Raw genomic sequence first — 57,671 nt, forward strand, 5'->3', positions numbered from 1 at the left:
AACCCTCTTTTATAGATTTTTTAACGGTTGCAGTTCTTGGTATAGCATTCATTGGGCAATGTATTGCGCATTTTTCACAGAGGATACATTTTTCAAGATCCACATCTATTGAACCTCGTCTAAGTGTTATTGCACCTTTCGGGCAAATTTCTGAACATATACCACAAGATACACAGTCTTCTGTAACACTTCCATCCCATTCAACTGTTTTCAAAATCCTTGCTTTATTAACATCACAAGATTGAACACATTTACCGCATGAAACACAGAAACCTTGTATACGACGATCTGGATCATCAGACAGTCTAAGAGTACCTACTGGACAGACATCCAGACATTCCATTGTATTGCACTCTTCACATAATGTTGGATCATATCGCAGTTTGCCTTCTATTACACGAAGTGCTCCGTGTGTACAAGCCTCGGCACAGAGTCCACAGTTGAGACATGATACAATTGACCCTGTTGTTTCTTCCCCTTCTTCAAAATTCCTTATTTTAATCTTAAAATCTTCAATGTATATTGCTTTGTTTGGACATTCCGTTACACATTTAAGGCAAAGGGTGCATTTTTTTTCATCTATAATCCCATCTTTTATTGCACCTACAGGACATACATCTTCACAAATTCTACAGTCTGTACATTTGCCTTCAGAATCTATGTCAACCATTAAAGCACCAGTTGGACAGTAATATTCACATCTTCCACAAAGGGTGCAGTTGTCAGGATCTGTACAAATATTTATCCTTTTAACATTTTCTTCCTCTTTCTCTACTCTTGAACCAGGTTGAATTGTCAAATTAAGAGATTCAAGGAATTTGAGTTGTCTTTCCTCAATAACATCCTGGGCATCGGCCCTTGCATTTATTGGACATGCATCCACACATATGCCACATCTTGCACATATGCCCTTTACAACGCCATCTTCAATTTTTATGTTGTTAACTGGGCATGTCATCTCACAAACACCACATGCATTACATTTGGCCCTGTCGACAACAAAACCTCCATATTTATTCTTGAATATGGCACTGTTTGGACAAGCCTCTGCACATGCCCCGCAAGTTATGCAGCTGAATGCTTTACCATCTATAATTCTTATTGCTTGTGTTGGGCATTCTTCAACGCACTTTCCAATGCCTTCACATTTCTTAGTTGATAGGAACATGACCATTACCTTCTAAAATTTTAATGATTTTTTTGATTATTCTTATTTTTTTATCCATTTATTTCTATTATCCTCTTCCAAATGTTATTTTACCGATAATTATCCCTGCCAAGGCTGCTATCAGACCATTAGCAAGGATAGAATCCGTGTACCATGGGAAAGGACCCAATTGGTATGCCATAAGTAATACCACTATTGCTAGCACAACGAATACTGAAGCAGGAAATTTTAAGTTGCTGCCTATGCTGGGCTTAATTCTGGTTCCAATTATGAATCCTATTATAAATCCTAAGATTAATGGGCCACTGTAAACCATTTTATTTACTCTCCATATTCTTCAGTAGCTTTTCGCTTTCGAGGAATGTTATTACAACGGCACTCAATCCAACAAGCACTTTCAGACCTACAACAAAGTTAAGGTATGGTATTATACCTGCGTGTATTGGGTCAGGGTAGTCAAATATATTCACAATATTAGGTGGAACTATATGATAAAGGTCAACTCCCAAATTGTAAAGGAAAAATCCTGTTGTAAATAATCCGGCTAATCCCAAAAATACGTATCCAAGAGCACCTATACTTTCAATAGATGCCATAAAATTGTGTGAAAATTTTATTGGACTTTCTTTTAATCCATATACTATGAGACAGAATATTATTCCCGAAGCTATGATTGCTCCTCCCTGAAATCCTCCTCCAGGTGTAATGTGACCTCCAAGTATGGTAAGTGCACCGTAACAGATTAATATCAATGCAGCAGGGAATACGAATATTTTGAGTATTGTACTCATTAATCTTCACCTCCAAGATCAACTTGACCCCTTCCAAAGACTAGAAGAGTTATAATAACTGCCGAAACAAGTATTAATGCTTCACCAAGGGTATCGTATCCTCTCCAATCAAACACAACATTAGTAACCATGTTAGGAGCTATGTGTGGACCTACCCAATTGTAGATATAACTTATTCCAGGATAGATCATTGGTTTGAAATCAACTATCGATTGAAAGAGAGTTATTGTGAATATAACTAGTGCAAATCCAGCTATTAGATTTCTTAATCCATCAGACATTCAAATTCCCCCAATAGAATAGTGTTACTATAATTCCAAGTGCTAGTATAACATAAAAGCTCATGCTTGCAAGTGAATCATTCTGTTCCCTTTTAAGTCTGGGCATGATTGGCATTGCCAGAAATACAAGTACGAACACTAATACTACCAATGCTATCATTAGAGTTTTGTTCAAAAGTCTTAGCATTACTACTGCAATTAAAATGGAAGATATGAGTGTTATCTCTGCCGTTAACATGGACGATGCTGCTATATTTGTAACAGGTTTATCATCTCCTGTTTCCATTCTAACGTCCTTTATTTTTTTCAGTATAATATCGTAGATGTTCATATAATCCCCCTTTCTCTAAGCAATACTGATCGCCAGCCCTTGCAAGAAATTTGTTGCAAGTTGTGGATAAAGACCTAACACCAAACATATAACAAGGAATGCAACCATTGCAACCAATGTAATCTTTGGTATTTTTTCATTTTTAATTTCTAGATCAGCGGGCTTCGGTCTTAGGTAAATGGTATGGAAAGCCCTCATAAATGTCATAAATGTTACTATACTCATTAATACCATAATTATTGCAATTTCTGGCAGACCCGAATTTAATGAAGCCTGAACAAGCATCAATTTACTTTGGAAAGCATTGAATGGAGGCACACCTGCTAATGCTATACCTGCAAGGAGTACAAGAAGTGCAGATTTAGGTGTTGCAACCAGCATTCCTCCCAACTTTCGCATATCCGTTTCTTTGGTTTTGTACATTATTGTTCCAAATCCAATGAATAGAAATGCGGTTATAATTGATTCGTTAACAGCTTGGAAAAGTCCTGCTGTAATACCAAACACAGTTCCAAGACCAAGACCAACTCCTATGTACCCTAGTTCACCTACAGCAAGGAATGCTATCAATCGTTTGAAATCTGTTTGAGTTATGGCCATTGTTATGCCCAATACCATTGCAACCAATGATATTCCCAGGATGAAAACATGTGTAAATGGAATGTATGAAAATATTCTTATGATAATTACTCCAAGTGCAACTAAACTAAAGACAGAAAATGCCTGGAGCAATGCTGCTCCGGTTGGAAGTGCTTTGCTGTACATTGCAGATTTAATTGTATGGAATGGCGGGAGACCAGTTCCATAAAGCCACCCAAATATGATTAAACTGCAAGCCATAAGCAGGACAGGACTTTGTGGATTTACTAAACCATTTTTAATTGAATATACTATGTCTGTAATGTTTACGTTACCTGTAACTCCCAGAAGGAGAGCAATTCCCAATAAAAGAATTGGTGAAGCTATGCCTCCCAGTATCATGTATTTGAGTGCTGTTTCATAGTTATTATTAATCTTGGAAACCAGTACAATACCAACTTGCGCAAGGGCTGCAATTTCAAAGAATACATAAAGGTTGAATATATCATCTGACAAAAGCATTGCTATTATTGATGCTGTTCCCATTAGCATGAGGTATATGTAAACACCCGATGGTTTTTTTACCTCATAAAGAGATATGAATATGGCAAATAAACCAACAATACCAAGTATAAATATCATGAGTTTTTGGGCACTTCCATAGACATATGTAATTGCAGGGTGGAAGATGTTCAGTGCTGTTCCTGTTATTAATGCAGGAAGACCTGCTGATATTGTTGGATTTTGTGCTAAGGGAGGATATCCTCCAAAGTATTGTATACCATAATTCGCAAGAAGTGGTATTATTGGAAGTGCCAGTGCAACCACTATTGAAATTGCCTTTACAGTCCTAGTCCTTTCATGAAGAAGGTTTAGGAACAAAGCACAAGTAATTGGGATTATTACCATCAATGGGATCAATAGGTTAGGAAGGTTCATTTTGATACCTCCATCAATCCATAATAGTTATGAACAATATAAACATAATTTAACTCTGTTTTTGTTCCTTTGTTGTTTGTTGAGAAGTTTGAAAGCATTTCAATTACTCTCCAAGAATCTTTGATGCACTTATAGATCCATATTTTTTATTAAGTACTATTATAATTCCAAGCATCACAGCCATGGTACTAGCCCCAATAACAATGCTCGTGAGCACAAGAGCGTATGGAAGCGGGTAAGATGCATTCTGTGAAAAGTTGCTCATTGACATTCCAGGTAAAAATATATAGACTATTCCTCCTGCTTTGTACCCGAGCGATACAAGAAACAGGTTAGCACCATCACCTATAAATGCTAGCGCTATAACTTTTTTTATTAGGTTATCGAGGAATAATGCACCAAAAATACCTATTACTATCAATGCTCCTGATGTGAGAAGTGATGCTAGTTGTGTGTCCATTATCATTTTATTCCTCCACCCTGCGAGTTCTTAAAACTGCCAGTGCAAAAAACACGGGTACTATTGCCGAACCAACAATTGCTTGGGTCAGTGCAACATCCGGGGCTTGAAGATATTGGTAAAGGAATGCAAGTGAAGCTCCAGGAATACCTGTTAGAATGGCTGCTTTTAGAAGATCCCTTTGCATTAAAGATATTACTGCACCTAAAATCGCTGTTATCATGAAAATGTATTCAATCATTGTTCTTCCTCCCCATAGAAGTAACCATTGGCTATTGCATGTGCTGCAAAGGGTGCTAAAATGAAGTAGGCCACTGCCAAAAGGGGTTCATTGAGTGCTAACAGTGCTATTATAAGAGCTGTGTCTGCAACTCCCAGTATATGTATTCTGGCATAGATTATATTTTCAATATTGTCCCCATACCTCAAAATCCCGTAAGCTGCTAAAAGCACCAAAAAGGCGGCTATTATGAGTATTGCTGACTGTATCAATGTTATTACATCTGTCACGTGATCATCCTCTTAAAACTCTTGCAAATGCTATAGTTCCTACTGGCCCTAGAAATATCAGTGCAGTTGCGATGTCCTTACAAAAACCAAGGTTGTACACGTGCTGCACTAATATAAGCATCGTTGCGATTGCAATACTTAATCCTGATAAACCTACCAGGGCCATTGCAATTTTCTTCCTTGTTGTGATCCTTATTGTGGCAATTGCAAAAATTGCAAGTGCCCCCATTAGAATATATTCTGATATAAGCAGTATGTTCATTCTAACATCCCTTTTATATATGATTCAAACGGAATTATCTCTTCAACTGAACGTGGAGATATTGTTGCTACTTTTAATATGCAATTTTCAGAGTCAAGATCAATTGAAAGAGTTCCGGGAGTTAATGTTATGCTATTTGCAAGAATTGTCTGTGATATCGGCCTTTTAAGTTCGGTTTTTATTTCAACTACTACAGGTTCAACTTTTCCGTTTAAAACCCTTTTGGCAACGTCCAATTCTGCTTTGAGTATTTCAAAGATAAGAACGATGAAATAAGCTATTCCATAGAATATTCTGGTTATAAACATTGTGAATTAACTCCCTTTTTATTACCTAGACTGATTAATCATGAATAATTAACATGGAAAACAATTTAAAACTTTATAATCAGTTCAACAATATAATCAGATCATTGTAAACCATGATAATTAATTTATCATTATAAAACATGATATATATAAAATTAACTAAATTGATTTTTCATTCAATACAAAAGATTCTAAAAATATAATTTTAATACTTTTTCATTTTGAATATGTTGGAAGTTAAATGGGAATTGCAATTATCTAATGATAAAAAAGTTGTTACCATATAAAACAACAGAAGCGATTACACAACCCCCCCAAATACCTAGTAAAGTTAATCCAGCTAGTTTTTTAAATTTTTCTGATGAAATGGGATTTAACAACTGTACCCCTGAAGGCGTAAAGAGATCCAGTATTATATGACTTAAACACCCCAAAAACAGAGATAAAACTACGTAATAAGTATTGAAACCAATACGTGTTGAAAAAATAAGTCCAATAATAATAAGAAACCCAAACACAGGCACTAGTTTTTTATTTAAAATTACAATCCCTAAGATAAGTAAAATGATAATTAAAGATATCTTTAAGCTTATGTTATAATCAGAGAGTAATATGTAAGCCCCCAACACAAAAAAGGATATACAACCGGTAATAAAAATAATTCCTAATATTGAATGCATAAATCCTCTGTGATCTGAAATATAAAATAATAATGCCATCAAAGCAATTAAAACTCCTACTAGATAGGGAAGTTTGAATATGTAAAGTAATAATGCCAGTATAACCCCCAGCAATCCCATAATTATAATATTTTTCTGATTAACCTTATGATCCATATCTATTATGGATGCACCAACAACTGCAAGTGCAACGTAGAAAACTTCTGGAAAGAATGGAAACACCATTATTATTGAGGCTAAGACATGTTCTTTGTAAGACGGCATTGTATCGAATTAACTTTGTATTTTCCCATTAAATAAATAATTCCTTATGAGATTCTATAATTATTTTTAAAATATAGATGAAATAATAATATCAAATCAATCCAAAGTACTTTAGATAATATATCATTTGAAGATATGATCGTTCTGGACTTCCATGAGTTACTTCACAGTTTTCAGATACTACCTCACAAGTAACTGCAGCAATTCCCCTAATGTTGCATTCATCTTCAATAGCACCGCTGTATAACGATCCCGCAGTTGAATGACAGATAATCTTTGATGACATAGACTTGGTTATATATTTGGCAATAATGTAACTCTCTGGACAGGGATTCTTTGAACAGAACACACTTTCAATTCCAGGATTACTCCTTGGTTTTGTAGAATGAAAATCAGAAATTGATACAATATTTAGGTCATCAATGGCATTTAGTATTTTATTTGAAATAGAACCTTCCTTAGAAGCACTTCTATTCATATCAAATCCTTTAAATCGTCTCGAATTTTTCATTGTGGCATCAGGTATGGCAAATGGAATAATATAGACCGTACCATTTATATTTTTATCTTTCAACTCTTCTGCGAGCCATAATGCAGCAATTTGTGCTGGAAGTTCATTTCCATGTACACCTGCAGTTATCATGATTTTAGGGGAAGAAAATCCAATTTTAAGCATGGGAGTGCCATGTTTGGCTGCATTGATCAATTGAGTGCATGTATAACCCTCAGGAACATATGCCATGAGATTTTCATTTTTATTTACAATTCCTCCAGTTTTATTAGAGATAATTGTAATATCATCTTTAAGAACCATTAACATCACTTAATCATTATTATATGTGATTTAATTTTCAATACATTATTAGGTTACAGAATACCTAATATTTAAACAATATTTCTTTAATTTTATTAAGATATAACCTATTTTATCTACTTTTTTATTCTTAGATCATATTATTCCTATTTAAAATCTGATTTTAATGAAATTAAAATGATACAAAATTATATGTTTTGTTTGATCCAAAGTTGCTAAGTCATGAATTTAATAAATTAAGATAATGTCTGATTTTCATTTTACATAGATAATTTACATAACTCCTACCTAATTTTAATTAATATCCTCTTAAGATGTTGAATAAAAACATAAACAATATATGTTAAAATGTATGAAACTTTCATATTTGTTATGAATATAGTAAGGCCTTAACAATAAATAATAATTATAAAATATTCAAGGTGATTAAATGAAAAAAGTTGTTCTTGCATTCAGTGGTGGATTGGACACAACTGTATGTGTAAAATTACTTCAGGAAAAATATAATATGGAAGTTATAACTGCATGTGTTGATGTAGGACAGCCTGAAGATGAAATTAGAAGGCCTGCAGAAGTTGCAAATAAAATTGGTGTAAAAAAACACTACACAATTGATGCAAAGCATGAATTTGCTGAAGAATTTATATTCAGAGGTATTAAAGCCAATGCCGAATATGAAGGATATCCTTTAAGTACTTCACTTGCAAGGCCATTAATAGCGATGAAGATAGTACAATTAGCTGAAAAAGAAAATGCATATGCAATAGCACATGGTTGTACAGGAAAAGGAAATGACCAATTTAGGTTTGAAACCACAATAAGATCTTCATCCCTTTGTGAAATAATAGCCCCTGTTAGAGATTTAAGTTTAACCAGAACAGAAGAACTAGACTATGCCAAAACACATGACATCCCACTTTACTCTGACAAGCTTTATAGTATAGATGAAAACCTCTGGGGAAGATCCATTGAGGGAGATGTATTAGAAGATCCTATGGTTGAAACTCCAGAAGAAGCCTTTGAATGGACAGTTTCAACCGATGAAGCTCCTGACGAAGCACAAATAATAAAGATTTCCTTTGAAAAAGGTGTTCCTGTGGCCCTTGATGATGTTGAAATGGGCGCATATAAAATTATCAGCGAAAGTAACCGCATTGCCGGACTACATGGAATTGGTAGAATTGACATCATCGAAGACAGAATAATTGGTCTCAAATCAAGGGAAAATTATGAAACACCTGGTGCAGTTCTAATTCTAACTGCCCATAAGGCCCTTGAACAATTAACTCTAACACGCGAAGAACTAAAATTTGCAAATACTATTACTCAAACCTATTCAGAAATAGTATACAATGGATTATGGCATGAACCTTTACGTGAGGATCTTGACTGTATAATCGACAACATGCAGAAACGTGTAACTGGAAATGTGAAGTTGAGACTTCATAAGGGCAGTATTAAAACACTTAGCCGTGAATCTCCTTACAGTCTTTACAGTGAGGAAGCAGTTACTTTTGAAGATAAAGAAACAGATCAGAGAGAAATTGCAGGAATGGTTAAAAACTACGGACTACAAGCAGCATGTTATCAAAAAGTCTGCAAAAAAGATTAAAAATTGAGGATATATTTATCCTCAATATACATCTTAACAAATGTATTGTCTTAATTAATAGGAAATAGATTCGGGTTAAAATAATGGTCCTTAACACAATTTTAATTGGAATAATTCTTGCTGTAATAATAGCTATAGGTTTGATAATTCTTTTTAAAGCTGCAGGAATAATAGTTAAAATATTACTTCATATGGGCTTTGGCCTTATTCTCCTTTTTATAGTAGATTTAATTCCATTTGTACATGTTCCAATTAACGTGCTAACAGTTCTTGTTGCAGGGTTTGGTGGGTTCATAGGGGTTGTACTCCTTGTAATTTTAGGTGTTCTAGGGTTCTATTGATTAAATTCTTCTTTTAAATACTTGAGGGATGTATTTCCAGATATCGCTTGCAATTAAATTGTATCCATACTCTTCTGCTGCAAGGTCACCTGCATTTCCATTAATAAAAGATCCTAAGTATGCAGCTTCAAAGGCTTCATGTCCCTGTGCAACTAAAGCACCTACAATGCCTGCCAATACATCTCCTGTTCCACCAACAGTCATACCAGGGTTTCCTGTAGAGTTAAGTTTTATTTTATCCCCATTTGAAATAATATCTGTAGATCCTTTAAGCAGTACAGTACATTTACATTTTTTAGAACATTCTAAAATGGTATCAATTTGATTGTCCAATTTTTTAGGTACATCAACTCCAAAAAATGCCTTAAATTCTGCTTTATGAGGTGTTAATATCACTTCATTTCTATAATGCTTAATTAAATCTAAATTTAACAATTTAAGTGCATCTGCATCAATAACAATTGGCATGTTGATTTTTTCGATCATCTCTGTTAAAGCCAAACCAGTTTCTTCTTCTCTTCCAATACCACAACCAATTACCATTGAATTTGCATTCTTTGATAATTCAAGTATTTTAGCAGTATCATCAAATGTTACATAGTTGTTTGAAAGGCTTTTAACAATTAAATCAGGAGAATAGGATCTAATAGTAGATGTAACACATTTTGGACACGCAATTACCGATATATCAACTCCTGATCTTAATGCAGATATTGCTGCCAATGCCGGAGCGCCAGAATAATCTTTGCTTCCCCCCAAAACCAATAAATTACCATTTTGTCCCTTATGAGAATTAATATTTCTTTGGGTGAGCCTCAATAAATCCCCGGGACCGGTGTATAACTCAGCTTCTTCAGGTATTCCAATGTCACAGACTTTTAAATCTCCCAAATATTCCTCATCTGCATTTTTAAGCCCGATTTTTTCCTTATGGAATGTTACCGTGAAATCTGCCTTAACAGCCTTATGTTCAACCATTCCCGTTTGTGGATCTAGTCCTGTTGGAATATCTACTGCAATAACAGTACTATTTGAACTATTAATAATATCTATGGCTTTAGAAACTGGTTCTCTAAGTTTTCCTTTGGTTCCTGTCCCAAGTATTGCATCTAACACCAGTTCTGCACTGCTAAATCCCAATTGAGAATGATCTTCAATAATATTCAATACAATACTACTAGTTTCAATATTTAATTTATGGAGCACTTCCCAGTTTTTCAATGATTCAGGTGAACTTATACGTGATGGATGCCCAATCAGGAAAATTTCTACTTCAAAACCATGATTAAGGAGATATCTCGCAGTCACAAATCCATCTCCTCCGTTCCCCCCAGTTCCAGCATATATATTTACTTTGCATGGTTTTGAAATTTCAAATATTTTTTGGGCAATACACTTTCCAGCATTTTCCATCAGTAAAGTCTTTGATATCCCCAGTGCCTCGGCGTTGGCATCAACAACCATCATGTCCATTATATTCATGTTATCACTAGTTATAAATTATAACATTAAAAACATATTAGATTTGTGTTATATCCTTTTTAAAGAACACAGATAATTAATTAATTAATATTTTTGAAAATGTAAAATTTTTTTTTAATTTGCTCCATTGTTGAGGGCATACATTTCATTCTAACTTAGAATTTTTAATAATTTATAGATAGTTATATGCTAAAAATTGAGATAATCATTCAATAGAATTAAATGAAATCATTGGCAAAATGAATATTAAGCAGTATCATGAAATTATTTTTAGTTTAAAGATATGCTCGGGTATTAAATTATTTTTGAACAGTGCATTATAGGTCTTTAACGAAATTAATAAATACTTTTTAGATGGATTATAAAGAAATGTATTTAAATTATTAATCCATAATTAGACTATCTATAATCATATAAGTGGAGGTTTGAGTTTGATAAAATATGGTGTTTTAGCTGGGGGACTTATTGCTATTTTCATAGTTGCTTTTTATGTTTTTGGGTATGAACCAACATCATTGGAATTAACTAAGAGCGAAAATTTATTTGATAAAAATATTACTAAACTGAATCAGACTGGAAAAACAGATCCTAATGCGATTGTTACCATTAATGGTGAAAAAGTACCTGTGGATAAAAATGGAAACTTTTATTGGGTTATAGATTTAAAAAATGGGAAAAATATAATTAACGTAACTGCTAAGGCTCCATTTAAATCCAAAAACCAAACATATGCCATCGTAAATAGGGCTGAAGATAAAGATGGTGTCACTGGAGATTGGGATTGGAATAATACCTATGAAACATAATAATGAATCGATAATAGTAATAACAATAAGAATTCAAACAAATTTTACTTTATTTGAATTTTTTTAATTCGAATGAGGGTATTTAGAATGATAGTTTGTAAAATGTGAAGACTAATAACTACCTTCTGCTTCCCCATATTATTTTTAATTTGTATATGTTGAGTTAACATGAACTCAAAGTTAAATTAATAGCGCTTCTAACCCAATAAATCGATAGTTTTATAGAACTTAAAAAAAATAGCATTATAAGACAATTAATGTTATGGTTATTATTAAATAGCGTTTATATGTGTTGAAATTGCATATAAAGTCCAGAAATAACTTATATGTATAAATTATAAAACAGATGATATTTAATAATAACCTAAGATCATGTAGTAAATTAATGAATATCTAATGATCTCTCAAAATAGTAAACTAAATAATTCAAATTCCATAATTAATTATTCAAAAAAATGGTGATCTACTGTGCGCCCACCATACATGCCAATACTACCTGTAAGTAAAGATCTTACAAACAAACCATATAAATTGGTTCTTTATGCTTTATTGGGAGTTACATTGCTCATAATTTATGGTGTGATAGGATCTACATATATAATGAGATTAGATCTGGTTAATTCTATTTATTTTACAGTACAAACCATAGCAACTGTTGGTTTTGGTGATATCCGGCCAATAACTCCATTACAAAAAATGTTTACAGTAACTCTTGTAATGGGCGGGGTTGCTCTACTTGCTTATGCATTTACATTAACAATAACGGTGGTTACAATGGCAGTTGAAGAGATAGCTTCCGGCGCTAAACAAAGGAGAATAATAGCCGCCAGTAAGGATCATTTTGTCCTCTGTGGCTATGGAAGAGTTGGAAGTGCAGTTTATAAAGAGCTTAAAAAAAGGAATATTAGATCAATAATAATTGAAAAAAATAAAGACGTTGTTGAGAAAGAACTTTGGAAAGATCCAGATGTTCTTGCAATTCCTGGAGATGCTACCGATGAAAGTATAATGATGGACGCAGGAATAAAAAGGGCACGAGGAGTTATCATAACTACTGGAGACGATGTGGATAATCTGTTCATAACACTAACAGCAAGAGAAATACATCCCGAGATATGGATAGTTACAAGAGCGAGTAAAAGCGAAAATGTGCGTCGATTATACCGTTCTGGAGCAGATAAAGTCATATCTCCCGAAACAAGTGGTGCAGAAGATATATACTTCGCTTCAATGGAACCCACAATTATGAAGATCACAGAGATCCATGGAGTTGAAGACATACGAAAAGAATCTGAAATTATCTTGAAATATGGATGCACCCTCGAGAACATAGAATATCACTTACCAGAATTCAAGGAACCTCTTGCAAGAAAGATAGGAGTAACAGATATAGAACAGCTCAACAGATTTTTAAGTAGTTTAGAACGTGAAAAATCTCGAAAAAAATCTTTAGAGAGCATATATGAATCAGTGAGCGGAATTCACTCCCATTGGATTTCAGGACCCACCAAGGAAAGTCTTGAAAAAGTTGCTGAAGAACTGAAAAAAGAAGGATTCCTTTTAGGAGTCAACCTCACAGAAGATGAAATAAAAGAAACAGCAAAAAAACATGGCCGAATGGTTGAAGTTGTTCTAAAACCCGAGATAAAGATAACTGAAAACCATGACATCCAAGATATCAGGGAAGAAGCAAAGATAATTCTTAAACATGGTTGTACATTAGAAGATATTGAGTACTACCTTCCAGGATTTAAAGAACCCCTAAAGAGAAAAATTGGACTTTCAGATGAAAAAGAAATGGATAGATTTCTTTCAAGCCTTGAACATGATTCTAAAAGGATGGATGCACTTGAAAGGCTTTACATCCTCTCAGGTGGAGGAATTCATTCCCATACCATTTCAGGCAAGGATACACAAAGTTTAGCTAAAGTTGAAAAAGAGCTAAAAACAGAAGGATTCCTTTTAGGGGTAAATTTAACTCATGGTGAGATTGTTCAAAAGATATCTGAATTTGGCAGAGTAAGCGAATTACTATTAAGACACAAACCAAGTGATACCAATGATAAAAGAATCATAATTAGTATGGGCGGTAGAATATTGGACTCTAAACATTACCTGCCAGGTTTAAGACAAGTAGTAACAAGAAAACTCTATTTAAAAGATGAAAATGATCTAAAAAATTGTGAAGAGGAGTATAAAAAACCAGATGCAAAAAGGTCTCTTGAAGCATTATCTCAGATATCAAGACAAGTTCACTCCCACACAGTTTCTGCAGGGGACATTGAAAAAATCAAGAAAATTGAAAAAGCACTGAAAAAAACTGGAATGCTTTTAGGGGTTGATCTTCCTGAAGACGATATTTGGAATATCGTTGAAAGTGAGGAAATAGAAAAGTTCTGTATTCAGTGAATGGATTAATATTTTAAATTTTTTCTTCTGAAAATAAAAAAAATATGGAAATCGTAATTATTAGAAAAGCTCATGAAGCTTAATCTGATATTTACCGAGGTTTCCACCAAAGTTACCTGCACTTATCTGAATTATTCCAGAGATTTTAACAGCAGCTTCAATACCTGCCTTCATTGCAGCTTTGACTGCTTCTTCATTTACTCCGTCAATAACTATTTCATAGACACCATTAACATTTTCAGGTATTTCACAACCCTCAACTTCGTCCTTCAAAGTAACACACATTTTTTCGTTGGTAGATGCTCCTAAAAACTTGTACTTATTTGAACCAACTTTGGAACCGGAAGCAACTATTCCTCCAGGGAATGGAGTTATTGCACCAGGAATTGCTTCAATAGCATCCACAGCTGCGTCCGCAGCTAGTAATCCTGCTGGTTGGTTTTCTGCGAGAATGAAGAAATTCCCACCTGCAACACCTGCTTTTATTCCTAATTCTGCTTCAACTAAAAAGTCACCAGACATTAGGGGGATGGAGTGTATTTTTCTTCCTTCCACATCCAATGTTTGTTCATATCCATCACCGAAGAATTTCAGTTTCTGACCTGTTTTGAGTTTTTCATCAGGTTCATCCATCCAATCAAAGACAGCTGTGGTTGCTGCAGTTAGAATACACATTCCTACTCGCTCGAGTAACTCATGATCAAGTTTACCCTTGTTCATGTTGCAGATCATTATTATATAACCCGGTCTTCCATCAGGAGTATCCTGTGGTGGCACATAACCGTCTATTCCTGCCTCTGCCGGGCATCCGATAACAGATGTTCCGTAACCTGTGGCTTCGGTAGCTGCTACTAATGCCAGTTTTTTGGTTGCTGCAGTTATGAGAATTCTTGATACTTGTATGCCGAATGCTTCTGCAAAATTATCTTCTATTTCCACTCCGTTTATTTCCATGATTATCACCGTCTAGATCGTAGTTTAGGAGAAGTTATAAATTTTTCCATTTAATCCTGAGTAATTAAAAAAAGAAGTTGTCAAATAGGTGGGTGTTCAAAAATTTTTTGAGTTTTCAAAAAAAATTATTTTCCACTTTTATTTGTGTCATAAATGTAATTTAAGAGCATAAAAGATAAATATAAAGTGAAATTAGAATTATTATCATGCGAAATCAAACAATATCTACTCTCAATTGTTGTATTGGTTCCATTCAACTTAAACTTTACGATTTTAGAATGGAAAAACTTGATGTTGAAAAGATCTTAGCTGAAAGATTTAAACAGCTTAAAATCCCTAAAAATGTAAATGATAAATTAATTTTACTTTCAGATAACCATTTCGAGTTTATCAGACCTATCTGTCCAAAATGTGGTTCAAAAATATTATTAAACAAGAATATCGTGTTAGAAATCCAATTTTAGGTGAATACAGACAACAAAAGATTTATCTTCGAAGATATCAATGCAAAAAATGTTCAAAAAAGTTCACAACGCCTTTAGATAGTGTTTTAAACCCGTATAACAGGTACGCAAACATTTTTAAAGACAAAACAGAACAATTAATCAAAAGAAGATATCGATCACTCAGAAAAACAAAAGAAGACTTCAATACATTCTTTAATCATTCACCCTCACACCAAACCATTAAAAACTGGCTCAAAACAAAACCAGAAAATAAAATACATAACGATTCAATAGTTTATTCGAGATATTACTGTTATGATGAACAGTATCTTCGAATTAACGGTACAAGAATGTACCGTTTAACATTATACGACACCATAGTTAATATTCCGGTAGCGGAAAAAATCGTCCCAAAAAGGTCAACAGAATCAATAACAAACTTCATACAACAATCAACAAAAAAAACCATTAATAGCTATAACAACAGATCATTTCCCACGATACAAAAATATAATGGACAAATTTAAAGTAAAACATCAACTTTGCATATTTCACCTGTTTAAAATGATAGGCGACCGTGTATACAAAATATTAAGGTCCAAAAAACATCACAACAGAGATAAAATAAGTTTATGCTTATATTTCACCGAAATCAAAAATATATTCCGCACATACAACGAAAAAACCTCAACAAAAAGATTAGAACAACTATTAAACAAATTCAACAATATTCCAAAATTATTACAAAAATTCATAGCCAAAAAGATAATCCTTGACTTCACAAGACTCACACACTACACAAGAGACCCATTAATTAACAAAACATCCAACCACGTTGAAAATTACTACAGACAAACCGACCCCGAACAAATAAAAACCAAATATAAAACTAAAACAGGAATACTCAGCTACCTAAAACTAAAAATGCAAAACTGGACACAAAAACACAGAAAAAAAATCAACACTCAATAACTTTACAACCCCTAAAAAAACAAAAATAAATATTAAATTAAAAGTATTAAGCCCTATACTAAAATTTGTCTGAGAATTTTTCTAAAACATTTGGCCCAACATAGGGAAGCATACCTATTCCAATAAATGAAGTCATCCAGAAAGATATTAACCTTTCAACAATAGTTGCTGCTGCACTTATAGATGGCGGTACACCTGCTGCAGAATATAAAATTATCATCATTCCATCAACAGCTCCAACACCTCCAGGAAGAAGAGGAATCAATCCTATCAAGGTAGCTATTACAAATACTGCTGCAATTACCCACAAGGATACTGGAGTACCAAATGATGCGAAAACTATGTAAACTCTGATTATTTCCATGAACCATACCAAAAAAGACAATGGAAGCCCATACATTAAAACCCTTCTGTCACGTATCATAATACGCATGCTGCTCTGAAATCCATTCATTGCTTCTAAGGCCTTTCTCTCAATTTCGAAGTGTTTATTTTTTGAAAATCTTTTTACAAGCCCTACTAGCCATAGCGTTATCCTCTGACCTACAGCCTCATTAATAGACATAATTAAAATTATAATAAAAACAACAATTAAAACGACAAGGGATACAATCAAAGCAAAAACAATCCATTCAGGAAGGCTAAGAAACGAAACGGAAAATATTATGGTTAAAATTGCCAAGACAACAAATGGAAATGTGTCAAGTCCCCTATCTGCGATTACTGTAGCAAAGGCATTTTCCATTGGAGCCTTTGCATATTTTCCCAACATATATGCCCTAACAGGTTCTCCCCCGCCTCTAGCACTGGGTGTGATATTATTAATAGCAAGTCCAACCATTAACATTGGAAAAACATGTCTTCTTTTAATGGATATTTTAAGTGAATGGATTGTGATGGACCATCTTTGGGTCCACATTCCATATATTATGAATTGAATTACAACTGCCAATGCAACGTATAGTGGATTAGCATTTTTCAGAGCACTTTCAATTTTTCCCGGGCCAATGTATAAAACCATTGCTGCCAGAATCCCAATTCCAACAAGTAACAGTATAATAGTTTTATTATTCATGATATTGTTCCTTTCAGATAATATTTGAATTAATTTGATACTTAAATTTTATACAAATCTATATTGAATAGATTTGATGTCTATTTAAGTGATAGCTATTAATAAAATTTGTAAATAAATATGAATACTCTCATATGTATATTACTTCAAAACTGAGATCATCGGTATCTAATAAAACAACCGTTTTTTGCCCTGAAACATATCCACATACTTCACCAGGGTTTATAATCATTGTTTCACCATTCAATATTTCCATTTTATGAGTGTGACCCCTAATAACAACGTCATATTTTCCACATTTGGCAAGAGAATCCACAATTGCTTGGTTACTGCCATGTATGATTGAAAATTTCCAGCCCTCTACTGAAATTTCCTTAAAATCTTCTAAAATGCATATTTCTTCATATGCTGCCTTAAGTCCTTCTTTCTCACCGTCATTATTACCATAAATAGCAACAAGTTCCGGATCTAGTTTCCTAAATTCTAATGCAGTGAATGGAGATATTAAATCTCCTGCATGTATTACAACGTCTATTTCTTCTTTGTTAAAAATTTTTACAGCTTTTCTAATAGCATCAAGGTTGTCATGACTATCAGACATTATCCCTATCATGATATTATTATGTTTTATTTGTTAATAATTTTTTTTGTTTTTATTAACATTATTAAACTAAATATGAAAATTATATTATTTTTTTTTATCCAACTTTTTTAAGTGTCTAATTACAGTTTTCTATTTATAATACACCCATATAACTAATTAATTTGAGAAACAGCACTATTTTAAAATTATAACGGTTAATTATTCTGTATTAAAATATTATATTTCTATTTGGAATAAATTTTAATTAGATGATCAAGTTCTTTTAAAATTGCTTTGTTTCCATCCTGTTTGTATGATTTTAATGACTCACTGTAAGTATCAAGTTTATTTAAAAATTGTTCAACAACATCCAATTCTAATTCTTCATGGAATTCCCCATATCCCAGTCTTTCCAGATATATTGCATTTAATATTTGCTCGAACTGACCTTTTACAGGAATGCTGAGTACAGGTTTTTTTAGGTAAATAGATTCACTAATAAGGGTGAATCCTCCATTGGCTAATACAGCTTTACATGTTCCAAGATCTTTAAAGAACTGATCTTCATTAAACTCACGGAATATTAGGTTTTCATCCACTTTTTCACAATCAAACCCATATATTATGAAATTTTCATCCACTTTCTTAAGTACTTCTATAAGTTTCGAATTAGAAGTACTGGTCTGATAAACAAGTACATGATCTTCTTTTAAAGATTCTAAATTTAAAATTTCGTTCCTTAAAATGGGTGGGAAAATAGAAACCTTATCAGGATTCTTAATTTCAGGATAGAAATACGAAGTAATAAGATACTTTTGAGGTAACATAATGAATGATCTAACCACTCCTTCTGCCTTGAGTTTATCTCGGGAATATTTTCGCGGTACATCAATTTTACAGTGCGTTATAACATGCATGTTGTCAATGCTGATCATAGGGACTCTTATGATCTTGCTTAATATATTGGAATAAAATTCAAAGTCCGATATTATGAGTTCCGGTTTAAATTCATTCGCAATATTGTAAAGTAGTTTAATATTATCTTTAACATCACGAGGAAGGTTTTTCATAGCTTTTATGAATGTTTTTTTATCGTTTACTGCATTGTCTTCATAAACAGTATTAAAACCATAAATTTCATAAACATTGTCAAATTTCCCTGATAAATACTCAAAAGCTCTGCTACTCGCAAATACAACAACGTCATTTTCCTGTTTCAAATGTTTTAACACGACTGAAGTCCTTATAGCATGGCCCATCCCTTCTCCACATGCCGCGTAAATTATTCGTGGTTTTGAACTAAAATTATCATTCTTTTCATGGCCGAACTTATAATCTAAATCTTCAGCACTGATTTTTTTCCCTCTGAAATCATAAATAGTACTTTTAGTGTATTTAAATGCTAGATCTTTTAGTCCTTCCTTTTCGAGTCTTCTTGTTGAAACCAGGAGTCTTGGATTTCTTAATACTTTGAACGTGCTTATTTTAGCAATTCTTTCGATGTAATCACTGTCTTCGCCAAAATCCAATTCTTCATCAAAACCTTTTGCCTTTTCATGGAGAATTTTGGTGGTTAAAATTCCATAACATCCTGCACCATGAGGTTTTATGGATTCTGCACGTTTCATAAAAAAGTTGGCAAATTTATGTAGTACTTTATCAACATTACTATCGCTTAAAGGTATGATCTGAGTGATTGCAATTCCTAGTTCCTTTTCTTCGAATTCTTCAATTGCTGATTCAAGGTATCCTGCTGAAAGTACCACATCTGAATCTAAAAATAATAGGTATTCTCCTTCAGCTATCTTGGCCCCGTTATTTCTACCAACAGCAGGTAAACCCCCATTTATTACTTTAGTACAGGATAATTTTGCAATTTCCTTTGTGCTATCTGTTGATCCAGCATCGGCTATTATTATCTCATAATCTTTGAATTCCTGTTCTTTAATGCTGTAAAGGAGTTTTGGAAGGTATTCTTCTTCATTGTACGTTGGTATTATGATACTGAGCTTCACATTAATAATTAACACCCTCATCCATTTTATATTTAATGTTGATCTAATGATTTTGAATAATAATTAATATTTTGAATTTAATTGTCTTTGCTAGAAAAAGGAATAGATATTCCATGAAACAAAATAAATAGGATAGTTTCCCTTAAATCGATTAAAAGTTTGGTTAAGAAATGTTAACTCATTTGTATCAGAAGATACATCTATTATTGTTTTTCCATTAATTGTTTTCTCGTTCAAAATATTATAACCTTGAAGATCTACATTTCCCTCTACGCCAATAGCGGTTACTTCATATATATGAGGATTACTACCCATCAGACCCAATAATACCCTTATTATCAGTAGTACAATTATAAAAGTTGATGGTTTAATAAGATTTGATAAGGAAAATGGATTTTTAATTGAATAAATTATCATAAGACAAAATAATCCAATAATTGATGGGGATGAGAATAATCCGCCGTCCACCATTCCTATTAATGTAGTTGAAAGCGCAAACGCAAGTACAATTTTTTGAGAATCTGTTCTATTTTTAAAGGAAAAAAGTCCTAAAATGTATAAAATTGGAAAAACAGCAAAAATTATCAAAGCAAATTTTGGGACATATTGTGCTAGGGAAATCCCAGTATGAATATTCAATGGTACGTATATCCCTGTATCATTAATTAAAATGCCCAACATGGATTTAAAGATGTGACTGTGTATAATACTGCTTGTACTTATGCTTGGAGATGTTGAAACGAAAGTTGTGAATATAGAAACACCAAATTTGGATCTAATCCATATTTCAAATAATAATCCAATTATATATGTGGTTAAAGCCAGGATGATTACTAATTTGAGATAATAATTTCCATTTTTTGAAGATATTTTAGAATTTTCAAAAAATTTAGAATTTTTCATTAATTGATTTATTATCAATATACTTCCCATTAAGAAGAAAAATATAATTGATTTACCTTCAGATGAACCCATTAAAAATGGATATGTAATTTGTAACATTATTGTATCGAGAGATCTTATGAAAATAGTCAAAACACTGATTACAATCATGACAATCCCAATTTTACTCAAACGATTAATATGCAATGAACCACCTAATTAATTACCTATATCGACTTTTTTATTCTTAACCAAACATTTTAATTATTTATTTAAATGAAAAGAATTTTTTTAATAATTTTTAATCTTTCAATTAGGTTATATTAATAGAATTTATACTTTACTAGAAATTAAAAAGTAAAAATTGGTTAATAATATTTTAAAAAAAAATTAAGAAAGTTAAACCTTCTATTAATCTATTATGCCCTCGATTAGATTTAAAAAATTCTAGAAAATTTTTTAATCTATTAAAGGTAATACTACTTCGGTTGATCTTCCGGTATTCACAATCCAATTCATTCTTGTCTTTAGCTGACTGAATGTTAACGTTCTGTAACCATATGAAGGATCTGCAATCTTAACGAGCCCGCTGTTAATGTTAATTCCCATCAAAACAACATAATGTCCAGAGGTATTTGGATTTATAAAAGACTCAATGTGTAGGATTACCGGATGATTATGAACTAAATAATTTCTAAGTCCGCTCCAGCCCTTTGAAGAGAATGTTACATCACTTAAATTAAAATGAGTACCATATTTCAAATTCACCCTATTTACGGCCGTTATAAGCCCTGTATGACTTGTTCCAATATTAGAATTAGAGCTTGCATAGGATGCCAGGCCCATTTCATTTAGGTTCATTCCGAAATTTGAAATTGCCATTTTTAGTGATGATGGACCGCAAGTATAAGATGTATCCTGATGATCATACACAATGTTTTTAAGTGAAACCCATCCGTCGGGATAGTTACTTGTAACTATTTTCAAACCTTGTGTCGCTATGATCTTCTGAAAAAATGATATATTGATCTGTTTAGTTCCATAACTCACATACTTGGGTAACCTGTTGTTTTTCTTATAGAATGTTTGAACTCTTGATATTCCATCTTTCATTTGGGCTAAATTAATTGGTGAAACAGTAAAACGAGTTGTATAATTAGAAACTCTATTTCCCGCCAAATCAGTTACACTTCCAGAATTTAATGTAAGGGAATATTTTACTCCACTTGCCAATGTTGAAGATGGTGTGACTGTTAGAATGTTATAACTAATGGATTTCTGACTATATATGGTCTTTCCACCAATTGTTTTCAGTGATATATTTTTGTTCCCAAATTTGATTTTTTCGCTAAATTTTACTTTGATGTTTTTTGTTGATGTTACAATGCTATTGTTTGCAGGAGTAACTAAAGTTACTTTTGGTGTTGTATGGTCTGTTAATGAGACATTGCTTGCTGCTGATGTCGTGTTCACATTTATAAAAATTGCCAATCCCAACAGCAATAACACCGATAATAATAATTTTTTATTAATTATACCGCCCCCTATGTCTCAAAAATCAAATATTAAGAATTTTCAGATATATAAAATAATTAAGCAAACAATAACATTTAAACACTTCGGTCACCAAAACAAGTGAAAAACGCTATTAACACGATTATTACGCTTAAAAACCTATAAAAACCTATTTAATTAATTTGTAATGAATAAACCTTCTTTGCTTATATTTTTAATAAATGAAGTCATTTAAAATATTAATTATCAAAAAAAGGTGTCTACGCTGTGTTTTTTGATACTATGATCAACTTGAATCATCAATCATCTATATGTTAGGGAAACACATTTCATTTCACAAGAACATCAATGTTGCTTTAATGTTTTTATGGATTTAAAATTATTCTAATATATTTTGCAGGATTTCTGTCCATCTTAATTATACTTAATATCATGTAAAAAATTTTAATCTTCTATCCCTATTCATATCTATATAATAATTTTAATATGTTTGAAAACCAAACTAGTTTACAAAAAATAGTAATTAGGAGGTTTAAAAATGGATTGGTTTTCATTAATTATTATTTTGGTTATAATCTTGATTATTTTGGGCTTATCAATACGGATAGTTAATCAATATGAAAGAGGCGTTGTTTTTCGTGTAGGAAAAGTTATAGGAGTTAAAGAACCAGGATTAAGGTTAATAATACCTTTAATAGATCGTATGGTTAAGGCCTCATTACAGATAGTTACTATGCCTATACCTTCCCAGAAGATCATTACAGAAGACAATGTTTCAATAGATGTGGCTGCAGTTGCCTATTTTAAGATTGTAGATCCCTATAAAGCTGTTGTTGAAGTAGAAAATTACAATAGGGCAGTGAATCAGATATCACAAACAACTGTTAGAAGTGTTGTTGGACAGTTCAATCTCGATGAAATCCTTTCAGAAACACCTAAAATTAACCTTAAGATTAAGGAAATTATAGACAAACACAGTGAACCATGGGGAATAAACGTCACCACTGTAGAAATAAAAGATATTAAACTTCCAGACACCATGAAACGTGTTATTGCAATGCAAGCCGAGGCAGAAAGGGAGAAAAGAGCAAAAATTATTGCTGCAGAAGGGGAATATCTTTCCGCAACCAAACTGGGGGATGCAGCAGATATAATATCTCAACATCCAATCGCTTTACAACTCAGAATAATGCAAGTACTAAATCAAATAGCTGTTGAGAAAAATTCAACTATAATATTCCCTGCACCACTTATGAACAGCATAACTGACATTGCAAACTTCTTGAAAGAAGAAAATAAAGAAGCAGTCGATAAAAAGTAAGAAGAAACCTGATTAAATTGAATATATATAAATTTTGTTTCTTAGAAGGAGTTAAAATTAGAATAGCAACTTTAAGAAATTTGATTTGACTCCAAATATTATTTTTTTCTCTAAATATTTATATTAGATCAACCATTATCATAGGATAATGATAGGTTATCTAAGAAAGAAAGATTTCTATTTGATTTTTAAAAATCTTGGAATCGTAATGGAAGGCGTTGGCGTTGTAATGTTAATACCATTAATTGTTGCACTAATATACGGTGAAAACAATTATGGTGGCTTTTTAATATCAGGTATCCTATCACTTTCTATAGGATACATTTTTAGGCGATTTTTTCAAGCTAAAGTCAATTTAAGACTCAAACATGGAATGATAATAGCAGGTTTTGCCTGGCTTTGGGCAGCACTTATGGGGAGTATCTGCCTGATGTATTCAACTGATATTAGTTTTTTAAATGCCTACTTTGAAAGTATGTCTGCATGGACTGGAAGTGGGCTTTCAATATATCTTGATGTAGAAATTCTCCCTAAATCAGTTCTATTTTTACGAAGTCTTGAACAGTGGGTTGGTGGTCTTGGAGTTGTTATTGTTGTAATTGGTATTTTGATTCGTCCAGGAACAACTGCATCTAGGCTTTACAAAGCAGAAGCCCGTGAAGAGAAAATTAAACCCAGTATAACCAATACAGTTAAAACCATCTGGTGGATTTACCTTTTCTACACTGTTTTAGGTATTATTCTTTATGTTCTTGCAGGTATGTCACTTTTCGATGCTATAAACAACTGCTTCACCATCCTTTCAACCGGTGGAATGTCCATTAAAAACAATAATATCGGCGCCTACAACAGCAACATCATAACCATAATCACAATTGTATTGATGGTTATAGGAGGAACAAGTTTTCTAGTACACTACAAAGCTCTTAAGGGAAGAGTTTTAGACGTTTTCAAAGATATACAATTTCAGGCAATGATCATCATTGTGTCCATATTTTCAATACTTCTTTTAATATATTCTCATTTTACAAGCCTCAATTCTGTTTTTTACGTTGTTTCAGCCCTTAGTTGTACTGGTGCAAGTATACTACCTGTAAGTACACAAGCAGGGTGGACAGACTTTTCAAAGGTTATACTTGCTGCTTGTATGATAATTGGTATGGCAGCTGGTTCAACAACCGGTGCAATAAAGCTCATAAGGATTGTTACACTTGTAAAAGGAATTTACTGGGAAATAATTAAGATTTTATCGCCTGAAGGATCTGTACTTCCAAGAAAAATTGGAGGTAAAACTGTTCAGGATGCAGAAATAAAAGAAGCAGGAAGTTACACATTTTTATATTTATTCATCATTTTTATCACATGGTTGGTTTTCATGGCTTATGGATACGGAGGAATAGACTCATTTTTTGAGATTTCATCAGCACAAGGTAATGTTGGGCTTTCGGTAGGCATAACCTCTCCAACCATGCCTAAAATTCCGGAAATATTCCTTATATTCGGTATGTGGGTAGGAAGAATCGAAATCATACCCGCACTAGTTCTCCTTAAAGGAGGTTTTGATCTCTTCAAAAGATTTAATAGGTCTAAAGCTTAATGAGATAAAATACTTCGAAGATTAAAAAAAAATATCAAATCAACCATCACTATTTTGAAGGTTGAATTAATACAAACAATAAGAATTAAATTTAAACTAAATTTTAGCTGGTGTATCACATGTATATAGTTATAATGGGTGGCGGAAGAGTCGGTCTTAACCTGGCTTCATCCCTGGTTGCAGGAGGACACGATGTTACCCTCATTGAAAATGATTCAAAATTATGCAACAATGCAGCAAGCGGACTAGATGCTCTAGTTATTTGCGGTAATGGAACAGATATAAAAACCCTTGAAGAAGCAAATATAGGTGATGCTGATGTTTTTGTAGCGGCAACGGGACACGATGAAGCAAATCTCCTGTCATGTATCCTTGTTAAAGATTATAATATAAAAAAAATAATTGCTAGGGTCAGTAACCCTGATCATGAGGATGCATTTAAAAAGGTTGGTATAGATGATGTTATAAGTCCTGAACTTACAGCAGCCAGCTACTTAGAAAAACTTATTATTCGTCCTAAAATTGCTGATCTCATAATTATTGGAAAGGGAAATGCAGAGTTACTTGAAATCCAAGTAGAAAATAAGCATATAATAGGAAAACGAATAATGGATGTTAGTCCTACTGATGATTTTATAATAGCAGCATTATATAAAAACGGTGAGATAACCATTCCAAAGAAGGACGACATCCTAAATAAGGGAAATAGAATTTCTGTACTTGTTAAAATAAATGCAGTGAAGAAAACAACTAAACTTTTCACGGCCTAGATAGGAACAAATATCAATTCAGCCCGTTTATTGATGTCAAGTTACCAATTAAATATGAAAACTTAAATATTTTTTTTTGTAGGGCAATTAAATTGATTAATTCGTTTGATTGTACAATAATATTTAATGGGGGTAAATCTTAAAATAATTTAAATATTTTCTTTTGACTTTTCTAATTTAAAAAAAATTGTAAATTAAAAACCTTCTAACATTTTATATGCCATGTTTATATGCTTTGAACCATCTTTAACCCATGGCCCATGACCCGGTAGTAAAAACTTCACATCTAACTGGCTTAAACGTTTCAATGACTCCTTCATGTCTTTAACATCCCCGCCTATATCCATTCTTCCAAAACCCCCATTTGCAAATACGGTATCACCAGATATGAGAGTTTCACCATTGTAAAGACATATCCCACCTTTAGTATGGCCAGGAGTATGTATAACCTCAAAATTATGGATTTTATCTCCCTCTTCAAGTTTTCTGTCAACTTTAAATCCTTCCATTGCCTTCCCGAACATACGGGCTACAGTTTTTTCATCATCTTCCTCTTCAATAGCCAAAGCATCTTCACTATGCATAGCCACTTCCAAATTGAAACATCTGTTTCCGCCGATGTGATCGTAGTGATTATGAGTATTTACTATTAAAGAAAGATCTTCAATTGATATACCTGCTTCTTTTATTGAATCTTTGATGTATCGAATGTTATCTCCGGTTCCAGTGTCAACAATTACATCTTCTAAGATATAAATATTAGAATCATATCCCTTTCCTTCGATCATAATAATATCATCAATCTTCTCCAATTTATCACCTTTTTATTATTATTTTAATAATTTGAGTTATTATAATTAAGTCTTGATAAATAGTTGAAATGTGTTATGTTATACTAAATTTAAAATAAGTAAATTTATCATTAATATAATAAGAAAATGGGGTCACCGGGATTTGAACCCAGATCCTAGGATTTCTCTTGTCTCAGTACTCCAATTGGTCATCATACTTTTCCGTCAGAGTGCGCACTTTCTTCAAAGACAACTGGAGTCCCAGATGATAGCCAGATTACACTATGACCCCATAATTAGGTTTTACATAATACCAACACATATTAAAATGTATTTAAGCCAAGGGAGAGATTTGAACTCCCGTGTAATGGATCTGCAGTCCACCGCTTCGCCTCTAAGCTACCTTGGCATGGTAGATATAATTGAGTGTTGTTGATATTTAAACCTTGCGGATAACAAGAGGTATTCTTTTTTAATAAATTATATGATAATATTTGGATAAAAAATTGTTATAAAATTTTTTCAATTTTATGAATCCAAATGTGCGATTCAAAAATTCAAAAAAAATTCTACTCTTATTAACCTGTGATTATTACTTCACTTCCAGTTGCCTGTGGCGGATACGATTGAAGTATAGGTCCTTTGAATGTGACATCAACATTTTGTCCTGGTTGAATATTTCCAAATGATGCAGATGTACGCTTATTTCCATCTTTTAGGAATATCTGTGTTTCATTTGTTATCCTTACAGAAACGTTACCATGTTGATTACCATTTGTTACAACTCCTTGGATAAGTATAGAGTTTGAATCTGTGGAGTTATTATCATCTGCACAAACACCAACAACATTTCCAGTCATATCTGCATGTTCACTCCCAGTTGCCACAATAGCACCGTAGACTACTCCCATAAACATCACAAAAAGCATTGAGAGAAGTATGATATTTTTCATTTTTTTACCTTCTTAAATGTCAAATTTCAATGGTTATTAATACATCATAATCTATTCAAATAAAAATCAAGGAATACAAATATACTCGGGAGTATCTTCCCTATTGTACTCTTGGATAATATATCACACAAACCCCTTTATATAATTAATTGGTGAAACTATACCTTACTTGGATTTCAAGTGAATTCAATACCCCTTTTATTTAATAAAATTCAATAGTGTTCTTTAAGTTGTCTTTGAATTATCTCATGTTTCTCAAGAGTTTTGTTGAAAAGTTTGTTAAATACTTGGGGCATTTCAGCGTCCAAAATATTAATACCTTCTTCAGTTATTCCTCCTTTAGTAGCAACAGTAGATATTAAATTTTTTAAACTTATTTTATTCTCATAAAGAAGTTTTGAAGTTCCATAAAATGTTTTTATTACCATTTCTTCTGTTTCTTCCATTGAAAATCCGCTATTTTTAGATGCCGTTACTGCAAACTCCATTAATAATTTAGCAATGAATGCAGGTGAACAACTAGTAATATCTGCTCCAACATCCAAATCTACCTCATCTACGATTTTAACATCCCCTATAGTACTAAAAAGGCTTTCTATATAATTTGCTTCTTCATTACTCACCAAGGAGTTATGACAAACCAGAGACACCCCATCAAGCACTTCTGATGTAATTGATGGTATAATTTTGGTTATCTTACCGTTAAAAACCCTTTCAACTTCGGCTATAGTTAATGCTGCGGAAATGTAAATAATATATGTATTTTCCGTTATAAATTCATTTATTTCTTCAAGAACATCCTTAATATCTAATGTTCCAACGAATAAAAACAATATATCAGATTTAGATGCAGTTATAATATTAGATGACACAACTTCAATTTCAGGGTAGTCTTCTTTCAGTTCATCCAATTTAGATATTGTTCTTGTTGATACAACGACTTCATTCTGTTTTAATGCCTTTGAAACTAAAAAACCATTTAAAATTACTTTTCCCATATTTCCATAGCCTATAATTCCTATTTGTTTCATGAAATTGCCTCTAATTTATTAACCACATTGATTATTCCTTTAAATACTGAAAATTATCTTTCACCACTGAAAACAACAAATATCCCATATTTGTAATGGCAATCTACATTTTAAAACCACTTTGTTGCAAAGCATTTAACTGCTGTTCCATGGTGTCTGGATGGTTATCTGGATTATTTTGATACAGTTGAGGAATGTGCCGGAATGTTTCTTCAAAACTTGATTCTATTTCTTTTTCCTGAATCCATTCCCACCATAATTTTAGGTACCATTCTTCTAATTGATCTGTATTTGGTAGCACCACATCCATATTAAGATAACATCCCCCATCGTTGAGATGATTATGAATATAAATAAACAATAATTCTTTCTCTTTCTGTGATAAATGGTGAATTGCCAGTGCAGAAACAACAAAGTCAAAATTTCCTAAATTATCGTTTTTCATAAGACTTTGAAAGGATTTGTGAATATAATGGATGTTGTTCCAGTTTTTTAAATTGGATTTAGCATTTTCAAGCATCTCTAATGATCCATCAACTAAAAAGATTTCTGCACAGGCATCTAATTTTAAAATTTCATGGCTTATTCTACCATCACCACATCCAAGATCTAATACTCTTACATTCCTATTTTTTATCTTATGTCTCAAAAAATGATTGTAAAAAGAACCTAAAATCTTGAACTGTTGTTTTCTCTCCAGAATAAAGTTGTCTGAATTTTTAATAAACTCCTGAACATTTTCACTTTCTATCCATTCTGATTGGTTGAATTCGGTCATGATGTCCCCTATTTTTTTTTGTTATTTCATAATTTTCATGTGGAGATATTAAAAAATTAATATAAAATTAATTTATTTTGAATAAAATTGAATTTAATTCCTTTTTAACAAATCATTCAAATCATCTGCTCGATAAAGCAATTGATCGCCAATACCCATGATATCATCATTTTTCAAAAGTTTTAACGTTAACTCAACTGATTTAAGACATGAAAATATTAAAAGAGTTGGTAAACTGACCCTAGCTATACCCAAATTTTTTAAATCTTCAATTGAGAAATTATTAATGTTATATGGCATTCCTGCTGCTATGCTAATTGGACCTTTCACCTCATTTTCAAGAGTTTCAGCCTCATCAAGGGTTTCAACATAGGCTGCAAATACAATATCTGCACCTGCTTTAATGTAAAGATTAGCACGTTCTATAGCCATATTTAAAGCATCATGACGATCTTCGGTAGATTTTAAAGCATCTGTACGGCCATTAATAATAAAATCTGGATTATTTGATGTTTTGACAGCTTCTCTTGCAGCATATATTTTCTCTAACATCATATCTTCTTCAATGATGTTGACTCCGGCATCATTATCAATCAGCTGATCTTCAATATTCAAACCAGCTACTCCTGCATCCCTAAACATGTTGACTGTTTCAGTAATAATAGATGCATCCCCATATCCATCTTCAGCATCAGCCATAACTGGTAAATCAACTGCATTTACTATACTTCGTGTAATCTGGACATTTTCTAGTCTTGAAATATCCATTTCTTTTTTTCTTGCGGCAGCAATCGAAAAACTGTATCCGGAACATTGTACTGCCTTGAAACCTGTTCTTTCAATTAATTTAGCACTTATTGGATCATAGGCATCGGGCATGACCAATGTTTCCTTGGATAAAAGAAGTTTTTTAAGTTCTTTACTCTCATTCATTGTATCATCATTTTGATTTGGATAATCGACAATTATCTTATTATATAATCCTTAATTCATGATATTTAAAATTGGTATTTCATGACTCTATACTGCAAGAAAATTATTTCATTCTTCAAGAGTTCCATTTTAATAAGTTTCAAGTCTATAGCTTCCTCAGAAGTTTTCAAGTCAGGTGCTGTATAAATGGAATTGGGAGATATTCCTCCAACCATAACCGGGTTTAAAAGCACACAAACTTCGTCAACCAAATCATTCCTTAAAAGTACCCCATTTAAAGTACCCCCACTATCAACACGTAGAGATTTAACTCCAAATTGGATGTTTAATTCCTCAAGAGCAGTTCCCAAATTAACTTTGTTATAACCAATAACCATATATTTAATATCACTATCCTCTAAGAAATTCATATATTCTTGTGGCGTAGATCTAGAACATAAAACTAAAATATCCTTTATAAACGGTATTTCAAGCACTTTGTTCCAGATACGTATTTGTCCGCCACTATCAGGTACAACAAGTAAAGGAAAAGAATCTGTTTCATCAACTTCAAAATTCGCCCAACCACATGCTTCTCCTGTTTCAGCATTAAATCCTTTAAGAAGAGTATTACTGCCCATTAAAACCGCATCAACATTCCATTTAGATGCGATTTCATAATAAAGTTTAGAATCTGTATTAAAAAAATTTAATCTGCCATCTAGACTTACTGCATTGTAAATTATTACTTTTGGTAACATAATTCATGCCCTCACTTTTTAGCATCAGTTATTTGAGATATCAATTTACAAGAATTTTTTTTGATCTAACGAAGAATCTACAGTACCCTCTTATTGATATATGAATTTTGAATCATAAATTTTTATTTATTTAAAATTAGATCAATATTTCAAAGGTAATAAAATACCAGATACATCAATATTATTTATCCAACTTCTCAAAACCTTATTAAAAAGATCAGGATATTCTAAATTCCATAGATGCCCTAATTTAGGGGCCATGTATCCTTTAGAAATCTGCAATGTCTTTACCAAATCGCAAGCTGATTCTTTGATGATCTTATAATCTTTCTCGCCTGTAATTACAAGGACTGGTGTTTCAACCTTTTCTAGGCCATCAGGCTGTTTGAAAAGCATATTTTCGGTTAGTATTCTCTCCAGAGCATCATGGTTAATACGTTGTGTTGATTCCTTGAAATTATCAAAAAGATGTTTTGGCATATTGTACGTGCGCATATTAGCTTTTATAAAAAAATTAGTATCCTTCACGGGAGCATATACCTTGATTGCATGATCAAGAAGTTTTAAAATTGTTTCGGTTTGTTGAATGGTACGCAAAGGTGTACCACTAATAATTGCATGATCAACCACATTAGGCGTAGTGCTTAGAATCTGTAATATGATCTGTGCACCGAGGGAAATTCCAACAAGATGAGCTCTCCCATTATGTGCATGGTCATGTATGATATTGGTTATCCTTTCTGCTGAATCAGTTATAGTGAATGGCTTTACATCAATACTTTGTCCATGTTCTGGAATATCCGGAATGATACAATGATAATCATTAAAAGCTGTTATCTGTCCATCATACATCCAACTTGCCATAGCTCCACTATGAAGAAATATTATGGTTTCTGCATTCTCTGTACCCTTTTCTTTTAGGTATAACTCTTTCATTGGTATCAACCCATTGCTTAAATCCTGTTCAATAGAAGTTTCTATTTATATATTCTTAAAGATTTTAGATCAGGTCTACACATAAATTATCGTCTTCAACAACCATTCTATGCAAATTATCCCCAAAACCAATATCTACTATTATAACTACACTTTTGTATAATTTAATGATTTAATGGTAAATTAAGGTTATTTTCATTGAAATATTAACGTTAGATTTTTAATCCAAAGTTGATAAACAAATATAAATTTTATAATGAATTGATTTATTTATTCATCTAACAAATATTCCATCCCATATGTACCATCATCCTTACCAATCCATTTGAAACTCTTTTCACCGCAAACTTTGAAACCTAACCGATCATACAGATTTTTTGCCCTTTCATTTTCAAATAAAACATCCAATAAAACCCTTTTGCATTTTTTATCGCGTGCAAGTTTGAATGAACTTTTAAGTAGTTCTGTTCCAATACCTTGACTTCTGGAGTTCTGCGCTACAACTAAATTGCCTAGATAGAAATCATCACTTTCAATTGATGATGCTGTAATCTTATCATAGACTGGTTTAACAATGGTAAGCTTTAAAAAATCTAAGAAATTCATGGTATCCATGAATACCTTTGCTTCATCAATGAATTTTACTTCATCACCCCTAAATGCAACAATAATTCCTCCAATCTCACCTTCATCGTTTTCAGTAATATATAAATTTTCTTTACCATAACAATTATTCCCCGCCACTATAAGCTTTTTAAGTTTTTTTACAGCTTTATCCGGGTTTTTATCTAGAAAAGTTGAAAACAGATTCTTATCTGTTTCATAGATGAGTGAAGAAACTTCATTAATATCATGTTTATTTAAATCAAATTTTCGAATATCCATTAATTTAACTCCCCATATATTCATTAAGATATGTTAAAGAGGTTAATAATGCTCAGATCGAATATTTAGACCCAAACAGTACCACCCAATATCTGAATTTAACAACCTATATAACCTTCACACTATAAATAAAAGTTTATGGAGAGTAAAAGATTCGTGCTTCTGGATATAGATTACATAACAGAAGATGATAAGGCTGTTATCAGGATGTTCGGTAAAATTAAGGGAGATGATGAGGGTAAATCACTAATCGTCCTTGATAAGCATTTTAAACCATATATCTATGTTGTTCCCAATGACGAAGAGAAATGTATTGAAGATCTGAATGGGTTTGATGAAATTGAGATGGTTGGTTGGGCACGAAAAGGATATATGGGTGAAATTAAAGATTTTTTAAGGATTACACTCAATCATCCCCAAGATGTTCCTAAATTAAGAGATAAGATAAGAGATCTTGATTCTGTTAACAATATAATGGAACATGATATTCCATTTTATCGAAGGTATTTAATTGACAAGGCAATATTTCCTATGGCCGAAGTTGAGGTTGATGGACAATGTCTTGATGAAAATTCAATTAATTTCATGTGTGAAAGCGATGTTTGTGTTTTTGAAATGAATGGTGAGCCTAAGCCGATAAATTCAGAATTTCCGGAACTCAAAACATTAAGTTTTGATATAGAAGTGCGTAATCCCAAGGGAATGCCTCAGTCCGAGGAAGATCCAATTATAATGATTAGTCTTTCAAGTAATTATGGATTACAAAAGGTTCTTTCAACCAAGAAATCCCCTTTAAAATATGTTGAAACCCTTAAAACAGAAGCACATATGCTCCAAAGATTTGTTGAAATAATCAAATCAGAGAACCCTGACCTTTTAATTGGTTATAATTCTGATAACTTTGATATGCCCTACATTCGTGATAGAGCAGCCAAACTCAATGTAAAGTTGGGAATTGGAACAGATGGATCCGGTTTGAAGTTTATGAGACGAGGTTACACAAACTCTGCACTTGTAAAAGGGAGAATACACGTGGATCTTTATCTCTTAATGAGAAGGTATCTACAGCTAGATCGATATACCCTTGAAAGGGTTTACAGAGAGCTGTTTGGAGTGGAAAAGGAAGATGTTCCAGGGGATGAAATATTTGAGTACTGGGATAATGGTGGTGAAATGCTTGAAAAACTCTTCAAATATTCCCTTGATGATGCTGTAGCAGTCACAAAAATTGGAGAAAAAATGTTACCTTTGAGCATGGAATTTACTAGGATAGTTGGCCAACCATTCTTTGATATCGCCAGGATGGCAACAGGTCAGATGGTTGAATGGTATCTTATCAGGAAAGCTTATGAAATAGGAGATATGGTACCTAACAAACCTTCATCATCACAGTATTCTGAAAGAAGAGGGAAAAAAGCCGCAGGTGGTTATGTAAAAGACCCTGTAATGGGATTACATGAAAATATTGTTTCTTTCGATTTCAGGAGCCTATACCCCAGCATAATAATCTCTAAAAATGTTTCACCCGACACATTAGTTGATGAATGTGATATAAACAATTGTCATGTAGCACCTGAAGTAGGTCATAAGTTTCTAAAAGAACCTGTTGGCTTTGTTCCATCAATAATTGGAAATATTCTGAAAGAACGAGTACGAATTAAAACTCAAATGAACAATGCTGAGAATGCACGGGAAAAACAGGTATTAGATGTACAGCAACAAGCTCTTAAAAGATTAGCAAATTCCATGTATGGTGTTTATGGATATTCCAGATTTAGATGGTACAGAATAGAATGCGCAGAAGCTGTAACTGCTTGGGGAAGAGATTTTATTAAAAAAACAATGCTTCAAGCTAAAAAATATGGTTTTAAGGCCATTTATGCAGATACAGATGGGTTCTATGCCACATATATTCCAAAAGATGATATACATGATGATAAAGAAAATTGAGTGAAAATATGAAGAGGGCACTTCTGATAATCGATGTTCAAAATGAATATTTTACAGGAAAATTACCAATAAAGTACCATGATAATTCATTTAATAATATTTTAATTGCTATGGATATAGCAAAATTTCAAAAAATTCCAATTGTACTTATACAACATACCAATCCATCTGATGCTTCAACATTTGCCTTTGGAAGTGATGGATGGAACATTCAGAGCCAGATAGCTTCAAAACATCATGAGACATTAATTGAAAAGACCCTTCCCGGAAGTTTTACTAAAACTAATCTGGAAGACTGGTTGAAAAAACATGATATAGACAGTGTTACAATTACAGGTTATATGACCCAAATGTGTTGTGACACAACAGCAAGACAGGCATTTGATCTAGGATTTAACGTGGAATTTCTTTCTGATGCAACTGGAACATTAGATGTGTTCAATTATGCAGGATATGTCAGTGCAGAAGAACTACATCGTTCAATCTTGATTACACAAGCCATGAAGTTTAGTAAGGTTTTAAAAGTAGATGAATGGATAAAAACTCTTAAGAATAATAATACTAATTATTGATTTAAATGCTTCAATGAATTAATATTTAATAATGAGTTAATGGATATTTATCCCCATGATAAGCTATCTTGAAACTGATGAGACTGAACTTGACCTTATAAAAGACTTGTGGGAAAAACTTAACCATCACCATCAGTTAAGATCTAAGAACTTCCATCAAGATTATTTAAATATTCTTTTTGAGGACAGAAAGGATGAATTAATAAAAAAATCTAACAAAGGAAACTTAAGAATAGATTTAGCTTTAGAAAATACAATTAATAAGGTGGTAGGATATTGTATAAGTTCATTTTCATATGAAAACGGCGAAATTGACTCTATATATATAGAAGAAAAATTTCGCAAATTAGGTATTGGAGATACCCTTATGAAGCGTGCACTGAGCTGGATGGATTCAAATAATATAGAAAATAGACAAGTAAAAATATCTGTGGGTAATGATGTTGCAATAAAGTTTTACAATCAATATGGCTTCCATCCTAAACATGTCATTCTTAAACAATTGAAAAATGAATAATACTGAAGATGGTTAATTTAATTCTGGGATGATTCGAAATGGTTGATAAAAGTTTAAAATCTAAATTTGACAGAGGTGCTAAAAAATACGACGGACAAAGGCATCAAATCATTCCAAATTTGGATCAAATGTACAGTATCATGACAGAACTTGCAAGTTGTAAGATACCCGGACCTAAAATACTGGATCTTGGAGCAGGTACAGGACTCCTTACCAATTACATGTTAAAGAAGTATTCTCAAGGACATTTTACATTATTGGATATTTCAGATGAAATGCTAAATATAGCCAGAGAAAGATTTAAAGGAAATCCTAACTTTAAATTTATTAATGGCGATTACCTTGAAGCTGATTTTGTTGAAAAGTATGATATAGTGATATCCTCACTATCCATTCATCATCTTAAAGACCATTCAAAAAGGATTATTTATTCTAAAATATATGAAAGCCTCAATATTGGAGGTATCTTCCTAAATTTAGACCAAGTATATGCACCTAGTTTGGAAAATGAGGATATTTATCAAAGAAATTGGTTTGAAAAAATTGAGTTAAAATCATTATCCCCCAGTGAAAAAGAGATAATATTCGATAGGATGAAACATGACAGACCAGCAACTCTAGAAAATAATCTTAAATGGATAAAAAGCTGTGGTTTCATAAATGTGGATGTTTTTTACAAATATTACAACTTCTGCATTTTATATGGTAAAAAGTGAAAAAATTTGATTGTAAAAATGTTTTTGTGGAGGTAAAGAATTGTTTGAAGAAAAACTAGATGAATTTGCTAGAGAACTTGGAGCTGATTTTTATGGAGTTGCAGATTTAACTACAGCTGCAGATTTCATAAAAAAACAAGGAGGAAACAGTGTTACTGGTTATTCTACTGCAATTTCAGTAGGAATCAAATTATTAGATACTATTGTAAATGAACTCCCAAATAGATTTGAAAAATCTGTTGCTGTAAACTACAAACACCACACCTATGATATTATCAACATGCGCCTTGATCTTATAACATCACGTTTGAGCAGTACAATTCAAAATAAGGGATATAATGCTCTTCCGATTCCTGCATCTGAAAGATATGATAACGAACGGATTTGTGCAGTTTTTTCACATAAATTAGCAGCTAATATGGCAGGATTAGGTTGGATTGGTAAAAGTTGCCTTTTAATAACTCCCGAAGCTGGTCCCAGAGTAAGATGGTCAACAATACTTACAAATGCCCCAATTAACCCAACAGGAAAACCAGTTGAAAATCGTTGTGGCGAATGTACTGAATGTATTGAAACATGTCCTGTTTCAGCATTTACAGGAGAAATTTTCAATGCAGAAGATGATCGTGATGTTAGATACAATGCTAGAAAGTGTGAAAAATACTTTGAAATAATGGAAGACGCTGGTAAAATACCCGTTTGTGGTTTATGCATTTATAACTGTCCCTATGGTAGGGATAGTATCAAATTTTAATCCATAGTTTATAAATAAATGTAACTTTCCACTAAATATAGGATTAAGTTCAAATATCCTTAAAAACTATTTAATAATGTTAAAAACAGCTTAATATTCAAGATTCTTTTATTAATTACTGAAGATCTTTTGTATCCCATTATCTTGAATATATAAGAATGAAGAATTAAACAATTTATAAAATCTACTTAGGATTAAAAATATTATATCATTTTAAATCTTTGAAAGAGACTTTCAGGGGTGTGAATTTGGAAAAAGCCAGAATATTTGTGCAGGGAATAGTTCAGGGAGTTGGGTTCAGACCCACAGTGTACAGGATAGCTCATAAAATGCAAATTAATGGATATGTACGTAACATGGGGAATATTGTCGAAATTATTGTTGAAGGATCTGAGCATGAAATTAACGCGTTTATTAATAATTTAAAAGAAAATAAACCCCCAATATCTGAAATAACCTCTCTTGAAATAGAATGGTTAGAACATGATGTTCAATCTGAATTCAACGATTTTGTAATTCTTGAAAGTTTAGAAAACTTCTCTGGTTCCTCTGTTATACCACCAGACATTGCAACGTGCGACAACTGCATGGAAGAAGTATTTAATAATTTAGACAGGAGACAAAAATATCCATTCATTGCATGTACAGACTGTGGCCCACGTTTCACTGTTATAAGTTCAATTCCATACGATCGTATTCGTACTTCCATGAGTGATTTTCCACTCTGTGAAGATTGTACAGTAGAATACACTGATCCTGAAGATCGCAGATACCATGCAGAAGCAACTTGTTGTCCAGTTTGTGGACCTGAAGTATTTTTATACAAAGAAGAAATGATTAAATGTGATAATCCTGTGAAAGAAGCGTCCAAATTAATTGATGAGGGAAATATTCTCGCTGTGAAAGGTATTGGAGGCACTCACCTGGTTGTTAAAACAACTGAAGACAGCCCTGTTGAAGAACTTAGAAAAAGGCTTGGAAGATATAACCAACCATTTGCTTGTATGTCTCCAGATTTAGATACCATAAAAACCTTTGCAAAGGTTTCAGACAATGAACAAACTACCTTAACATCCAGAAGACGGCCCATTGTAGTTTTAAATAAAAATAATAATTACTTTCTCTCACCTTCGGTATCACCTGTTCTTCATAATCTCGGTGTGATGCTTCCTTACTCTGCACTACACCACTTACTTTTTACCTACACTAATGAGCCAGCATATGTAATGACCTCTGCCAATATCCCTGGAGAACCCATGCTCATTGATAATAATGAGATAATATCAAAACTTGATGGAATAGCTGACTATTACCTCCTACACAACCGTAAAATAGTTAACAGGTGTGATGACTCTGTTGTCAGATTTAGGGGAGATGATATGGCATTTATAAGACGTTCACGAGGTTATGTTCCTGAACCATATGATTTTACTAAAATAGCTTCTGATTTAAATGTACTTGCACTCGGCCCAGAAATAGATGTTACATTCTCACTTCTTAAAGAGGGTAAATGCTATGTCTCCCAGCACATAGGAGACACAACTAAGTATGAAACATTTAGATATTTAGAAAACTCTGTAGATCATATGATGAATATTACCAAGACTGAATCTGTTGATGTAGTTGCATGTGATCTACATCCAATGTTCTTCACCACTAAACTTGCGGAGAAAATGGGTAAAGATCTTGGATCTGAAATTTTAAAGGTACAACACCACCACGCCCATGCTGCAGCCCTATGTGTTGACAATGAAGTTGATGAACTCATATGCATAGCAGCAGACGGTGTAGGCTACGGTAATGATGGAAATGCTTGGGGAGGTGAAATTCTCCTATCACATGGATCTAATTACAAAAGGCTGGGCAGTCTAATGCAACAGAACATGGCTGGTGGTGATTTAACAACCAAATATCCTGCAAGAATGGTCATGTCAATGTTGTTTAAACACATTCCTATTGATGATCTAGTGGATCTAATGAAAACAAAATACATAGAATACTTCAAACATGGCAACATTGAAGTGGATCTCGTTGCAAAACAGCTTCAACAGAATTTTAATACAAGTATCACTACAAGTACAGGCAGAGTTCTTGATTCCATATCCACTATACTGGGTATTTGTGGAAAAAGAACTTATGAAGGCGAATGTGCTATGAAACTCGAATCTGCTGCGTATTATGGTAAAGATACACTTGAAATTCCAATTGAAATTGATAAAAGCCCTATTAATGGAATGGAAACTCTAAATACATCCAAAATTTTATTTTCAGTTTTAGAAATGAAACAAAATGGGGAAAAAATAGCCAATATAGCAGTTGCTGCACAGAAAGCTTTAGCCCTTGGGCTTGCAGAAATGGCTATGAATGCAGCTGATAAAACCGGAGTCAAAATTATAGGTGGTTCTGGAGGAGTTTTCTATAATGAGGCCATAAGTGTTACAGTGAAGAATGCGGTTGAATCTGCAGGTTATAACTTTGTACAACATAAGAATACTTGTGCCGGTGATGGTTCTGTATCAATTGGGCAAGCAGCAATTGCGGCCTGGAAATCAAAGGGAATTTAAAAATTATATTTAAAATAAAAAATTTCATTACTAAAATTTACTTATTTGAATGATTAAGTTAGGGTAACTGATAAGGAAATTGTTTTAACTATAACTTATTAAAATTCTTTTATTGTATTTTTTTGAGGTGTTCATTGGGATGTTTTATCTTTCTGTACTTCAAGATCACTTAAAAGTTTTTCTGCATGTTTTTTTGCATTATCATATTTTTTAATAAGTTTTTGAAGTTCTTCTGTTACTTCTGTTTCACCCATGTGAATTCTGCCCTCTAGTGTGTGTAGCTCTGAGAATTCCTGACCTATAACGTTCATCTTAATTGCACCAGGACCTATAAAAATCTGTATTTGAATGTCCTGAGATATGTCATAGTACTTCCTAGGCCTACCCCTTTCTATTTTTTGGAATGAAGAACTGAGTAACCCTAATTCTTCCATTGCCCTCAGATGTTCTATTATGGCCTTCTGTCCAACTTCAAGTTCCTTCGATATTTCACTCACAAATCTGGGCTCGTCAGTTAAAAGATTTATGATATCCCTTCGGGTTTTACAGCCCATCACATCAAGTATTGCTTCTAAATCCATGTTATTCCACTTGTTGATTTTATGATCTTTATGATGTTATAATTTGTACTTATTTAACTAGTTGTGCGAAAGATTTATATAACCTTTTGTAACTATAATAGTTAAAGGTTACTGTTCTTTTTATACCATATAAAAGGTGAATGAATGAATGATAAACAAGAATTAGAGAAGTTAAAAAAGGATCTGGCCCATCTGGAAACTGATATCCATGAAAAAACCAAGGAAAATCAGGAAAAAGATGATGAAATTCAGAATCTAAAGGATAAAGTAGATGATTACCACTCTCAGGCACTGAGGCTACAGGCTGACTTCGATAACTACAAAAAACGATCAGAAAAAGAGATTAAAGACTATGTTAAATACGCAAATGAAGGACTGATTCTTAAGGTTATAGATGTATATGAAGACCTTGAAAGGGCTTTAAAAGCAGATAAATCACATGACCTTAAAGAAGGTGTAGAAATGATACATAAAAAACTCGAAGATGTACTCAAAGGAGAAGGTCTCTGCGAGATAGTTGCATCAGGAGAAAAATTCGACCCTTATAAACATGAAGCCCTCATGGTAGAAGACAATGAGAATTATGATGAAGGAACAGTTATAGAAGAGCTTGGTAAGGGCTATACCCTTGATTCCAAGGTAATTAAATATTCAATGGTTAAAGTGTGTAAAAAGAAGTAACCTTAATCTTATAAATTTAAAAATGACGTGTATTAATAAAAGAGGTGAATATTATGGCAAAGAAAGAGAAAATAATTGGTATAGATCTGGGTACAAGTAACTCAGCAGCAGCAGCACTAATTGGTGGTAAAGCAACCATAATTCCTAGTGCAGAAGGTGCAACACAATATGGTAAAGCATTTCCAAGTTATGTGGCTTTCACTAAAGATGGAGAACGTCTTGTTGGTGAACCTGCAAGAAGACAGGCAGTAACAAATCCAGAACACACTATTAGCGCCATAAAAAGAAGTATGGGAACAGATTACAAAGTCAACATCCTAGGTAAAGAATACACCCCACAGGAAATATCAGCTTTCATACTACAAAAAATTAAAAAAGATGCAGAGGCATTTTTAGGAGAGGAAGTAAACAAAGCCGTAATCACTGTACCTGCATATTTCAATGATAATCAAAGAACAGCTACTAAAGATGCAGGAACGATAGCTGGTCTTGAAGTTGTACGTCTTGTTAACGAACCAACAGCAGCCAGCCTTGCATATGGTATAGACAAAGAAGCTGAAGAGGAATTAGAGATACTAGTATTCGATTTCGGTGGTGGAACACTGGATGTCACTGTTATGGACTTCGGAGGAGGAGTATTTGAAGTAAGATCAACCAGTGGTGATACTAGTCTTGGTGGAACTGATATGGACAACTCCATAATGAAGCACTTAGCTGAAGAGTTCAAACGTGACACTGGGGTTGACTTAATGATGGATGATCAAGCAGTTCAGAGGCTAAGGGAAGCATCAGAAAAAGCTAAAATAGAACTTTCAACAACCTTAACAAGTGATATAAATCTACCATTCATTACTGCAACTGCAGAGGGTCCTAAACACCTTACTGCAACTCTTACAAGGGCCAAACTTGAAGAACTTGTTGATCCTATCATTAAAAAATGTTCAGGACCATTGGAACAGGCAATTAAAGACGCTAAAATGAGTAAATCAGACATAAACAAAATCATACTCGTTGGAGGACCTACAAGGATGCCTGTTGTACAGAAATTTGTCGAAAAATTCATTGGAAAACCTGCAGAAAGTGGAATAGACCCAATGGAATGTGTTGCAATGGGAGCAGCTATTCAGGGTGGAGTTATGGCTGGTGAAATCAAAGATCTAGTACTACTCGATGTAACACCGCTATCTCTAGGTATTGAAACTCTTGGAGGAGTTTTCACCCAGCTCATTGAAAGGAATACCACCATACCAACTAAGAAAAGTCAAGTTTTCACAACTGCAGCTGACAGTCAACCTTCTGTGGACATACATGTGCTTCAGGGTGAAAGGCCAATGGCAGCTGACAATTCAACACTCGGCAGATTCCAACTCGTTGGAATACCACCTGCTCCAAGAGGAATCCCACAAATTGAGGTTTCATTTGATATAGATGCTAATGGAATTATTAATGTATCTGCAAAGGATATGGGAACAGGTAAAGAACAAAGAATTACAATAACAGCACCAAACAAGCTCTCAAAAGAAGAAATCGAAAGAAAAGTTAAAGAAGCAGAGCAGCATGCAGAAGAAGACAAAAAACGTCAAGAAGAGATTGAAATTAGAAACAATGCAGACTCAATGATATACACATCAGGAAAAACCTTAGAAGAACTGGGCGACAAAGTAGATGCAGACAAAAAATCCAAAATTGAAGGTCTAATAAAAGAACTCAGGGAACTTATTGCAGGTGATGATCTAGATTCAATTAAATCTAAGACAGATGAACTAACCAAGATCGTTCAGGAGATAGGAGCTGCAATTTATCAAGAAGCACAACAAGCACAACAGGAAGCTCAAGGTGAATCAGAAGAAACTCAAAAGGATAACAAAGACAACGACGAAACAATAGATGCAGACTACGAAGTAAAAAAATAAGTTAAATATTTAGAGTCAGGAATTTTATTTCCTGCTCTATTAATTATTTTCATCTAAAGAATCTTAGAATATTACTAAATTAATTCATATTATGTGATCATAAAAATTTTAATATTGATGATGACATCAATTAAATAGTTTCAGTATAATAATTTAAATCTCATACTTATATTCATATAAAAATTTCATGTTGATCAATGAGTGATCAAAATTAATTGAGGGTAAGATTATAATGGCAGAAAAGCGTGATTACTACGAAGTCCTTGGAGTGGATAAGGGCGCAGACAAAAAAGATATTAAAAAGGCTTATCGTAAACTAGCGATGAAGTACCATCCTGATGTAAGCGAAGACAAAGAGTCAGGTGAAAAATTTAAAGAAATTAGCGAAGCTTATGCAATACTTTCTGATACAGAAAAAAGACAGACCTATGATCAATATGGACATGCAGGAATGAATGGATTCTCGCAGGAAGATATATACAACAATGTTAACTTCGATGACATATTCAGAGGATTTGGATTTGGTGGAGGTCAAGGAGGAAATCGCAGTGGAGGCGGTTTTGAAAGTATTTTTGACCTATTTGGATTTGGTGGGAACACTAGAAATGGACCAAGCCAAGGTGAAGATGTATACTATGAAATGAACATTACCCTTGAAGAAGCAGCATTGGGCCTTGAAAAAGACATAGAAGTACCCCATAAGAAGACATGCCCACACTGTCAGGGAACAAAAGCAGAACCTGGTACAGACACCAGAACATGCCCTGAATGTGGTGGTTCTGGACAGGTTCGCCAGGTCAGCAACACCCCATTAGGTCAGTTTGCAACAGTACGCCCATGTAGAACATGTAGAGGAGAAGGACAGATTATTGACACACCTTGTACTGAATGTCATGGAAAAGGAATAGTTAAACATAAAAGTACCATCCATATTAAAATACCTCCAGGCGTGGAAGATGGCAGTCGCTTACGTGTACCCGGTGAAGGAGATGTTGGAAAACGAGGAGGACCTCCTGGCGATCTTTATGTTATGATAGGTGTGAAAAAACATCAGTTATTCCAAAGAGAAGGATCAGACCTCACATATAATATGCCAATAAGCTTTGTACAGGCTTCGTTAGGAGATACTGTTGAAGCACCCACCTTAACAGGGGCCGTTGATCTTAAAATACCTGCAGGAACACAGACTGGAACATCATTCAGAATACGGGGTGAAGGAATGCCACATCTTCGTTGGAATGGTAAAGGTAATCTTTACGTCAAGGTTAAGATAGTTACTCCAAAGAAACTTAGCCCAAAACAAAAGGAACTTCTTGCAGAATTTGCTGATGTAAGTGGTGAAGAAATATATGCTGAGGATAAAGGTTTTTTTGAAAAAGTAAAGGAAGTTATTAATCACTGATAACTTTTCAAACATTTTATTTAAACATTAAATTTTCTATTTTTTCACTTGTAAAATACAATCAATTAAATCAATGCTAGCTACATGAAAACTCTATTGTAAATATTAATTCATTTATTTTATTTTAGAATACTGCTTTTATATTGATTGAGTTAGATCCATGACACATTGCAGATCATTATGTCCCCATGTGTTGGAATAAATGTTGAGATTTCAATTAATTGACTGAAATTTAAATAATTCCTAATTTAAATAATCCCACCCATACAAGGTAAACACCAATTACGATTAGAACTACTCCCATTAGATAATGCCCATTTCTTTGCATCCATTTGTTAACTTTTGACAGAATTTTATTGGCCTTTTCTGGAAATAAAAGATATATTCCAAGAGGTACTTCACAAACCATCAAGGTTATGAATGTTAAAATTATCACAATAATTAATTTTCCAATTGGATCAACCAATGATACTCCAATTTCTTTGCCAGCTTCAAGAATAATTATGGTAGTTGAGAAGTTTATTAAAAACATTCCAAAACCAAATGATAATCCTTCAATAAATAATATTAAATTTGATGATTCTTTACCAATTCCTTGAAAACGTTTTTTTGGAGCATTTTGAGGTTGAAAAATTCTTTTTATACCAAATAATAACAGAATAATACCCAATAAAACATCAATTCCTGCTAATATTGGATCAGGTGTTGGAGATGTTGAAGTTACTCCTGCACTTAGAAGTATTCCAAGAATAACAACTATTAAAATCAAAATGATTGCACCAAAATAATATCCAAAACCTTGGAGTTTTGGTCTTTTAGAAATTGATAAAAGGAGTATTATCCCCATTAATGCCGTAGGACTAACAGCTGCACCTAATGCAAGTGGTATAATCTGTGTTAGAAGCGTTAAGAATGATGACATAATTTAACCGTTTTTAATCAATATTCTTAATTATTTTTTTAAATTTAATATTATAAATGTTTATTTCAACAATTCATTTATAATATTGTAGTAATCTTGATTTTTGATAGTTCATCAACTTATATTAAGATCTTGAAAAATTAAATGAAAATTTGTCTTATCGAATTAATTAATTCAAAAAAAAGCAAAAAATTAATTAAATGACATGCCGAGAGTAACCCACCTTCTGTTTAAGCAGCATTCATCTATGCGGATTACCTCTACTTCGTACAGGACTCATAAGTAGTATTTACCCTTGCATCCCGTGGAATGGCCGTCTCACCGTTCCTTCTGATGTCATCAGCTTCGCATCATGTTCATTCATCAGAAGACGTGTCGTTTCTGCTCCATGGTCCCGCTTCTCAGCGTATGCCTTCTGACACCACGGTTCTGTATGATGGATGGAGTTTCCTCAGTTTACGAAAAACCGTTAGCTGCCCTTCGGCTTGCCATTTAAAAATAAAATAGCGGGGCCTAGATTTGAACTAGGGCTCTCGGGGTTATGAGCCCCGCGGGATCACCAGACTACCCCACCCCGCTGTACTATGACTGTTTACTCCTTACAGCATATAAAGTTTTGCATTGAATATTTCCGATTGAACATCTAATTTAACAGTTTCCATTAATTTAACTAAGTTGCTTGATTTAATATAATACATATTATCTTCTTTATCAAGATGATAACATGTAACAGTGATTATGGATGCGTAACTATCAGATCAAGAACTTCATTTTAGGAAGTGTTATCGTAGTAATTTAAAATATTTAGGAAAGAAAAACTACATGATTTGATACAAATATTTAGTTATATTTAAAATTGTTTTTTGACCCATTAAAACGATAATCCTGTTCATAACCATCATTCAGCATAAAATTCTTAATATTTCTATAAAAAATATAAAAAAAATGGTAATTTATATTTAGTTTATAACTTAAGCTTAAATTAAATAATCAGTATATTTGGTTATTGGATTATTCTTCAATATTTTCGAGTTTATCTAGCCTTTCCTCAATTTTTTCTAGTTTTTTATTGGTGTATCCTCTGTATTCATTGAATCTGCTGTCAAGTTCTCCTAAATCTCTAGACACTTTACTGTACCTTTTTTCGAGATCAACAACATCATTCTTGGTTGCAAGTTCCCAATCTTTAATTAGCTGATCACTTTTATCATCCAAAAATAACTCTATCTTACTTGAGAGTAAATCTGTGCTCTTTGGAACACCTTTAACAGTTCCTTTTATTTTTTCACTCACGCCAGCCATTCTTTCACTGACTCCGTCAATCATACTGCCCTCAATTGTTACTTTTTCACTTGCTCCAGAAACTGCTGAACGAGCTTTCTCTCCCATTCCTGACATCTTATCACCAATTCCATTTCCATTTCCATCTATATTTTCATTTTCATCGGCTCCAGAAACTGCTGAACGAGCTTTTTCTCCTGTTTCATTTATTACAGAACGTGCCCTGGAAAATGATGGATTTCTGGTATCTTGCAGATAGTAATAAAGCAAAATTACAATTGCCCCTGCAAGTATGAGTACCGCAAGTAATTCCAATGGGGTCATTTACGTTTTCCCTCCTTAACTTTACCTGTTTTCTTTTCAAGTTCTTCTTCCTTCTTTTCTATATCCATTAGTAGTTTTTGGAGTTTTGCATATTCTGTTTTAGCTTCAAGACGATTAACCCTCTCGTTTATCTCACTATGGAGATATCCTGCTTTATGCATGAGATCTGAGGTTGTTTCCCTAATATTGGTCAATTTTTCTTGCTGATCTTTTGGAAGAACGATATCGCTCATCATACGCTTAGATTCAAGGTCACGTTCCACCAACTCTATCTTTTTGAGTTCAGCTTGTTTTGTAAGAAATTCAACATTTGTCTGAGCTTCTCTAACTCTTCTCCATTGCATAAGTGCAACTATAAGTCCAACAACCACTATGGCCGCTATTACTATATAAAATACATTTTGATCAATTGCTACCATATTATTACCCCTTTACAGTTTATCAAAACTTATATATGTATTTTTTTTAAACTAACCAAATATCCTTTCTATTTTCAATATAAATTAATTTTGAAGGATTCTAAATCATAGCCCTGTATTTTATTCACATCTTAATATGAAAAATTATTTGCACCTGATTTTTATATAGTGGTTTTTATAATAATATTGTATTAGATGTTATTTTAAATTTACTAGTTGAAAAGAAGAATTAAAATATTAGATTAATATTAATTGAGTTTAAATCAAAATAAAAGAAATTATTTGTAATCAATTTTAAATAGTATAAGTGAGTGTTATGATGGAAATGTATAAAAAACCAGGCCAAATCGTTTCAAAGGTCAGAAAAATGGCTGTTGATCATATCAAAGCTGATATGAAAATCATAGATCTTGTTGAATATGTTGAAAATAATATAATTGAAATGGGAGGAATGCCCGCATTTCCATGTAATGTTTCTATAAATGAAGTAACTGCACATTATACCTCACCTCCAGGGGATGATTCAACCATCAAAAGAGGAGATTTAGTTAAAATCGATTTAGGTGCCCATGTAGAGGGTTACATTGCAGATTCTGCAGTTAGTGTTCTTGTTGGTGCAGATGATTACACTGATCTTGATTCATCTGAACACGATTTAAATTTGAAGATGATAGAAACAGCACAAAATGCTCTTGAAAGTGCTATTAATACTATAAAAGATGGTATTGAAATTGGTAAGGTTGGAACTGCTATTGAAGAAACTATTAATCAGAACAACCTTAATTCAGTTTCCAATTTAACAGGACATAGTATGGATCGCTGGATACTGCATTCAGGTGTTTCTGTTCCTAATATTAAAGAAGATAATAAACACATAATCCAAGAAGGAGATGTTCTTGCAATAGAACCATTCGTAACTAATGGAATCGGTCGTGTGGGAGATATGAATGATACATACATCTTCAGATTCCTAAGAGATCGTCCAATGCGTATGGTTCAAGCAAGAAAACTTCTTAAAATAATTGAAATAAATTACAGGACTCTTCCTTTTTCCCAAAGATGGTTAACAGAACATATAAACTCGAAACATCTTAATATGGCAATGAGACAACTGCTATCATCCCGTGCAATATATCCGTATCATGTTTTAAAGGAAAAAAGTAATGCAAGGGTAGCTCAAGCAGAACACACAGTAATTGTGGAGTCTGACGGATGTAAAATAATAACCGAATAAAATATTAAAAATTTTACGAGACATCCTCGATTTAAATTAAAATAAGAACTTAAATAATTATTTTAAAAATAAAGACAGAAGTAAGGGGATTAAATCCCACTTTACTATATTCTGTACAATTTCTTTGCTTAGACGTTTGCGAGTGGATCTTCCTTCTCGCTACTTCCTTTGTATGGAACTGGTAATCCCATTGCTTTTCGTCTATCGATCTCCTTCATCGCCTTCTCCTTTTTCTGAGTTGCGAGTTTTGTGAGCATCTCTAGACCAAATTTACCTTCGTTGACGGCTTTGGTTTCAATAACACCTGCATCGACTGCTGCTTTGAATATTGTTTCTCCAGCGTCTGTACGTGTGAATACTGTTGACCAACCATCTCCTGATCCAACTGAACCTGTAGCTACGTCTGATAATTCAGAAACGTAGTCAAGGCAGACTTTACATCCACTCTGTTCGTAGCCGTGGGTTTCTTTGAGTGGAAGTGATAACACCTCATCTGCTGTATGGATCCAGAATTTACCTTTTCCAATATCCATTTTCTCTACTAGTTCTGGGGAAACTCCCATTTTTGCCATTAATGTTTCAAGTGACGTAAATGGGAAGTTCTCCATACAGAATATACCTGTTATAAGAGCTATCTTATCTGCAAGGAACCTCACACCGAATGGATATGACTGCATTTTCCTTATACCCATAGTTTGGCATGGAATTGCAACAGTACCTAGTTTTTCAAGTCCATACTGTCTTACGGCTTTTTTAAGCATCCAAACGTTTGGTGAGAATGTGTATTTAGTTCCTGCTGCGGCGAGTATTTCGTCGGAGCTCATTGCAACCATTGGTTCTGGTTTCCAGAAATCCTTTCCAGGTCCTGCGACAACAGCACCATCTATTAGTTTTTCATCAAGGGCGTAGCAGAAGAGAGCAGAAACAATTCCTCCGTCCTGTGCGATCTTCTGGATTTCCTTGTCAGTTGATCTTGCAGTAACAACTTCTTTGTATGTTCCTAATACCATTTTCTCTTCCTCCTATAACCCCAAGTCCTGTTTAATCCTATCTGCTGGCCACCAGCTTCTAGGGCACTGGGTGTAGCATATACCACATTTCACGCATCTTGCGCTGGTGAGTTCAGGCCTACCATCGGTCATGGTTAATGCTCGTGTCTGACAGGACATGGCACATGTTCCACATCCGATACATAGGGCCTGGTTTACAACCTTATACTGAAGGTCGCATCCACATGCTTCTGTGTACCCAACTAAATCTATCATTGGTTGTAGGTAATCCATGTCACCGTTAATTACAGCTACAACTGTCTTTGCAATTATTTCTGGTGATGGTGGACATCCTGGTATTGCACAATCTACTTTTACAAGGTCTGCGATTGGCACGAATGATTCGTGATCTGGGCGAGCCTGCTGTCCTCCTCTGGAGTAACGGGTGAAACACCCTGTTGCTGCGCAGGAACCGAAAGCTACTACGAGTCCGGCTTTTTCCCTTGCTTCCATGAGTTCTTTGACACTGTGTTCGTCCTGCAGACATACTGAACCTTCTACAAGTACTAGGTCCATTTCTGGCATTTCCCATACATCTGCCAGTGTTTGTCCATAAACAATTTCCACCATATTGGTGAGTAATTCGGCTAAAATGTCGTAGTTTTCACTGAGCGACATAACGTCACCGGTACATCCTGATAAGTGAACGTATCCGATTCTTGGTTTTGCTTTTTCTTCAGCCACTTTTTCAACCTCCTCTTTTGAAGCTAGTTCTTCTGGTTTTGCCTCCATTCCTAAAAATTCCTTTATTTTGGCTAACATGGGCTAAACCTCTATTTCTTTTAAAATTATTTCAATGGCCTTGGGAATTGCATCTTCCACACTTTCTGTTAAACCCAACACAATGTCGGGGGCAGAGATTGATTCTGGCTGGACACCAACTACCATTACTTCGCAGACCTTGCTCAGATCATGCAAAGGCTGATTAACTGGCCATGAATGCATATTTTCATATGATCCCTTAGGTAGTTCATCAACACTAAACACTCTGATGGTTCCAGGTTCTGCACCGAAATCTACAATGTCCACTACTATCATCTTCTTCCATGTTTCATGGGGAAGCGAGAATACAAAGTGTGGGCCACCTGTTCCGGCATCTAATGTCATTGTATTATCTGGAAGTGGTTTTTCCTTTGATAACTCGTCTAAAGCATCAATAACTGCTGGTCCAAATCCATCGTCTTTGAACAAGATGTTTCCACAGCCGACTATTAATATCTCTGCATCGTATGGCATGTTAATTCCCTTTAAATCCTGACCATTTCGTTTTTAAGGACGCTCCTGTCGTCATCGTCAACTACAATCACGTGGGTTGCGCATGATAGACAAGGGTCGTATGCTCGTATTACATGAGGTCCGAATTCGTGGTGGAATCCTTCGGTTGCTGGTCCCATGGTTGGAATGTTCCAAGTTGTTGGGACTAGGCAGCTGTAGAACTGTGTTTTTCCATCTGCGATCTGGGCCATGTGTACATCCATTCCCCTTGGACCTTCGATTGCACCAATACCAAGTTTGTTAGTACCAGTTACGTCGTAGTCTGCCATTACAGGAGCTGATGTGTCTAATTCACCAAGAATATCTACAATTTTGGACATATTGGTTTTCATTTCCATTGCTCTTGCAACGTGTTGAGCAACGACACCCTCACCAGAGTATCCTCCGAAGACTGCTGCTCTAGCTCTTGGACCTACTTCTACGTTTCTACCATCGTAGAGAGGTATGGTCGAGCATGCTCTTTTACCTACTTCAGGGTCGTCATACCATGTTTCTGGCATGATTTCGGTGAACCTGTCGAGATCGAATTTGGTTCTGTCACCATAAGTATGGTGTGTGGCTAATGTTGGTGCGTTTGTAACACCTAAACCTGCTGGGAGGTCTTTGTCTGCAACTAAACCTACTATAAGGTCAATGTGTGCATCAACTTTTGGTATAAGTGCTTTTGTACGGGCATATAACCTTTTCCTTGCAAGTTCACTTATGTTACTTGCCATTCCACCGATTCTAACATCTGATGGGTGTATACCTTCTCCGGCAACCATATCAACGACGTACTGTACTGTTTTCCTTATCTCGGAAACAGAGTTTATGGCTGTTGCCATTAGGTTTTCAGGTACGAAGTCAGCTGCGATCAAGAAGTGGTGTATTGCATGGCTGTTAACTGTGTGAGCTGCTAGTGTTAGCTCTCTTAACTGCCTAGCTGCTTTTGGTATCTCAATACCTAAAGAGTCGTCTATAGCTTCTACTGATGCTAGAGTGTGAGGTATAGGACAGACACCACAGATTCTCTGTACTATTACAGGTGCTGTTTCTGGAACTTTGCCTGTTACTATTTTCTCAAGACCTCTAACAGGAGTAATACTAAAGTATCGCCCCTTAGTTACGATTCCTTCATCATCGACATCCATGACTAATTCTGCATGTCCTTCCTGTCGTGACGTTGGCGATATAACTATTTTTTCGCTCAAATGTATCACCTCTTGTTTTTATATAATCTTTTGAACATCAATATTTCTCTTGATTATATATTATATTATAACCTTTTCTTTGAAGGATAAAGTGCAAAATTTATATATAATGAGGAACTAAACTATGAGTTCCTTATTGAACTTAAGAAATAAATATAGGTGTCCAATTAGTAAGAATTAAACAAATTATATTATTAGTCTGCTATTCTGTCTCTATTTATTATTAAAAAAGGATAATTTTAAATCCAAACATGTGTATATAATATATTAATATTGATGAGATACTAATCTTAATATGAGATATTAAAAATATTATTAAAACAAATAATTTACAACGAGTTGAGCCAATGATTGACAAGAAAATATTAATATCCATTGTAATTGTACTTTTAATAGGCGTTGCAGCTGCGAGTTATCAGATTACAACTAAAACTCCAGGAATATGGCAACCAAGTGTCTCTCAGGCTCAAACAGCAGTAGATCATGGATCTTCAGGAGCTTCCTCATCAGCAGCACAGACACAGACAGGATCACAATCTCCATCAACAACCTCGTCTGGACAAAGTGGAACTGAAGGAGTGGATGTGAAAGTATCCCCATCAGACGCTCAGACAATTGCTCAAAATCATAATTTGGAAGCCAACACTATAACCGGCACACCAAAGCTCATAACTTTGGATGGAAAACAATTATATTATGTTCCAATTTTTGATAAAAATAATAATCAAATTGGAGAGATATATGTAAATGCTCAAACAGGTAAAACTAGTTTGGAATAATAAAATATATTTTAATATGTTGGAGGTACCATAATGGTTAAGATGGTTGAGACAGAAGTAGAGTGTTGTAAAATAGTATCAGAAGATGTTAAAGATGCAATAGTTCTAGAAGGATCACCAGAATTAGGCCTTATTGGTAATATACTTGGATGGTTACTTGTTGAAGAACTTAAAATGAAGCAGATTGGATATATAGATTCTAAAGAATTTCCTCCACTTGCGGTTTTATACAAAGGTATCGCAATTCATCCATTTAGAGTATACAGTACAGATGGAATTGTATTGTTCCTATCAGATTTCATAATACCGCCAAATGTTTCATATGACATGTCCAATGCAATAGTGGATTGGATGGAGAGAAACAACAGTAAAGGACTAATCACATTTAACAGTATGGTAGTAATGGAAAAAACTGGCTCTGTTGCAGGAGCAGCTAACTCAGAAGAAGCCCTTAAAAAATTAGGCGAACTTGATCTTCCGATTTTACCATTTGGAAATGTTAATGGACTTTCAGGCTCGTTATTAACAAAAACAGCAATAAAAAACATACCTGCCTCATGTCTGTTTGCAGAGGTTTTGAATCAATACCCAGATCCAAGGGCTGCAGCAAGTTTAGTGAATGTTTTAAATAAGATGTTGAATATAGATGTGAATGCACAACCATTATTAAAAGAAGCAGATGAGATAGAAGAAAGACTCAAAGAATTAGCAAAACGCGTTCAAAGTGAAAATGAGCCTGAATCTCCAATATACAGTTAATTTAAAATGGGCCCGTAGCCTAGTTGGATAGGGCGTCGGACTTCTAATCCGAAGGTCCCGGGTTCAAATCCCGGCGGGTCCGTAATTACTTCTTTTAGAAGTATTGTAGATATTAAAATACATGATAAGATACTGTAAAAAAAATTAAGAATACTTTAAATACCTAAATTCTATTAACAAATATTATTCTTGAATTCAAATCCAATGGGCCCGTAGCCTAGTCAGGATAGGGCATCAGACTCCTAATCTGAAGGTCCGGGGTTCAAATCCCCGCGGGTCCGTTCATAATTACTGATTTTTTATTTTCCTTAAAAAGTAGTATATTTTATGAAATCATTCTGAAAAAAAGAAAAAAGGATATTATTTTGATTCAACTATTTCTTGTTCGGGATATCTTTTTTCTGATTCTATTTTAATTACAGATCCAAGTATTCCTCCTACTAATGCAATTATTATTCCTAAAATCAGATAGGTTAATAGACTAAATACCAAAAGTCCTAACACTGAACTGTATCCTGCAATGTAGTACATTATCAACAGTATAATGGTCAAAATAACTCCACCAATAACTCCAAAAATTCCACCGTTAATTGCACCTACTTTGATATCTCCACCAACCATAAAACCAACAGCTATTCCTGCTAGTAAAAGGTCAATTAATGATATATTTAAGCCAGATAGAATATTTGATACAATGTATAATGCTATTACCGTAATTATGCCAATTATTATTGGCCTCCATTTAATTACATCTTTATTAATTTTATCATCTCCTAATCTTTACATATAATAGCTCAAACCGTATCTTAAAGTTTGTCCAGATTTACACCCAAATTAAACATCCACTGAATTTAAATATGCCCTAATTCCTTTTAGAAAATATTAGAAAAAATCAAAACAATTTAAAATAATACTAAAAATTGATCTAAAATTTTATTAAATTATGGAGAATATTGAATATGAAACAAAAATTGAAAGGCGTATCTAAAACATTGTTGATCCCTCTTTGGACCAGGGCTTTTGAGACAAAACAACCCATCCTATTTATTAAAGATGAAAAAGCTGTTGAAATAATGGAAAATATAGGATACGATTTCACTAAATTTGATGATGAATGGCCCACTCAAGTAAGCATAGCTGTAAGGACTGAACTTCTAGATAATGCAACAAAGGTTTTCATAAAAAATCATCCTCAAGCTGTTATTATAAACATAGGCTGCGGCCTTGACACACGATTTTCAAGATTGGACAATGGCAAAATCCACTGGTATGATCTTGACCTACCCGAAGCAATCCAAATTCGAAAACAATTTTTTGATGAAACATACAGATACAAAATGATAGCCAAATCTGTTTTCGATTACTCATGGATAGACGATATTAAAACCAACCCATCCGTTTTAATAATAGCAGAAGGAATACTTATGTATTTTACTAAACATGAAGTGACAGGATTGTTAAATAAATTGGTTGAATCTTTTCACGATGCAGAAATGATACTTGAAGCAATACCTGCTTCATTGGTTAAACAAAGTGAAAATCAAAATCTTATCAAAAAACAATATAATATAGAAGCTCAATTCCATTGGGGGATAAAAAACGGAAAAAATTTAGAAAGAATAAATGATAAAATTAAGTATCTTGAAGATTGGCATTATTTTGATTATCATAAAGATAGATGGAAATTTATACGCTGGTTTTCTTTAATTCCACTATTTAAAAACAGATTCGGTAATCGGATCGTACATTTGAGATTTTATTGATAGGACTAGAATAATTTCATTTTTCAAATTAAAATAAAATAAACAGATAAAGTCCATTAATCTTTTGGACTTATATTATTAACTCTGAGGAAGATTTCTTCCCAAAACCTGCATCATCAGAGTTACAACTATGAATCCACCTATAAAAATTCCAAAAATTATTATAGCACTACTCATGAATATACTTCCTAATTTTTTAATATGAATGATTCGTTTTTACTGTTAATATATCTTTTTAAAAATTCCACTTAATGATACTTTTCATTGATTATATCATTAATCTTCTAAATATATTTGAGCACTTTTCACCAGTTTTATCAAAGCATTGATCTCATCTGTTAAATCTTCAAAATCATTAGCTGTGATTAAAACAACTACTTGATTTTCCTCGAACATATCTGCATCTTGGGGTATGACAACCATTCTAGCATCTGAGTCCTTAACCTTTGAACATATACCTATACTTGACTTAAGATCCATTTATCCACCCCTTGAAATTATCTTTAAATTTCCAGATATAAATTGATTTTGTCAAACTATAATTCGCTGAAACATATTATTAATCACATGAACAAATTAAGGGTGCTGTTTTGACTTTCAGTAGGGAGTATAATTTCACCATACTCTCCTCCTCCACCAGATTTTATTTGTAATGTGTTGTTTCTAAATGCCTTTATAACATCTGCAACTTTGGGATCTATAATTTTTAGGTCTTTCATTGGCGCGTGTATAAGTGCAGTAATTTCGTCATTGAATTTCATTACCATTTCTTTCCATATTTTCTGTACAAAAACTGTTGTAACACCTTTGCCATGAGTGATACTTATGATCTCTGCTAATGGAAGTATGTGTATATAAGGTGGCCTATGCATAGGGTGGTGTGGTTTTTTCCACTTTGAAAGCTCATGTATCCTATAATCAACACCTTTCTTTATTTTACCTCCACATGGACATCTCATTTTCATTTTTATAGCATCTTCAATTGCGTATTGTGTATAACACTTTGAACATGCTGTAAGATGGTACTTTCCAAGTCTTGGATCGAATCCATAATTAGCATTGATATTCTTATTTAAAATTGCATCCCTAACCCCTTCAAAGGTTAACTTACTAATTTCAAGCTCATTAAACTCTCTTCCAAGACGATGTGGCCATGGAGAATGTGCATCCGAATTGGTTAAAAAAGGGATGTTCTGTAACTCTTCAATTGTGTCTGCCATATCAGAATCTGCAGAAAGACCTAATTCAAGAAAATCGGGCATTTTACCATAGCAGTCTTTAATACTATCATATTCCTTGTAAATACTGGTCCAAGGTGTGAATGCATGAGCCGGGCCAATTATACATCCATATTCATGTGCTATTTCCATTATTTCTTTTCCATTCATTCTTACTCTGGGCCTACCATCAGCATCCATATTCCCCTTCATTTTGCTTCTTATAATCTTCGCAGATTCAATTGATGGGAAAATTATAAGATGGTGAACCCTTTTGATATCTTCTACTTCTGTTGTTAAAATGAATTTAGATTCATTATTTTCTGATGACTCTTGATCCCTAACACTATCCTTTAAAGAAAATATTCCATCTGATGATTCTTCTGTGGTTTCTTCCACCAATGCCATCCATTTCTGGTGTAGTGCATCACCAGTCGCAACCAGATCCAGTCCTTTAAGCTTTGCTTGAGGAGCCATAACAGAAGGAATCATGTTTTTAGAAGTTGCTATAGAATAACGGCCATGTATGTGTAGATCTGCATTTATAATCATATTGATACCCCTTTAAATTTCAAATATATACATTATATATTTT

61 protein-coding genes, 5 tRNA genes and 1 other RNA gene (1 of these 67 cut by a window edge) are annotated in these 57,671 nt (G+C 33.5%); 24 read left to right on the forward strand and 43 right to left on the reverse strand.

Annotated elements, in window-relative coordinates:
* From K8N75_RS02355 to K8N75_RS02415, 13 genes are all read right to left on the reverse strand, one after another.
* Window positions 1–1,168 carry the 5' portion of a 4Fe-4S binding protein gene (locus K8N75_RS02355; protein ID WP_223790543.1) on the reverse strand. The gene continues 194 nt to the left of window position 1, outside the view, so only the first 1,168 of its 1,362 coding nucleotides appear in the window; its start codon is at window positions 1,166–1,168; the stop codon falls past the left edge of the window.
* Between the two features lie 67 nt (window positions 1,169–1,235).
* Entirely contained in the window at window positions 1,236–1,484 is a 249-nt protein-coding gene (locus K8N75_RS02360; protein WP_223790544.1) for an energy-converting hydrogenase B subunit J, read from the reverse strand.
* Between the two features lies 1 nt (window position 1,485).
* On the reverse strand, window positions 1,486–1,959 hold the full coding sequence (locus tag K8N75_RS02365; protein ID WP_223790545.1) for an MnhB domain-containing protein: 474 nt from the start codon (window positions 1,957–1,959) through the stop codon (window positions 1,486–1,488).
* A complete protein-coding gene (locus K8N75_RS02370) occupies window positions 1,959–2,240 on the reverse strand; it encodes a Na(+)/H(+) antiporter subunit B (protein ID WP_223790546.1) in 282 nt (93 codons plus the stop codon). The genes K8N75_RS02365 and K8N75_RS02370 overlap by 1 nt, the downstream gene beginning before the upstream one ends.
* A complete protein-coding gene (locus K8N75_RS02375; RefSeq protein ID WP_048191763.1) occupies window positions 2,233–2,571 on the reverse strand; it encodes a hypothetical protein in 339 nt (112 codons plus the stop codon). The genes K8N75_RS02370 and K8N75_RS02375 overlap by 8 nt, the downstream gene beginning before the upstream one ends.
* A 15-nt stretch (window positions 2,572–2,586) precedes the next feature.
* On the reverse strand, window positions 2,587–4,089 hold the full coding sequence (ehbF, locus tag K8N75_RS02380) for an energy conserving hydrogenase EhbF (RefSeq protein ID WP_223790547.1): 1,503 nt from the start codon (window positions 4,087–4,089) through the stop codon (window positions 2,587–2,589).
* Window positions 4,090–4,192: 103 nt separating this feature from the next.
* A complete protein-coding gene (locus K8N75_RS02385) occupies window positions 4,193–4,555 on the reverse strand; it encodes a cation:proton antiporter subunit C (protein WP_048191767.1) in 363 nt (120 codons plus the stop codon).
* Between the two features lies 1 nt (window position 4,556).
* Entirely contained in the window at window positions 4,557–4,790 is a 234-nt protein-coding gene (locus K8N75_RS02390; RefSeq protein WP_048191769.1) for a DUF4040 domain-containing protein, read from the reverse strand.
* The gene (locus K8N75_RS02395) at window positions 4,787–5,059 is read right to left on the reverse strand and encodes a monovalent cation/H+ antiporter subunit G (RefSeq protein WP_048191770.1); all 273 of its coding nucleotides are present in this window, start codon (window positions 5,057–5,059) and stop codon (window positions 4,787–4,789) included. The genes K8N75_RS02390 and K8N75_RS02395 overlap by 4 nt, the downstream gene beginning before the upstream one ends.
* Window positions 5,060–5,063: 4 nt before the next feature.
* Window positions 5,064–5,321 carry a monovalent cation/H+ antiporter complex subunit F gene (locus tag K8N75_RS02400; protein ID WP_223790548.1) on the reverse strand — a complete coding sequence of 86 codons (258 nt, stop codon included), beginning with the start codon at window positions 5,319–5,321 and terminating at the stop codon, window positions 5,064–5,066.
* Complete coding sequence (locus tag K8N75_RS02405) at window positions 5,318–5,629, reverse strand: monovalent cation/H+ antiporter subunit E (protein WP_048191774.1); 312 nt, start codon at window positions 5,627–5,629, stop codon at window positions 5,318–5,320. Before K8N75_RS02405 ends, K8N75_RS02400 begins: the two co-directional genes overlap by 4 nt.
* 254 nt (window positions 5,630–5,883) lie before the next feature.
* Window positions 5,884–6,573 (reverse strand): metal-dependent hydrolase, encoded by a 690-nt coding sequence (locus K8N75_RS02410; protein WP_223790549.1) that lies wholly within the window; start codon window positions 6,571–6,573, stop codon window positions 5,884–5,886.
* A 91-nt stretch (window positions 6,574–6,664) separates the two neighbouring features.
* Complete coding sequence (locus K8N75_RS02415; protein ID WP_223790550.1) at window positions 6,665–7,387, reverse strand: succinylglutamate desuccinylase/aspartoacylase family protein; 723 nt, start codon at window positions 7,385–7,387, stop codon at window positions 6,665–6,667.
* A 430-nt stretch (window positions 7,388–7,817) separates the two neighbouring features.
* On the opposite strand from K8N75_RS02415, the gene K8N75_RS02420 reads away from it, so the two are divergent.
* Window positions 7,818–8,999, forward strand: coding sequence for an argininosuccinate synthase (locus tag K8N75_RS02420; protein WP_223790551.1), 1,182 nt, complete (start codon window positions 7,818–7,820; stop codon window positions 8,997–8,999).
* A gap of 83 nt (window positions 9,000–9,082) precedes the next feature.
* Window positions 9,083–9,340 (forward strand): pro-sigmaK processing inhibitor BofA family protein, encoded by a 258-nt coding sequence (locus tag K8N75_RS02425; protein ID WP_223790552.1) that lies wholly within the window; start codon window positions 9,083–9,085, stop codon window positions 9,338–9,340.
* On the opposite strand, the gene K8N75_RS02430 is transcribed toward K8N75_RS02425, so the two are convergent.
* Window positions 9,341–10,822, reverse strand: a complete 1,482-nt coding sequence (locus K8N75_RS02430; protein ID WP_223790553.1) for an NAD(P)H-hydrate dehydratase — start codon at window positions 10,820–10,822, stop codon at window positions 9,341–9,343.
* A gap of 431 nt (window positions 10,823–11,253) precedes the next feature.
* Here K8N75_RS02430 and K8N75_RS02435 point away from each other — a divergent pair, with 431 nt between their 5' ends.
* Window positions 11,254–11,628, forward strand: a complete 375-nt coding sequence (locus K8N75_RS02435; protein WP_223790554.1) for a hypothetical protein — start codon at window positions 11,254–11,256, stop codon at window positions 11,626–11,628.
* A gap of 468 nt (window positions 11,629–12,096) precedes the next feature.
* Window positions 12,097–14,037 carry a 3H domain-containing protein gene (locus tag K8N75_RS02440; protein ID WP_338038016.1) on the forward strand — a complete coding sequence of 647 codons (1,941 nt, stop codon included), beginning with the start codon at window positions 12,097–12,099 and terminating at the stop codon, window positions 14,035–14,037.
* A 60-nt stretch (window positions 14,038–14,097) separates the two neighbouring features.
* Here the strand turns inward: K8N75_RS02440 and fhcD are convergent, their stop codons facing one another.
* Window positions 14,098–14,991, reverse strand: coding sequence for a formylmethanofuran--tetrahydromethanopterin N-formyltransferase (gene fhcD, locus K8N75_RS02445; RefSeq protein ID WP_048191785.1), 894 nt, complete (start codon window positions 14,989–14,991; stop codon window positions 14,098–14,100).
* A gap of 409 nt (window positions 14,992–15,400) precedes the next feature.
* Here fhcD and K8N75_RS02450 point away from each other — a divergent pair, with 409 nt between their 5' ends.
* Entirely contained in the window at window positions 15,401–15,964 is a 564-nt protein-coding gene (locus K8N75_RS02450) for a hypothetical protein (protein WP_223790555.1), read from the forward strand.
* A 37-nt stretch (window positions 15,965–16,001) separates the two neighbouring features.
* Window positions 16,002–16,409, forward strand: coding sequence for a hypothetical protein (locus tag K8N75_RS02455; RefSeq protein WP_223790556.1), 408 nt, complete (start codon window positions 16,002–16,004; stop codon window positions 16,407–16,409).
* A gap of 58 nt (window positions 16,410–16,467) precedes the next feature.
* On the opposite strand, the gene K8N75_RS02460 is transcribed toward K8N75_RS02455, so the two are convergent.
* The 5 genes from K8N75_RS02460 to K8N75_RS02480 all read right to left on the reverse strand — a co-directional run bounded on the left by K8N75_RS02460 (window position 16,468) and on the right by K8N75_RS02480 (window position 22,461).
* The gene (locus tag K8N75_RS02460; protein ID WP_223790557.1) at window positions 16,468–17,484 is read right to left on the reverse strand and encodes a UPF0104 family protein; all 1,017 of its coding nucleotides are present in this window, start codon (window positions 17,482–17,484) and stop codon (window positions 16,468–16,470) included.
* A 130-nt stretch (window positions 17,485–17,614) separates the two neighbouring features.
* Complete coding sequence (locus K8N75_RS02465; protein ID WP_338038017.1) at window positions 17,615–18,085, reverse strand: metallophosphoesterase; 471 nt, start codon at window positions 18,083–18,085, stop codon at window positions 17,615–17,617.
* Window positions 18,086–18,312: 227 nt separating this feature from the next.
* On the reverse strand, window positions 18,313–20,082 hold the full coding sequence (locus K8N75_RS02470; protein WP_223790559.1) for an MJ1255/VC2487 family glycosyltransferase: 1,770 nt from the start codon (window positions 20,080–20,082) through the stop codon (window positions 18,313–18,315).
* Window positions 20,083–20,172: 90 nt separating this feature from the next.
* Window positions 20,173–21,171, reverse strand: a complete 999-nt coding sequence (locus tag K8N75_RS02475) for a hypothetical protein (RefSeq protein ID WP_223790560.1) — start codon at window positions 21,169–21,171, stop codon at window positions 20,173–20,175.
* Window positions 21,172–21,423: 252 nt separating this feature from the next.
* Window positions 21,424–22,461 carry an Ig-like domain-containing protein gene (locus K8N75_RS02480; protein WP_223790561.1) on the reverse strand — a complete coding sequence of 346 codons (1,038 nt, stop codon included), beginning with the start codon at window positions 22,459–22,461 and terminating at the stop codon, window positions 21,424–21,426.
* 556 nt (window positions 22,462–23,017) lie between these two features.
* On the opposite strand from K8N75_RS02480, the gene K8N75_RS02485 reads away from it, so the two are divergent.
* The 3 genes from K8N75_RS02485 to K8N75_RS02495 all read left to right on the forward strand — a co-directional run bounded on the left by K8N75_RS02485 (window position 23,018) and on the right by K8N75_RS02495 (window position 26,167).
* Complete coding sequence (locus K8N75_RS02485; RefSeq protein WP_223790562.1) at window positions 23,018–23,800, forward strand: slipin family protein; 783 nt, start codon at window positions 23,018–23,020, stop codon at window positions 23,798–23,800.
* 208 nt (window positions 23,801–24,008) lie between these two features.
* On the forward strand, window positions 24,009–25,397 hold the full coding sequence (locus K8N75_RS02490; protein ID WP_223790563.1) for a TrkH family potassium uptake protein: 1,389 nt from the start codon (window positions 24,009–24,011) through the stop codon (window positions 25,395–25,397).
* Between the two features lie 119 nt (window positions 25,398–25,516).
* A complete protein-coding gene (locus K8N75_RS02495) occupies window positions 25,517–26,167 on the forward strand; it encodes a potassium channel family protein (RefSeq protein ID WP_223790564.1) in 651 nt (216 codons plus the stop codon).
* 194 nt (window positions 26,168–26,361) lie between these two features.
* Here the strand turns inward: K8N75_RS02495 and K8N75_RS02500 are convergent, their stop codons facing one another.
* The 10 genes from K8N75_RS02500 to K8N75_RS02545 form a co-directional block, all read right to left on the reverse strand.
* On the reverse strand, window positions 26,362–26,979 hold the full coding sequence (locus K8N75_RS02500; RefSeq protein ID WP_223790565.1) for an MBL fold metallo-hydrolase: 618 nt from the start codon (window positions 26,977–26,979) through the stop codon (window positions 26,362–26,364).
* 127 nt (window positions 26,980–27,106) lie between these two features.
* Window positions 27,107–27,250 (reverse strand) — tRNA-Trp (locus K8N75_RS02505).
* A gap of 45 nt (window positions 27,251–27,295) precedes the next feature.
* Window positions 27,296–27,367, reverse strand: a tRNA-Cys gene (locus K8N75_RS02510).
* Window positions 27,368–27,536: 169 nt separating this feature from the next.
* A complete protein-coding gene (locus K8N75_RS02515) occupies window positions 27,537–27,911 on the reverse strand; it encodes a DUF3221 domain-containing protein (protein ID WP_223790566.1) in 375 nt (124 codons plus the stop codon).
* Between the two features lie 212 nt (window positions 27,912–28,123).
* Window positions 28,124–28,942: a pyrroline-5-carboxylate reductase dimerization domain-containing protein gene (locus K8N75_RS02520; protein WP_223790567.1), complete on the reverse strand. Its 819-nt coding sequence runs from the start codon at window positions 28,940–28,942 to the stop codon at window positions 28,124–28,126.
* Between the two features lie 103 nt (window positions 28,943–29,045).
* Window positions 29,046–29,720, reverse strand: a complete 675-nt coding sequence (locus K8N75_RS02525) for a class I SAM-dependent methyltransferase (RefSeq protein WP_223790568.1) — start codon at window positions 29,718–29,720, stop codon at window positions 29,046–29,048.
* Between the two features lie 93 nt (window positions 29,721–29,813).
* Entirely contained in the window at window positions 29,814–30,653 is an 840-nt protein-coding gene (locus K8N75_RS02530) for an isocitrate lyase/PEP mutase family protein (RefSeq protein ID WP_223790569.1), read from the reverse strand.
* Window positions 30,654–30,718: 65 nt separating this feature from the next.
* Window positions 30,719–31,393 (reverse strand): RibD family protein, encoded by a 675-nt coding sequence (locus tag K8N75_RS02535; protein WP_223790570.1) that lies wholly within the window; start codon window positions 31,391–31,393, stop codon window positions 30,719–30,721.
* A 141-nt stretch (window positions 31,394–31,534) separates the two neighbouring features.
* A complete protein-coding gene (locus K8N75_RS02540) occupies window positions 31,535–32,329 on the reverse strand; it encodes an alpha/beta fold hydrolase (protein ID WP_223790571.1) in 795 nt (264 codons plus the stop codon).
* Between the two features lie 270 nt (window positions 32,330–32,599).
* A complete protein-coding gene (locus tag K8N75_RS02545) occupies window positions 32,600–33,214 on the reverse strand; it encodes a GNAT family N-acetyltransferase (protein WP_223790572.1) in 615 nt (204 codons plus the stop codon).
* Window positions 33,215–33,352: 138 nt separating this feature from the next.
* Between K8N75_RS02545 and K8N75_RS02550 the strand changes: the two genes are divergently transcribed.
* The 6 genes from K8N75_RS02550 to hypF all read left to right on the forward strand — a co-directional run bounded on the left by K8N75_RS02550 (window position 33,353) and on the right by hypF (window position 40,287).
* A complete protein-coding gene (locus K8N75_RS02550) occupies window positions 33,353–35,164 on the forward strand; it encodes a DNA-directed DNA polymerase (protein ID WP_223790573.1) in 1,812 nt (603 codons plus the stop codon).
* Window positions 35,161–35,736: a cysteine hydrolase family protein gene (locus K8N75_RS02555; RefSeq protein WP_223790574.1), complete on the forward strand. Its 576-nt coding sequence runs from the start codon at window positions 35,161–35,163 to the stop codon at window positions 35,734–35,736. Before K8N75_RS02550 ends, K8N75_RS02555 begins: the two co-directional genes overlap by 4 nt.
* Window positions 35,737–35,791: 55 nt before the next feature.
* Window positions 35,792–36,253, forward strand: a complete 462-nt coding sequence (locus K8N75_RS02560; RefSeq protein ID WP_223790575.1) for a GNAT family N-acetyltransferase — start codon at window positions 35,792–35,794, stop codon at window positions 36,251–36,253.
* A gap of 38 nt (window positions 36,254–36,291) precedes the next feature.
* Entirely contained in the window at window positions 36,292–36,969 is a 678-nt protein-coding gene (locus K8N75_RS02565; protein WP_223790576.1) for a class I SAM-dependent methyltransferase, read from the forward strand.
* Window positions 36,970–37,009: 40 nt separating this feature from the next.
* The gene (locus K8N75_RS02570; protein WP_223790577.1) at window positions 37,010–37,723 is read left to right on the forward strand and encodes a 4Fe-4S double cluster binding domain-containing protein; all 714 of its coding nucleotides are present in this window, start codon (window positions 37,010–37,012) and stop codon (window positions 37,721–37,723) included.
* Between the two features lie 248 nt (window positions 37,724–37,971).
* Window positions 37,972–40,287, forward strand: coding sequence for a carbamoyltransferase HypF (hypF, locus tag K8N75_RS02575; RefSeq protein WP_223790578.1), 2,316 nt, complete (start codon window positions 37,972–37,974; stop codon window positions 40,285–40,287).
* A gap of 131 nt (window positions 40,288–40,418) precedes the next feature.
* Here hypF and K8N75_RS02580 read toward each other — a convergent pair whose 3' ends face one another.
* Window positions 40,419–40,868 carry an ArsR/SmtB family transcription factor gene (locus K8N75_RS02580; protein ID WP_048191816.1) on the reverse strand — a complete coding sequence of 150 codons (450 nt, stop codon included), beginning with the start codon at window positions 40,866–40,868 and terminating at the stop codon, window positions 40,419–40,421.
* 144 nt (window positions 40,869–41,012) lie between these two features.
* On the opposite strand from K8N75_RS02580, the gene grpE reads away from it, so the two are divergent.
* The 3 genes from grpE to dnaJ all read left to right on the forward strand — a co-directional run bounded on the left by grpE (window position 41,013) and on the right by dnaJ (window position 44,864).
* On the forward strand, window positions 41,013–41,549 hold the full coding sequence (grpE, locus tag K8N75_RS02585; protein WP_223790579.1) for a nucleotide exchange factor GrpE: 537 nt from the start codon (window positions 41,013–41,015) through the stop codon (window positions 41,547–41,549).
* A gap of 53 nt (window positions 41,550–41,602) precedes the next feature.
* Window positions 41,603–43,462 carry a molecular chaperone DnaK gene (gene dnaK / locus K8N75_RS02590; RefSeq protein WP_223790580.1) on the forward strand — a complete coding sequence of 620 codons (1,860 nt, stop codon included), beginning with the start codon at window positions 41,603–41,605 and terminating at the stop codon, window positions 43,460–43,462.
* Between the two features lie 232 nt (window positions 43,463–43,694).
* Window positions 43,695–44,864 (forward strand): molecular chaperone DnaJ, encoded by a 1,170-nt coding sequence (gene dnaJ / locus K8N75_RS02595; RefSeq protein ID WP_223790581.1) that lies wholly within the window; start codon window positions 43,695–43,697, stop codon window positions 44,862–44,864.
* A 232-nt stretch (window positions 44,865–45,096) separates the two neighbouring features.
* On the opposite strand, the gene K8N75_RS02600 is transcribed toward dnaJ, so the two are convergent.
* From K8N75_RS02600 to K8N75_RS02620, 5 genes are all read right to left on the reverse strand, one after another.
* Window positions 45,097–45,786, reverse strand: a complete 690-nt coding sequence (locus K8N75_RS02600; protein ID WP_223790582.1) for a GAP family protein — start codon at window positions 45,784–45,786, stop codon at window positions 45,097–45,099.
* 203 nt (window positions 45,787–45,989) lie between these two features.
* An RNA gene (rnpB, locus tag K8N75_RS02605) (RNase P RNA component) lies at window positions 45,990–46,275 on the reverse strand.
* A gap of 15 nt (window positions 46,276–46,290) precedes the next feature.
* A tRNA-Met gene (locus K8N75_RS02610) sits at window positions 46,291–46,365 on the reverse strand.
* Between the two features lie 432 nt (window positions 46,366–46,797).
* Entirely contained in the window at window positions 46,798–47,391 is a 594-nt protein-coding gene (locus tag K8N75_RS02615) for a hypothetical protein (protein ID WP_223790583.1), read from the reverse strand.
* On the reverse strand, window positions 47,388–47,810 hold the full coding sequence (locus tag K8N75_RS02620; protein ID WP_223790584.1) for a hypothetical protein: 423 nt from the start codon (window positions 47,808–47,810) through the stop codon (window positions 47,388–47,390). Before K8N75_RS02620 ends, K8N75_RS02615 begins: the two co-directional genes overlap by 4 nt.
* A 316-nt stretch (window positions 47,811–48,126) precedes the next feature.
* On the opposite strand from K8N75_RS02620, the gene map reads away from it, so the two are divergent.
* Window positions 48,127–49,044, forward strand: coding sequence for a type II methionyl aminopeptidase (gene map, locus K8N75_RS02625; RefSeq protein ID WP_223790585.1), 918 nt, complete (start codon window positions 48,127–48,129; stop codon window positions 49,042–49,044).
* A gap of 128 nt (window positions 49,045–49,172) precedes the next feature.
* On the opposite strand, the gene frhB is transcribed toward map, so the two are convergent.
* From frhB to frhA, 4 genes are read right to left on the reverse strand one after another with little or no spacing between them, the layout of a single operon-like run.
* On the reverse strand, window positions 49,173–50,054 hold the full coding sequence (frhB, locus tag K8N75_RS02630; protein ID WP_223790586.1) for a coenzyme F420 hydrogenase subunit beta: 882 nt from the start codon (window positions 50,052–50,054) through the stop codon (window positions 49,173–49,175).
* A 12-nt stretch (window positions 50,055–50,066) separates the two neighbouring features.
* On the reverse strand, window positions 50,067–50,855 hold the full coding sequence (frhG, locus tag K8N75_RS02635; protein WP_223790587.1) for a coenzyme F420 hydrogenase subunit gamma: 789 nt from the start codon (window positions 50,853–50,855) through the stop codon (window positions 50,067–50,069).
* A 3-nt stretch (window positions 50,856–50,858) separates the two neighbouring features.
* Window positions 50,859–51,329: a coenzyme F420-reducing hydrogenase, FrhD protein gene (gene frhD / locus K8N75_RS02640; RefSeq protein ID WP_223790588.1), complete on the reverse strand. Its 471-nt coding sequence runs from the start codon at window positions 51,327–51,329 to the stop codon at window positions 50,859–50,861.
* A gap of 11 nt (window positions 51,330–51,340) precedes the next feature.
* A complete protein-coding gene (gene frhA / locus K8N75_RS02645; protein WP_223790589.1) occupies window positions 51,341–52,558 on the reverse strand; it encodes a coenzyme F420 hydrogenase subunit alpha in 1,218 nt (405 codons plus the stop codon).
* 347 nt (window positions 52,559–52,905) lie between these two features.
* On the opposite strand from frhA, the gene K8N75_RS02650 reads away from it, so the two are divergent.
* From K8N75_RS02650 to K8N75_RS02665, 4 genes are all read left to right on the forward strand, one after another.
* Window positions 52,906–53,337 carry a PepSY domain-containing protein gene (locus K8N75_RS02650; RefSeq protein WP_223790590.1) on the forward strand — a complete coding sequence of 144 codons (432 nt, stop codon included), beginning with the start codon at window positions 52,906–52,908 and terminating at the stop codon, window positions 53,335–53,337.
* 33 nt (window positions 53,338–53,370) lie between these two features.
* The gene (locus tag K8N75_RS02655) at window positions 53,371–54,096 is read left to right on the forward strand and encodes a proteasome assembly chaperone family protein (RefSeq protein ID WP_081882666.1); all 726 of its coding nucleotides are present in this window, start codon (window positions 53,371–53,373) and stop codon (window positions 54,094–54,096) included.
* A gap of 8 nt (window positions 54,097–54,104) precedes the next feature.
* A tRNA-Arg gene (locus tag K8N75_RS02660) sits at window positions 54,105–54,178 on the forward strand.
* Window positions 54,179–54,302: 124 nt separating this feature from the next.
* Window positions 54,303–54,377 (forward strand) — tRNA-Arg (locus tag K8N75_RS02665).
* 79 nt (window positions 54,378–54,456) lie between these two features.
* Here the strand turns inward: K8N75_RS02665 and K8N75_RS02670 are convergent.
* Window positions 54,457–54,858, reverse strand: a complete 402-nt coding sequence (locus tag K8N75_RS02670; RefSeq protein WP_338038024.1) for a DUF5518 domain-containing protein — start codon at window positions 54,856–54,858, stop codon at window positions 54,457–54,459.
* Window positions 54,859–55,055: 197 nt separating this feature from the next.
* On the opposite strand from K8N75_RS02670, the gene K8N75_RS02675 reads away from it, so the two are divergent.
* Window positions 55,056–55,859, forward strand: a complete 804-nt coding sequence (locus K8N75_RS02675) for a class I SAM-dependent methyltransferase (protein ID WP_223790591.1) — start codon at window positions 55,056–55,058, stop codon at window positions 55,857–55,859.
* Window positions 55,860–56,135: 276 nt separating this feature from the next.
* Here K8N75_RS02675 and K8N75_RS02680 read toward each other — a convergent pair whose 3' ends face one another.
* Together K8N75_RS02680 and K8N75_RS02685 are read right to left on the reverse strand one after the other, a co-directional pair.
* Window positions 56,136–56,339, reverse strand: a complete 204-nt coding sequence (locus K8N75_RS02680; protein ID WP_223790592.1) for a hypothetical protein — start codon at window positions 56,337–56,339, stop codon at window positions 56,136–56,138.
* 83 nt (window positions 56,340–56,422) lie between these two features.
* Entirely contained in the window at window positions 56,423–57,628 is a 1,206-nt protein-coding gene (locus tag K8N75_RS02685; RefSeq protein WP_223790593.1) for a TIGR00375 family protein, read from the reverse strand.
* Window positions 57,629–57,671: the final 43 nt, after the last annotated feature.

The sequence above is a fragment of the Methanobacterium spitsbergense genome, from assembly GCF_019931065.1.
GTDB classification, from domain to species: domain Archaea; phylum Methanobacteriota; class Methanobacteria; order Methanobacteriales; family Methanobacteriaceae; genus Methanobacterium_B; species Methanobacterium_B spitsbergense.

Coding starts and splice junctions, on each gene's coding strand:
- K8N75_RS02360 (WP_223790544.1), bottom strand. CDS start 1,484: ATGGTTTACAGTGGCCCATTAATCTTAGGATTTATAATAGGATTCATA.
- K8N75_RS02365 (WP_223790545.1), bottom strand. CDS start 1,959: ATGAGTACAATACTCAAAATATTCGTATTCCCTGCTGCATTGATATTA.
- K8N75_RS02370 (WP_223790546.1), bottom strand. CDS start 2,240: ATGTCTGATGGATTAAGAAATCTAATAGCTGGATTTGCACTAGTTATA.
- K8N75_RS02375 (WP_048191763.1), bottom strand. CDS start 2,571: ATGAACATCTACGATATTATACTGAAAAAAATAAAGGACGTTAGAATG.
- ehbF (WP_223790547.1), bottom strand. CDS start 4,089: ATGAACCTTCCTAACCTATTGATCCCATTGATGGTAATAATCCCAATT.
- K8N75_RS02385 (WP_048191767.1), bottom strand. CDS start 4,555: ATGATAATGGACACACAACTAGCATCACTTCTCACATCAGGAGCATTG.
- K8N75_RS02390 (WP_048191769.1), bottom strand. CDS start 4,790: ATGATTGAATACATTTTCATGATAACAGCGATTTTAGGTGCAGTAATA.
- K8N75_RS02400 (WP_223790548.1), bottom strand. CDS start 5,321: ATGAACATACTGCTTATATCAGAATATATTCTAATGGGGGCACTTGCA.
- K8N75_RS02405 (WP_048191774.1), bottom strand. CDS start 5,629: ATGTTTATAACCAGAATATTCTATGGAATAGCTTATTTCATCGTTCTT.
- K8N75_RS02410 (WP_223790549.1), bottom strand. CDS start 6,573: ATGCCGTCTTACAAAGAACATGTCTTAGCCTCAATAATAATGGTGTTT.
- K8N75_RS02415 (WP_223790550.1), bottom strand. CDS start 7,387: ATGGTTCTTAAAGATGATATTACAATTATCTCTAATAAAACTGGAGGA.
- K8N75_RS02420 (WP_223790551.1), top strand. CDS start 7,818: ATGAAAAAAGTTGTTCTTGCATTCAGTGGTGGATTGGACACAACTGTA.
- K8N75_RS02425 (WP_223790552.1), top strand. CDS start 9,083: ATGGTCCTTAACACAATTTTAATTGGAATAATTCTTGCTGTAATAATA.
- K8N75_RS02430 (WP_223790553.1), bottom strand. CDS start 10,822: ATGAATATAATGGACATGATGGTTGTTGATGCCAACGCCGAGGCACTG.
- fhcD (WP_048191785.1), bottom strand. CDS start 14,991: ATGGAAATAAACGGAGTGGAAATAGAAGATAATTTTGCAGAAGCATTC.
- K8N75_RS02450 (WP_223790555.1), top strand. CDS start 15,401: ATGTGGTTCAAAAATATTATTAAACAAGAATATCGTGTTAGAAATCCA.
- K8N75_RS02455 (WP_223790556.1), top strand. CDS start 16,002: ATGATAGGCGACCGTGTATACAAAATATTAAGGTCCAAAAAACATCAC.
- K8N75_RS02460 (WP_223790557.1), bottom strand. CDS start 17,484: ATGAATAATAAAACTATTATACTGTTACTTGTTGGAATTGGGATTCTG.
- K8N75_RS02465 (WP_338038017.1), bottom strand. CDS start 18,085: ATGTCTGATAGTCATGACAACCTTGATGCTATTAGAAAAGCTGTAAAA.
- K8N75_RS02485 (WP_223790562.1), top strand. CDS start 23,018: ATGGATTGGTTTTCATTAATTATTATTTTGGTTATAATCTTGATTATT.
- K8N75_RS02490 (WP_223790563.1), top strand. CDS start 24,009: ATGGAAGGCGTTGGCGTTGTAATGTTAATACCATTAATTGTTGCACTA.
- K8N75_RS02495 (WP_223790564.1), top strand. CDS start 25,517: ATGTATATAGTTATAATGGGTGGCGGAAGAGTCGGTCTTAACCTGGCT.
- K8N75_RS02515 (WP_223790566.1), bottom strand. CDS start 27,911: ATGAAAAATATCATACTTCTCTCAATGCTTTTTGTGATGTTTATGGGA.
- K8N75_RS02520 (WP_223790567.1), bottom strand. CDS start 28,942: ATGAAACAAATAGGAATTATAGGCTATGGAAATATGGGAAAAGTAATT.
- K8N75_RS02525 (WP_223790568.1), bottom strand. CDS start 29,720: ATGACCGAATTCAACCAATCAGAATGGATAGAAAGTGAAAATGTTCAG.
- K8N75_RS02530 (WP_223790569.1), bottom strand. CDS start 30,653: ATGAATGAGAGTAAAGAACTTAAAAAACTTCTTTTATCCAAGGAAACA.
- K8N75_RS02535 (WP_223790570.1), bottom strand. CDS start 31,393: ATGTTACCAAAAGTAATAATTTACAATGCAGTAAGTCTAGATGGCAGA.
- K8N75_RS02540 (WP_223790571.1), bottom strand. CDS start 32,329: ATGAAAGAGTTATACCTAAAAGAAAAGGGTACAGAGAATGCAGAAACC.
- K8N75_RS02545 (WP_223790572.1), bottom strand. CDS start 33,214: ATGGATATTCGAAAATTTGATTTAAATAAACATGATATTAATGAAGTT.
- K8N75_RS02550 (WP_223790573.1), top strand. CDS start 33,353: ATGGAGAGTAAAAGATTCGTGCTTCTGGATATAGATTACATAACAGAA.
- K8N75_RS02560 (WP_223790575.1), top strand. CDS start 35,792: ATGATAAGCTATCTTGAAACTGATGAGACTGAACTTGACCTTATAAAA.
- K8N75_RS02565 (WP_223790576.1), top strand. CDS start 36,292: ATGGTTGATAAAAGTTTAAAATCTAAATTTGACAGAGGTGCTAAAAAA.
- K8N75_RS02580 (WP_048191816.1), bottom strand. CDS start 40,868: ATGGATTTAGAAGCAATACTTGATGTGATGGGCTGTAAAACCCGAAGG.
- grpE (WP_223790579.1), top strand. CDS start 41,013: ATGAATGATAAACAAGAATTAGAGAAGTTAAAAAAGGATCTGGCCCAT.
- dnaK (WP_223790580.1), top strand. CDS start 41,603: ATGGCAAAGAAAGAGAAAATAATTGGTATAGATCTGGGTACAAGTAAC.
- dnaJ (WP_223790581.1), top strand. CDS start 43,695: ATGGCAGAAAAGCGTGATTACTACGAAGTCCTTGGAGTGGATAAGGGC.
- K8N75_RS02600 (WP_223790582.1), bottom strand. CDS start 45,786: ATGTCATCATTCTTAACGCTTCTAACACAGATTATACCACTTGCATTA.
- K8N75_RS02615 (WP_223790583.1), bottom strand. CDS start 47,391: ATGACCCCATTGGAATTACTTGCGGTACTCATACTTGCAGGGGCAATT.
- K8N75_RS02620 (WP_223790584.1), bottom strand. CDS start 47,810: ATGGTAGCAATTGATCAAAATGTATTTTATATAGTAATAGCGGCCATA.
- map (WP_223790585.1), top strand. CDS start 48,127: ATGATGGAAATGTATAAAAAACCAGGCCAAATCGTTTCAAAGGTCAGA.
- frhB (WP_223790586.1), bottom strand. CDS start 50,054: ATGGTATTAGGAACATACAAAGAAGTTGTTACTGCAAGATCAACTGAC.
- frhG (WP_223790587.1), bottom strand. CDS start 50,855: ATGTTAGCCAAAATAAAGGAATTTTTAGGAATGGAGGCAAAACCAGAA.
- frhD (WP_223790588.1), bottom strand. CDS start 51,329: ATGCCATACGATGCAGAGATATTAATAGTCGGCTGTGGAAACATCTTG.
- K8N75_RS02650 (WP_223790590.1), top strand. CDS start 52,906: ATGATTGACAAGAAAATATTAATATCCATTGTAATTGTACTTTTAATA.
- K8N75_RS02655 (WP_081882666.1), top strand. CDS start 53,371: ATGGTTAAGATGGTTGAGACAGAAGTAGAGTGTTGTAAAATAGTATCA.
- K8N75_RS02675 (WP_223790591.1), top strand. CDS start 55,056: ATGAAACAAAAATTGAAAGGCGTATCTAAAACATTGTTGATCCCTCTT.
- K8N75_RS02680 (WP_223790592.1), bottom strand. CDS start 56,339: ATGGATCTTAAGTCAAGTATAGGTATATGTTCAAAGGTTAAGGACTCA.
- K8N75_RS02685 (WP_223790593.1), bottom strand. CDS start 57,628: ATGATTATAAATGCAGATCTACACATACATGGCCGTTATTCTATAGCA.